Annotated in this window: 55 protein-coding genes and 1 other RNA gene (2 of these 56 running past the window's edge); 34 read left to right on the forward strand and 22 right to left on the reverse strand. The window is 40.8% G+C overall.

Features of this window, described 5'->3' with window-relative positions; all coding sequences use genetic code 11:
• Both WG906_RS00905 and WG906_RS00910 read right to left on the reverse strand, forming a co-directional pair.
• On the reverse strand, window positions 1-683 hold the 5' portion of the coding sequence (locus WG906_RS00905; RefSeq protein ID WP_339990630.1) for a TonB-dependent siderophore receptor. Its footprint begins 1,759 nt before the window's first position; only the first 683 of its 2,442 coding nucleotides appear in the window; its start codon is at window positions 681-683; the stop codon falls past the left edge of the window.
• A gap of 113 nt (window positions 684-796) precedes the next feature.
• Window positions 797-1,516, reverse strand: coding sequence for a DUF4198 domain-containing protein (locus tag WG906_RS00910; RefSeq protein ID WP_339990631.1), 720 nt, complete (start codon window positions 1,514-1,516; stop codon window positions 797-799).
• A 100-nt stretch (window positions 1,517-1,616) separates the two neighbouring features.
• Between WG906_RS00910 and WG906_RS00915 the strand changes: the two genes are divergently transcribed.
• The gene (locus WG906_RS00915; protein WP_339990632.1) at window positions 1,617-2,546 is read left to right on the forward strand and encodes an AraC family transcriptional regulator; all 930 of its coding nucleotides are present in this window, start codon (window positions 1,617-1,619) and stop codon (window positions 2,544-2,546) included.
• Window positions 2,547-2,692: 146 nt separating this feature from the next.
• Here the strand turns inward: WG906_RS00915 and WG906_RS00920 are convergent, their stop codons facing one another.
• Entirely contained in the window at window positions 2,693-3,097 is a 405-nt protein-coding gene (locus WG906_RS00920) for a RidA family protein (protein WP_339990633.1), read from the reverse strand.
• A 139-nt stretch (window positions 3,098-3,236) separates the two neighbouring features.
• On the opposite strand from WG906_RS00920, the gene fabV reads away from it, so the two are divergent.
• On the forward strand, window positions 3,237-4,427 hold the full coding sequence (gene fabV, locus WG906_RS00925; RefSeq protein ID WP_339990634.1) for an enoyl-ACP reductase FabV: 1,191 nt from the start codon (window positions 3,237-3,239) through the stop codon (window positions 4,425-4,427).
• 109 nt (window positions 4,428-4,536) lie between these two features.
• On the opposite strand, the gene WG906_RS00930 is transcribed toward fabV, so the two are convergent.
• The gene (locus WG906_RS00930) at window positions 4,537-5,898 is read right to left on the reverse strand and encodes a hypothetical protein (protein ID WP_339990635.1); all 1,362 of its coding nucleotides are present in this window, start codon (window positions 5,896-5,898) and stop codon (window positions 4,537-4,539) included.
• 134 nt (window positions 5,899-6,032) lie between these two features.
• On the opposite strand from WG906_RS00930, the gene WG906_RS00935 reads away from it, so the two are divergent.
• The 11 genes from WG906_RS00935 to WG906_RS00985 all read left to right on the forward strand — a co-directional run bounded on the left by WG906_RS00935 (window position 6,033) and on the right by WG906_RS00985 (window position 15,849).
• The gene (locus tag WG906_RS00935) at window positions 6,033-6,386 is read left to right on the forward strand and encodes an S-adenosylmethionine decarboxylase family protein (protein WP_339990636.1); all 354 of its coding nucleotides are present in this window, start codon (window positions 6,033-6,035) and stop codon (window positions 6,384-6,386) included.
• A gap of 1 nt (window position 6,387) precedes the next feature.
• Complete coding sequence (locus tag WG906_RS00940) at window positions 6,388-7,740, forward strand: DUF4178 domain-containing protein (protein WP_339990637.1); 1,353 nt, start codon at window positions 6,388-6,390, stop codon at window positions 7,738-7,740.
• 34 nt (window positions 7,741-7,774) lie between these two features.
• A complete protein-coding gene (locus WG906_RS00945; protein ID WP_339990638.1) occupies window positions 7,775-7,915 on the forward strand; it encodes a hypothetical protein in 141 nt (46 codons plus the stop codon).
• Between the two features lie 6 nt (window positions 7,916-7,921).
• On the forward strand, window positions 7,922-8,146 hold the full coding sequence (locus WG906_RS00950) for a DUF350 domain-containing protein (protein WP_339990639.1): 225 nt from the start codon (window positions 7,922-7,924) through the stop codon (window positions 8,144-8,146).
• Window positions 8,147-8,149: 3 nt separating this feature from the next.
• Window positions 8,150-9,064 carry a hypothetical protein gene (locus WG906_RS00955; RefSeq protein ID WP_339990640.1) on the forward strand — a complete coding sequence of 305 codons (915 nt, stop codon included), beginning with the start codon at window positions 8,150-8,152 and terminating at the stop codon, window positions 9,062-9,064.
• A 5-nt stretch (window positions 9,065-9,069) separates the two neighbouring features.
• Window positions 9,070-9,657 (forward strand): spermine/spermidine synthase domain-containing protein, encoded by a 588-nt coding sequence (locus tag WG906_RS00960; protein ID WP_339991507.1) that lies wholly within the window; start codon window positions 9,070-9,072, stop codon window positions 9,655-9,657.
• Window positions 9,635-11,320, forward strand: coding sequence for an FAD-dependent oxidoreductase (locus WG906_RS00965; protein ID WP_339990641.1), 1,686 nt, complete (start codon window positions 9,635-9,637; stop codon window positions 11,318-11,320). The genes WG906_RS00960 and WG906_RS00965 overlap by 23 nt, the downstream gene beginning before the upstream one ends.
• Window positions 11,298-12,380: a hypothetical protein gene (locus tag WG906_RS00970; RefSeq protein ID WP_339990642.1), complete on the forward strand. Its 1,083-nt coding sequence runs from the start codon at window positions 11,298-11,300 to the stop codon at window positions 12,378-12,380. The genes WG906_RS00965 and WG906_RS00970 overlap by 23 nt, the downstream gene beginning before the upstream one ends.
• 73 nt (window positions 12,381-12,453) lie before the next feature.
• Window positions 12,454-12,924, forward strand: coding sequence for a hypothetical protein (locus WG906_RS00975; RefSeq protein ID WP_339990643.1), 471 nt, complete (start codon window positions 12,454-12,456; stop codon window positions 12,922-12,924).
• Between the two features lie 277 nt (window positions 12,925-13,201).
• The gene (locus WG906_RS00980; RefSeq protein WP_339990644.1) at window positions 13,202-13,651 is read left to right on the forward strand and encodes an SRPBCC family protein; all 450 of its coding nucleotides are present in this window, start codon (window positions 13,202-13,204) and stop codon (window positions 13,649-13,651) included.
• A 1,379-nt stretch (window positions 13,652-15,030) separates the two neighbouring features.
• Window positions 15,031-15,849, forward strand: a complete 819-nt coding sequence (locus tag WG906_RS00985) for a 3-keto-disaccharide hydrolase (protein ID WP_339990645.1) — start codon at window positions 15,031-15,033, stop codon at window positions 15,847-15,849.
• A 137-nt stretch (window positions 15,850-15,986) separates the two neighbouring features.
• Here the strand turns inward: WG906_RS00985 and WG906_RS00990 are convergent, their stop codons facing one another.
• Window positions 15,987-16,229: a hypothetical protein gene (locus WG906_RS00990; RefSeq protein WP_339990646.1), complete on the reverse strand. Its 243-nt coding sequence runs from the start codon at window positions 16,227-16,229 to the stop codon at window positions 15,987-15,989.
• Between the two features lie 38 nt (window positions 16,230-16,267).
• Here WG906_RS00990 and WG906_RS00995 point away from each other — a divergent pair, with 38 nt between their 5' ends.
• From WG906_RS00995 to WG906_RS01005, 3 genes are all read left to right on the forward strand, one after another.
• On the forward strand, window positions 16,268-16,435 hold the full coding sequence (locus WG906_RS00995; RefSeq protein ID WP_339990647.1) for a hypothetical protein: 168 nt from the start codon (window positions 16,268-16,270) through the stop codon (window positions 16,433-16,435).
• A gap of 231 nt (window positions 16,436-16,666) precedes the next feature.
• Window positions 16,667-17,689: an LLM class flavin-dependent oxidoreductase gene (locus WG906_RS01000; protein ID WP_339990648.1), complete on the forward strand. Its 1,023-nt coding sequence runs from the start codon at window positions 16,667-16,669 to the stop codon at window positions 17,687-17,689.
• Window positions 17,690-17,909: 220 nt separating this feature from the next.
• A complete protein-coding gene (locus tag WG906_RS01005; protein ID WP_339990649.1) occupies window positions 17,910-18,614 on the forward strand; it encodes a hypothetical protein in 705 nt (234 codons plus the stop codon).
• Window positions 18,615-18,808: 194 nt separating this feature from the next.
• Here the strand turns inward: WG906_RS01005 and WG906_RS01010 are convergent, their stop codons facing one another.
• Complete coding sequence (locus WG906_RS01010; RefSeq protein WP_339990650.1) at window positions 18,809-19,483, reverse strand: hypothetical protein; 675 nt, start codon at window positions 19,481-19,483, stop codon at window positions 18,809-18,811.
• A 775-nt stretch (window positions 19,484-20,258) separates the two neighbouring features.
• On the opposite strand from WG906_RS01010, the gene WG906_RS01015 reads away from it, so the two are divergent.
• Both WG906_RS01015 and WG906_RS01020 read left to right on the forward strand, forming a co-directional pair.
• Complete coding sequence (locus WG906_RS01015) at window positions 20,259-21,608, forward strand: PAS domain S-box protein (protein ID WP_339990651.1); 1,350 nt, start codon at window positions 20,259-20,261, stop codon at window positions 21,606-21,608.
• Between the two features lie 1,768 nt (window positions 21,609-23,376).
• Window positions 23,377-24,669, forward strand: coding sequence for a nucleoside hydrolase-like domain-containing protein (locus tag WG906_RS01020; RefSeq protein WP_339990652.1), 1,293 nt, complete (start codon window positions 23,377-23,379; stop codon window positions 24,667-24,669).
• 67 nt (window positions 24,670-24,736) lie between these two features.
• On the opposite strand, the gene WG906_RS01025 is transcribed toward WG906_RS01020, so the two are convergent.
• The 3 genes from WG906_RS01025 to mnmE form a co-directional block, all read right to left on the reverse strand.
• Entirely contained in the window at window positions 24,737-25,996 is a 1,260-nt protein-coding gene (locus tag WG906_RS01025; RefSeq protein WP_339990653.1) for a hypothetical protein, read from the reverse strand.
• 166 nt (window positions 25,997-26,162) lie between these two features.
• Window positions 26,163-26,642, reverse strand: a complete 480-nt coding sequence (locus WG906_RS01030) for a VOC family protein (protein WP_339990654.1) — start codon at window positions 26,640-26,642, stop codon at window positions 26,163-26,165.
• A gap of 273 nt (window positions 26,643-26,915) precedes the next feature.
• Window positions 26,916-28,301, reverse strand: coding sequence for a tRNA uridine-5-carboxymethylaminomethyl(34) synthesis GTPase MnmE (gene mnmE / locus WG906_RS01035; RefSeq protein WP_339990655.1), 1,386 nt, complete (start codon window positions 28,299-28,301; stop codon window positions 26,916-26,918).
• Between the two features lie 246 nt (window positions 28,302-28,547).
• Between mnmE and WG906_RS01040 the strand changes: the two genes are divergently transcribed.
• The 4 genes from WG906_RS01040 (at window position 28,548) to WG906_RS01055 (ending at window position 30,694) form a co-directional block, all read left to right on the forward strand.
• On the forward strand, window positions 28,548-29,393 hold the full coding sequence (locus WG906_RS01040; RefSeq protein WP_339990656.1) for an SdiA-regulated domain-containing protein: 846 nt from the start codon (window positions 28,548-28,550) through the stop codon (window positions 29,391-29,393).
• Window positions 29,394-29,498: 105 nt separating this feature from the next.
• Window positions 29,499-29,801, forward strand: coding sequence for a hypothetical protein (locus WG906_RS01045; RefSeq protein WP_339990657.1), 303 nt, complete (start codon window positions 29,499-29,501; stop codon window positions 29,799-29,801).
• Between the two features lie 262 nt (window positions 29,802-30,063).
• Complete coding sequence (locus tag WG906_RS01050; protein ID WP_339990658.1) at window positions 30,064-30,330, forward strand: hypothetical protein; 267 nt, start codon at window positions 30,064-30,066, stop codon at window positions 30,328-30,330.
• A gap of 49 nt (window positions 30,331-30,379) precedes the next feature.
• Window positions 30,380-30,694 (forward strand): GIY-YIG nuclease family protein, encoded by a 315-nt coding sequence (locus WG906_RS01055; RefSeq protein ID WP_431844441.1) that lies wholly within the window; start codon window positions 30,380-30,382, stop codon window positions 30,692-30,694.
• 164 nt (window positions 30,695-30,858) lie between these two features.
• Here WG906_RS01055 and WG906_RS01060 read toward each other — a convergent pair whose 3' ends face one another.
• The 4 genes from WG906_RS01060 to WG906_RS01075 all read right to left on the reverse strand — a co-directional run bounded on the left by WG906_RS01060 (window position 30,859) and on the right by WG906_RS01075 (window position 36,175).
• Window positions 30,859-31,440 (reverse strand): hypothetical protein, encoded by a 582-nt coding sequence (locus WG906_RS01060; RefSeq protein WP_339990660.1) that lies wholly within the window; start codon window positions 31,438-31,440, stop codon window positions 30,859-30,861.
• Between the two features lie 134 nt (window positions 31,441-31,574).
• Window positions 31,575-32,738: a putative sensor domain DACNV-containing protein gene (locus WG906_RS01065; protein WP_339990661.1), complete on the reverse strand. Its 1,164-nt coding sequence runs from the start codon at window positions 32,736-32,738 to the stop codon at window positions 31,575-31,577.
• A 124-nt stretch (window positions 32,739-32,862) separates the two neighbouring features.
• The gene (locus tag WG906_RS01070) at window positions 32,863-35,622 is read right to left on the reverse strand and encodes a PKD domain-containing protein (RefSeq protein ID WP_339990662.1); all 2,760 of its coding nucleotides are present in this window, start codon (window positions 35,620-35,622) and stop codon (window positions 32,863-32,865) included.
• Between the two features lie 127 nt (window positions 35,623-35,749).
• On the reverse strand, window positions 35,750-36,175 hold the full coding sequence (locus tag WG906_RS01075) for a DUF983 domain-containing protein (protein WP_339990663.1): 426 nt from the start codon (window positions 36,173-36,175) through the stop codon (window positions 35,750-35,752).
• 203 nt (window positions 36,176-36,378) lie between these two features.
• On the opposite strand from WG906_RS01075, the gene WG906_RS01080 reads away from it, so the two are divergent.
• Entirely contained in the window at window positions 36,379-37,707 is a 1,329-nt protein-coding gene (locus WG906_RS01080; protein ID WP_339990664.1) for a cytochrome ubiquinol oxidase subunit I, read from the forward strand.
• Between the two features lie 3 nt (window positions 37,708-37,710).
• Entirely contained in the window at window positions 37,711-38,736 is a 1,026-nt protein-coding gene (locus WG906_RS01085; protein WP_339990665.1) for a cytochrome d ubiquinol oxidase subunit II, read from the forward strand.
• Window positions 38,737-38,782: 46 nt separating this feature from the next.
• Here the strand turns inward: WG906_RS01085 and WG906_RS01090 are convergent, their stop codons facing one another.
• Window positions 38,783-40,213: an arabinose isomerase gene (locus WG906_RS01090; protein WP_339990666.1), complete on the reverse strand. Its 1,431-nt coding sequence runs from the start codon at window positions 40,211-40,213 to the stop codon at window positions 38,783-38,785.
• 106 nt (window positions 40,214-40,319) lie between these two features.
• On the opposite strand from WG906_RS01090, the gene WG906_RS01095 reads away from it, so the two are divergent.
• Window positions 40,320-41,198 (forward strand): AraC family transcriptional regulator, encoded by an 879-nt coding sequence (locus WG906_RS01095; protein ID WP_339990667.1) that lies wholly within the window; start codon window positions 40,320-40,322, stop codon window positions 41,196-41,198.
• Between the two features lie 2 nt (window positions 41,199-41,200).
• On the opposite strand, the gene WG906_RS01100 is transcribed toward WG906_RS01095, so the two are convergent.
• Window positions 41,201-42,568 carry an exonuclease domain-containing protein gene (locus WG906_RS01100; RefSeq protein WP_339990668.1) on the reverse strand — a complete coding sequence of 456 codons (1,368 nt, stop codon included), beginning with the start codon at window positions 42,566-42,568 and terminating at the stop codon, window positions 41,201-41,203.
• Window positions 42,569-42,725: 157 nt separating this feature from the next.
• On the opposite strand from WG906_RS01100, the gene WG906_RS01105 reads away from it, so the two are divergent.
• From WG906_RS01105 to WG906_RS01135, 7 genes are all read left to right on the forward strand, one after another.
• Window positions 42,726-43,781: a hypothetical protein gene (locus tag WG906_RS01105; RefSeq protein WP_339990669.1), complete on the forward strand. Its 1,056-nt coding sequence runs from the start codon at window positions 42,726-42,728 to the stop codon at window positions 43,779-43,781.
• A gap of 573 nt (window positions 43,782-44,354) precedes the next feature.
• On the forward strand, window positions 44,355-44,894 hold the full coding sequence (locus tag WG906_RS01110) for a ferritin (protein ID WP_339990670.1): 540 nt from the start codon (window positions 44,355-44,357) through the stop codon (window positions 44,892-44,894).
• A gap of 128 nt (window positions 44,895-45,022) precedes the next feature.
• Window positions 45,023-45,223, forward strand: a complete 201-nt coding sequence (locus WG906_RS01115) for a YtxH domain-containing protein (RefSeq protein WP_339990671.1) — start codon at window positions 45,023-45,025, stop codon at window positions 45,221-45,223.
• Between the two features lie 164 nt (window positions 45,224-45,387).
• Window positions 45,388-46,065 (forward strand): DUF3291 domain-containing protein, encoded by a 678-nt coding sequence (locus tag WG906_RS01120; protein WP_339990672.1) that lies wholly within the window; start codon window positions 45,388-45,390, stop codon window positions 46,063-46,065.
• Window positions 46,028-46,276, forward strand: coding sequence for a hypothetical protein (locus WG906_RS01125; RefSeq protein ID WP_339990673.1), 249 nt, complete (start codon window positions 46,028-46,030; stop codon window positions 46,274-46,276). Before WG906_RS01120 ends, WG906_RS01125 begins: the two co-directional genes overlap by 38 nt.
• A gap of 11 nt (window positions 46,277-46,287) precedes the next feature.
• Window positions 46,288-46,665: RNase P RNA component class A (rnpB, locus tag WG906_RS01130), an RNA gene on the forward strand.
• Between the two features lie 765 nt (window positions 46,666-47,430).
• Window positions 47,431-48,831, forward strand: a complete 1,401-nt coding sequence (locus WG906_RS01135; protein ID WP_339990674.1) for a sigma-54-dependent transcriptional regulator — start codon at window positions 47,431-47,433, stop codon at window positions 48,829-48,831.
• A 47-nt stretch (window positions 48,832-48,878) separates the two neighbouring features.
• Here WG906_RS01135 and WG906_RS01140 read toward each other — a convergent pair whose 3' ends face one another.
• Window positions 48,879-49,649: a DUF1570 domain-containing protein gene (locus tag WG906_RS01140; RefSeq protein WP_339990675.1), complete on the reverse strand. Its 771-nt coding sequence runs from the start codon at window positions 49,647-49,649 to the stop codon at window positions 48,879-48,881.
• Between the two features lie 36 nt (window positions 49,650-49,685).
• Window positions 49,686-50,378, reverse strand: coding sequence for an SIR2 family NAD-dependent protein deacylase (locus WG906_RS01145; protein ID WP_339990676.1), 693 nt, complete (start codon window positions 50,376-50,378; stop codon window positions 49,686-49,688).
• 66 nt (window positions 50,379-50,444) lie between these two features.
• Between WG906_RS01145 and WG906_RS01150 the strand changes: the two genes are divergently transcribed.
• Entirely contained in the window at window positions 50,445-50,702 is a 258-nt protein-coding gene (locus WG906_RS01150) for a hypothetical protein (protein WP_339990677.1), read from the forward strand.
• Between the two features lie 47 nt (window positions 50,703-50,749).
• Window positions 50,750-51,511: an SGNH/GDSL hydrolase family protein gene (locus tag WG906_RS01155; protein ID WP_339990678.1), complete on the forward strand. Its 762-nt coding sequence runs from the start codon at window positions 50,750-50,752 to the stop codon at window positions 51,509-51,511.
• Between the two features lie 207 nt (window positions 51,512-51,718).
• Here WG906_RS01155 and WG906_RS19370 read toward each other — a convergent pair whose 3' ends face one another.
• The 5 genes from WG906_RS19370 to WG906_RS01170 form a co-directional block, all read right to left on the reverse strand.
• Window positions 51,719-51,979, reverse strand: a complete 261-nt coding sequence (locus WG906_RS19370) for a DUF559 domain-containing protein (protein ID WP_431844453.1) — start codon at window positions 51,977-51,979, stop codon at window positions 51,719-51,721.
• Entirely contained in the window at window positions 51,955-52,107 is a 153-nt protein-coding gene (locus WG906_RS19375) for a DUF559 domain-containing protein (protein ID WP_431844454.1), read from the reverse strand. Before WG906_RS19375 ends, WG906_RS19370 begins: the two co-directional genes overlap by 25 nt.
• Window positions 52,108-52,532: 425 nt before the next feature.
• Window positions 52,533-54,434, reverse strand: a complete 1,902-nt coding sequence (locus tag WG906_RS01160; protein ID WP_339990679.1) for an AAA domain-containing protein — start codon at window positions 54,432-54,434, stop codon at window positions 52,533-52,535.
• A 68-nt stretch (window positions 54,435-54,502) separates the two neighbouring features.
• Window positions 54,503-55,195, reverse strand: a complete 693-nt coding sequence (locus WG906_RS01165; RefSeq protein ID WP_339990680.1) for an N-acetylmuramoyl-L-alanine amidase family protein — start codon at window positions 55,193-55,195, stop codon at window positions 54,503-54,505.
• Between the two features lie 7 nt (window positions 55,196-55,202).
• On the reverse strand, window positions 55,203-57,671 hold the 3' portion of the coding sequence (locus tag WG906_RS01170) for a family 78 glycoside hydrolase catalytic domain (protein WP_339990681.1). It continues 246 nt past the right edge of the window; only the last 2,469 of its 2,715 coding nucleotides appear in the window; its start codon lies beyond the right edge, outside the window; it ends in the stop codon at window positions 55,203-55,205.

Here is a 57,671-nt window from a genome sequence, read left to right on the forward strand (position 1 = left end):
TGTGCCATCATAAATCCCGCAGGACCCTTTACAAATTCAATCCGTTCCACTATAGACATGTCATCAGACATAGGTCCCCAGGGCATTTTCATGTTTATGCCGTTTCTAAAAGCGGGTATTGTTGAACCACGCATCTGAATGTTAGCATATTGTGCATCCCAGTGACCTGTCCGGGTTGCACCGCTTACATTCCGGGTTACGCCATCTACCATATCAAATACAAGCTGCTCGCCGATGAGCTCTCTTGTTACCACTTTAATATTTTGCGGAACCTCTAAAAGATCGGTTTGTAAGCGCAAAGAGCTTGAGACCTTATCAACTTTATACTTATTAGCTGAAGAAGTTATCGTTACCTCTTTCAATTGAGCTGCATTTTCTTCTATAGTAAAATCGACCACTATTTTTTTAGTACTTAAGTCGATTGAACGGCTCTGCGTTTTAAGTCCTATACCCGACAATTGAATAGTATAGGAGCCATACCTAACCCTGTTAATAGTATATATACCATCTTCATTTGACATAGTGGTCATTGTGGAACCCAATAAACCAATTGCAACATCAGCTGCAGGCTGGCCGTCTGATGTAGTGACCCGGCCGGTTATGCCCCCGTAAATCCCCGTGGTTTGAGCATAAGACATATTAAACGCTATCCATAAAATGAAAGTAGAAATAATGCGATACATGTTAGTTTAGATTAAAATTATTTGATTGAAGTTCTTAAACGATAATTAGAATACTTTAAATGGCGCCTGTATTACCCGCAATTCATGATTACTGGCAACCAGGTCTTATGAACTTATTTTAAAATCTCGAGGCTGTAAGTTGCCCCTTTCCATATTGCTTCATAATTTTTTCCATTATGCTGCCCCGTAGTTTTTTTATAATCCGTTATTTCAAGGACATACTTTCCCGGCCATAAAGGAGTGAATTCAGCTGTTCCATCTGTTCCGGTTACTATCTCCCTTGACCATCCTGAAGGAGAAAAAACAGATATTTTTTGCCCTGTCCCTATGCCATCTCCTATAAATGCTTTAATTTTAACTGGTACATTTACTTTATTTACCAGATCCGTCTGAGGAAAAAGCCTTAGTTCATTAGTATTTGACGAGGTTTGAATATTTCCTGAAACTCTTCCAACCCGCACAGTAGCGCTCGCCATAAAGACATATCTGGTGGTTCCTCCCAGCTCCCTGGCATCATGGCTTACAAGTAAAGTATACACACCATCTGTGGCCGGGGTAAAGCTGGCCAGAGCATAATTTGGCATTAAGCTTGTTTTCAGCTGAACTTTCTGTTTATCCGGACCGATGAGCCACAAGCTGCAATCCTTTACATCCGAATACCACTTTGAAATTTCCTCCCTTTCATTACCGGAATATTCCCCGTAATATAATTTCACCTCCTGTGTTTGGCCGGCCTCCCCGGAATAATAAGTTTCAATCCATAGTGCATGAGCAAAAAGCGTATGCACGCTCGTAATAAACAATAGCAATAAAAATGTAGCTTTAAATTTCATCTCTTATTTAGACTAATTAAAAATAATTATGCAAATTTGCTGCTTTTAGAACAGTGCTGTCAACGGCATAGGGATTAAAACATACGCAGAACGGATTTTAATGCAGGTAACTATTACTGACTCTATCGGCCATGGAGCTATCTTTCAAAAGGAGTATCCAACTGATTTCATTTCAGAAAGAGGAATGGAGGAAACGAAAGGAATTTTCAGATTCAGCACCGGAAGAATAAACTTTCTTGAGACCTGGTTCGAGGGTATACGAATCCTGCTTGCTGATATCATTTCTGATAACCGCGGCATTTTTTCATATACCATGGACGAACCTGTTTATATAATGCTTTTCTGCCAGCAAGGAAATCTAAGCTTTAAATTATCCGGATTAAGTAAGGAGATCACTCTGGAGGCACAGCAGAGTGCGTTTATTCATATTCCTGCAGGTACCGTAAAAATAAAATCGTTTCATAAAACAAGGATAACTTGCATCCAGCTAACTAAAAAATGTTATGAGCGTCTGCTCCCAATCGGAAATCACGATTCACGGACAAATGAAATAAGCTTGATTTCTCCTTCAATAGAACTGATCCTCGATTCGATGAGTGAATGCAGGTATTCTATAGAAATGAAACGGATCTTCCTGGAAGCAAAAGTCCTGGAACTGTTATTATTCCAGGTTAAGCAAAGAAAAGTCACCTTCAGCAGCCGGTATCTCAGAAAGCACGATTTTGAAAAAATACAATACGCTCAGTCTCTGATCGAAGAAAATATTCGTACCCCCTGTTCATTAATTGAGCTGGCACACAAAGCCGGCCTCAACGATTTTAAATTAAAAAAAGGGTTTAAAGAGTTGTTAGGTACCACAGTTTTCAGCTATTTAAATGATCTGCGTATGAAAAAAGCGTGGGTGATGCTAACAAAAGAAAAGAGGTCGGTAAATGACGTATCGTATGAAATTGGATATAAAAACCCTCATCATTTTACTACAGCATTTAAAAAGAAGTTTGGCATGTTGCCAAGTCATTTAAATAAGTAAATGAAGTAGGTTTGCAAATATATTAATGCCGATATCTGTAAATCAGAGTGTTAGTGCTCAATAAGTTTATGTTTATTAATCACTATTTCCACAGCGCTAGCTTCATTGAAGGCAAATAATCAACAAAAAAAGTGTACAGAAACATTCTAAAGGGGGATAAACGCGGTTGCATCAATTTCTATTAAAAAATCGGGGTTAGCCAGGCCTGACACAATAAGAACAGAAATAGCCGGCGGATTGAAAGCACTCATATGTCTTTTGAAGATCTGAAAGGCTCCGTATGAATTCTGTCCCTGAACAATATAAATAGACAGTTTTACAATATTTTCAAAGGTCGCATCGCAGGCGGTAAGTGCAGTTAGAATGTTTTCCATCACCTGCTCGGTCTGAAGATGGATGTCGCCTTTTCCAATAATCCTCCCCTTTACATCTACGGCGTTCTGACCACCAATATAAATAGTCTTACCGTTTCCCTGAGTCGTCACAACTTGCGTAAATGCAGGATTTTTTAAGAGTCCTTCCGGATTGATGTGTTTTATACTCTCATTCATAATGTTTGATTTTATAGACCAATATTGCTCTTATCCTGTTGCGAATGATATAATTCAAAGCAAATAAATTTAATTGTATAAATATTCCCCCTTAATTGAAGAGGAATACTAAGTTTACCTGATTTTTTTAATACATACCATGATTATTGAACCAAAAATACGAGGATTTATCTGTTTAACCTCTCATCCCAAAGGATGCGAACAAAATGTAACCAATCAAATAAATTATATAAAGGAAAAAGGATTAATTGACGGACCTAAGAAAGTATTAGTGATAGGATCTTCAACAGGATTTGGACTGGCATCCAGAATCACCAGTGCTTTTGGATCAAATGCCTCAACTATCGGGGTGTTTTTTGAAAAACCCGCCACCCAGGGAAAGCCCGGTTCGCCGGGTTGGTATAATAATGCAGCTTTTGAAACTAAAGCTCAGGAAGCAGGATTATATGCAAAAAGTATTAATGGCGATGCATTTTCTAACGAGATTAAAGCAAAAACACTTGATCTGATAAAAAAAGATTTAGGGAAGGTTGACATGGTGATATACAGTCTGGCTTCCCCCCGCAGAACCAATCCGAAAACAGGTATTACGCATACTTCGGTTTTAAAACCAGTTGGCGATACATTTACCAATAAAACTGTAGATTTTCATACAGGCATTATTTCTGATATTTCGATTGAGCCTGCTAATGAAGATGAAATAAAGAATACTGTAGCGGTTATGGGCGGAAATGACTGGGCACAATGGATGGAAGAATTGAAGAATGCAGATCTGTTATCTCAGGGTGCTGTAACTGTTGCCTATTCCTACATAGGACCTGCCGTAACCGAACCGGTTTATAGAAAAGGAACAATTGGTAAAGCAAAAGAAGATCTGGAAAATACGGCTAACTCTTTAAACGATATGCTAAAGGAAATAAATGGAAAAGCCTATATTTCGGTTAATAAAGCATTGGTAACACAGGCCAGTTCTGCTATTCCTGTTATTCCATTATATATCTCTTTATTATATAAAGTGATGAAGGAAAAAGGGATTCATGAGGGATGTATAGAGCAAATTCAGCGCTTATTCAGTCAACGTCTGTATACAAATGGTGACGTTCCCCTGGATGCACACGGAAGGATACGTGTTGATGACTGGGAAATGCGGGAAGATATACAAACTATAGTATCTGATTTATGGAAAAATGCCACCACAGAAAACCTGCCCCACGTTGGCGACCTGGAGGGATATAGAAAGGATTTCATGAATTTATTTGGATTTAACGTGGAGGGCATTGACTATAAAGAAGTTGTTAATGAAGTGGTTAATTCTCCCGGACTGGTATAAACCAGGCACCTCGCAAAACCGGATGACGTTTTTAATGCATGCCTCCCTGCGAAACAGGGTTAAGGGCATGCCTTTTTTTATAATATTGCCAAAGACCTTTTCCATTTATCTATAACTTCCTGGTCTTAATCTTTTCCAAAGCTTCTTTATATTTGACTGAATAACGTTTATTAGTCTCTGCAAGCTTCATTGCTTTCAACTCCATTTGTTCCGCCTCATAATAGAATTCCAAACGGTAAAGCAGATGGGCTAGTGTGTCATAAAATTCTGGTTTAGGGTCAAGCTTTATTGATGTCTGACTCCATGATAAGGCTTTAGATAACAACTCCTTATTCTTCGAAGAAGTATAAATAATCCAGGCAGCATTGTTTAATTCCATGGGTGCCCTGGTAATTAATCCCGCATTTGCACTTTTTATCACTAATTTACCAATCTCCGGATCAAAAAGAGGAGGCTTCTCTAAATCTTCTACCGCGAGTTCTTTTCTTAATTCAGGGTATAATCTTCTGTATTTCTGCAGCGTGTCTATGGTTACTTTAGAGAAATTTCTATCAGTAAAATAGATTAACCTATTCACTAACTGTGATGTATCCTTTATCGCTGTGTAAAACCGTATTAGCTCTTTATCATAAATATATTGTGAATAATTATAATCTTTATTTGACCATAAATTACGCAAGTATTCAGCAGCCTGTTGAGCCAGTTTAGCATCCTTTCTCTTCACCGCTTCGCCAAACGTATTAAGCGAAGTACGCCTGTTTATTTCCGATCTTTCCTTAAGTGGAAAACTTGCCCAGGCACTATCCCTGATACCTTTTTTTGAAGTAACGATAGTATACAACGGACTACCGTAAATCAAACCGGTGTGCAAAAGAAAAGCAGTAACGGGAATTGTATTTATACTTTTCAATGTAAGCTGCTGAGCATATTCCTGAACCAGCCAGTGGTTAAAATAAATCCCTAACGTTTCCCTTTCGGCAATAAAGGCTTTTAGAAAAGCCGTATCACGAACTCCTTTTTTATACTCTTTTTCATACCAGGCAACCGACCGGTCGCTCTTAAACTTTACCTGAGCTAAACTTAAACTTGTTAATAAACTTTCGGCGTTTCTGAAATTGGGAAAGAACCTATAAAACAACTCACCTTCCCCATTCAGAAACAGCAATACAGGTGTACGTTCAACCGGATATTTCTTTTTAATATATGCATATACAGTATCGCCGGCAGCAGGTATAAAATTTATAAAATTTTTGTTTAAAACATCTGTAATACGTTTTTCTTTTCTGATGTTAATAAAACCCACCGGAACGGGTATTTCCGCAGACGGGATCATCAACAAACAAAGGGGCTTATTTTCATTTTGTGCCCTTGTTAAAGCTGATTTCAGGTCCCCTCTCTCCGAATTTAAGGATTGGGCGCCAGCCGTCTTGCAAAGCAGAATGGCCAGTATAAGATGTAAAAGGAATTTCATACGCATTTTAAGTTTGCATCAAACTTATCATTTTTAACACAAAAGAAAAAAAAGAAAGCCCATCCTCAAAGCTGTGCTTAAAGTAAAATTTTACATACCAAAAGAATTTCTATTTTTGAGTGCCTTATCGCAAAATGGAATATAAACCGGGATTACACATCTTAGCTGAGTTTAGCACAGAAAATTATGATCTGCTGTATTCCTCCAAGCCCTGTCGTGAGCTGTTCTGCAATTTAATTTCTTCATTTGGTCTTTCCAAAGTAGGAGAAGTTTATCACGATTTTGAGAGCGGAGGCTTTACGGCAGTTGTATGTCTTACCGAATCACATCTCTCTATCCACACATGGCCGGAGTTTAAGTTGGCAACATTTGATATTTTCTTATCAAACTATCAGAAAGATAACTCAGACAAAGTAAAAGCGATTTACGGCGAAGTGCTAAGTTTTTTTGAAGGTACCGAGAAACAGAAAACTGAAGTAACTCGTTAGGATGGCTACAGTAAATCAGTTATCTTTTCCTACACCAGAAACTTTCGGGTGTCCGACCTGCGGAGAGAATATTACTCTTTATGACCCTGATGGAAGTGAGTTTTGCATTTGCGTGGCTTGTCAATCCTATATCCGCTTTATTTCCCAAAATACACCAAAAGCACAAAAGAAGATAAAACCAGTAATAGCTAAGCCCATTATCCCTTTAGGTACTGAAGGTACTTTGAAGGAGCATAAGTTTAAGCTTATAGCTTATTTGGAAAAAGAGGAAAAAGAAACTGCCTATACGTGGAAAGAATATCTTTTATATAATTATGAGAAGGGATATGCAACACTAGCCGAATTTGGCGGACATTGGAATTTTATCGTGGATAAAAATTGGGAGCCATCTCTCGAAAAAGCCTACAGTGATTCAACATCAGCTACTCATCAGAATATTGAATACCGGGTTTTTAATAAATATACCCCCGTTACAACGGCGCTTATTGGCGAGTTGGATTGGGATGTTCTGCTCGATAGCCCTAAAACCAACGAATATATCGCTCCTCCTTTCATATTAACCAGAGAAAGCGATAGTCCGGGCAGTAAAACTGTTCAATACTTCTGGGGTGAATATACTGAGCCTGAAGAGATTGCAAATGGGTTCGGACTGGATGTAAATTCATTTCCCGCAAAAGAAGGAATCGGCGCAAACCAACCGTCCAGGCATTCAGTGAGTTTCGATACTCTGGCGAAATACACCATGCTTGCGATATTTTTCATGATGTTAATGCACTTTATAATAAAAATTATAAAGCCGGAAAAAGACCTTATAAATAGTGATTACAATATTATGTTTGACCTGGGTCCTTCTCATGTTGACTCCACAGGATCGCTTAGCTGGGGACCAGGAACATATGAGTTTAAACCGTTTTTGACTCCCTCCTTTGAGCAAAAAGATGGAAATGTACCTCTTGAAATTGAAGTTGGTTCTAATGTTGATAACAATTGGATGGAAGCCACAGTCATTCTGGTAAATGACCGAACAAATGAAACCTGGGAAGTAACAAAGGGTGCCGAATATTACCATGGTTATGAAGGTGGTGAACGCTGGACGGAGGGTTCCAAAAAAGCCTCAATTATACTTTCCGAGATACCGGAAGGAAAGTATCATTTAAATATTTTCCCCGCTTCTGGCGACCCGAGTCAAACATTTCTGCATATTCGGGTCACTTCAAACGTCACCTTATGGAGGAATATTTTCTTAGCGATATTCATACTAAGCCTCTACCCTCTTTATTGCTGGTACACGATGAGAAACTTTGAAAAACAACGCTGGATGAACAGCGATCATTCACCTTATGAATCCGAATAATATGAGCAGACCGGTAAAAATTTACATCGCTTTCATGATTTTAGTTATAGGATCCTACAGCTATGCGACGTGGAACGGAATGACTTACTGGGAGGATAAAGCAGAAAGAAATACACAATTTAACAACCATAGCCGCGGCCATTCAGGCTACGTCGGAAGATTTTACCATAAATAAAATAATATGAGCCTGCACGAATTAATCAATTACAAGTACCTTGTGGCATCAGTAGTTTACTCTGTACTTGGTATTCTGATCCTGGTAATCGCTTTTTGGATCATCGAAAGGATCACTCCCGAAAACATGTGGAAGGAGATTGTTGACAAGCAGAATATTGCGCTTGCAATAGTGTGTGCTGCCTTTATGATTGCAGTGGCTATAATCATAAGCTCTGCAATTCACAGTTAGAATATGAATAAAAAGCTTCCCGCACTCCTACTGCTTTCCGTATTTGTGGTGGCAACGTGCGGGCTAATCTACGAACTGATTGCGGGTACACTTGCCAGCTACCTTCTTGGCGATTCCGTCACCCAATTTTCTACCATCATTGGGGTTTATCTTTTCTCAATGGGTATAGGCAGCTGGCTGTCTAAGTACTTTGAAAAAAATATCCTTTCGTGGTTTATTCAAATTGAGATCCTGGTGGGAATTGTTGGAGGCACAAGCTCAACCTTACTGTTCTTACTATTTGAGAATATCGCTTCTTTCAGGATCTTGCTTTACGGCTTAGTCTCTCTTACCGGGATCTTAGTAGGACTCGAAATTCCTTTATTAATGCGAATCCTTCAAAACCGCTATGAATTTAAAGATCTGGTTTCTAAAGTTTTTACCTTCGATTACATTGGCGCCTTGCTTGCCTCACTAATCTTTCCTCTGTTTCTCATCCCCTATCTTGGCCTTGTTAAAACGGCTTATCTTTTCGGAATATTAAATGTCGCTGTTGCCTTGATTGTCTGTGTCAATTTCAAAAAAGATATACCTGCTGCAAAATATTTACAATCTGCTTCAATTATAAGTATGCTGGCGCTTGTGCTGGGATTCGTATACGCCGAAACGATCACAAGCTTTTCAGAAAGCATGAGCTATAGCGATACTATAATTTACTCTAAAAGCACACCTTATCAACGAATCATTCTTACTAAGCGTGGAAAAATCCTGCGCTTGTTTCTTAACGGAAATCTTCAATTTAGTTCTGATGATGAATACCGTTATCATGAGGCTTTAGTTCATCCTGGCTTAAGCTCTTTACCCGCGGCAAAACATATATTAGTGAGGGTGGAGGAGATGGGCTGGCAGTACGTGAGATTCTCAAATATCCAGAAATAGAAACGATTACCCTTGTCGATCTTGATAAAGGCATGACTTCGCTTTTTCAGAAAAACAGCATGCTTCTGTCTCTCAATAATAAATCATTACTATCATCAAAAGTTAAAGTGATTAATGCTGATGCATTTTCATGGGTCAGGGAACAGAAAAAAAAGTTCGATTTTATAGTAGTTGATTTTCCCGACCCTTCGAATTATTCTGTAGGAAAATTATACTCCAATTCATTCTACAAGCTGATAAAGGAACTATTAGCTCCAGAAGGAATAATAGTCGTACAGTCTACGTCGCCCTATGTTGCGCCTAAATCTTTTTGGACGGTGAACAAGACATTGGAGTCGGTAGGCTTACATACTGTTCCTTATCATAATTATGTACCCTCTTTTGGAGAATGGGGATATATTATGGCAATGAAAAAACCGTACTACAAAAAACCTGCAAAGTTTGCTGCCGGACTAAAATATATCAGCAGGGAAAGCCTGGATCAAATGTTTTATTTCCCCAAGGATATGGCAAAACGGGAAACGGAAGTAAATAAGCTGAACAACCAGGTGCTGGTAAAGTATTTCGAAGATGAGTGGGCAGAGGTTCTTTAATAAACAGAATGTATTAAAAAGTATTAACAGAAGAAGCTTCCTGCTGCGGGCCGGACTTTTAAGTTCCGGCATTATGCTGGGTGCATGCCTTAAGAAATTAAAGCCGGGAAATCCTGAGTATTCGCATATTAAAGGAAGTTTAAAAGGTCCCGATTCGAAAGCTGGCCATATCTTAAGAGATAAAATCGTCTTACCCACACCTTCATCTGCAAGGAACGTTAAAACGCTTATCATAGGGGGCGGAATTTCAGGCTTATCCGCTGCACGCTGGTTAAAGAAAAATGGACATCATGATTTCGAATTGCTTGAGCTAGAAGATTATATTGGCGGCAACTCTTCTTTCAGAAAAAATAAAACATCCTCTTATCCTTTAGGTGCCCACTATATCACCTTGGCTAATAACCATGATAAAGAGCTGATTGATTTTCTGGAGGAAAGTGATATTATAACTCATTATGAAGGCGAGCTTCCTTTTTATAATGAATATACTTTATGCTTTGACCCTGAAGAAAGGCTTTTAATAAACGGTCAATGGCAGGAAAGTTTAATCCCTGAGTTTGGAGTATCCGAAAAAGATAAAAAAGAAATAAAATCCTTTCTTAAACTAACTGAAGAATTAAAAGCGGCAAAAGGAAATGATGGAAAATATGCTTTTGATATTCCATTAGCTAACAGTTCATCCGATCCTCAATACAGGAACCTCGATAAGATCTCTTTTAAAAACTACTTAAAGGAAAAGGGATTTACCTCCGAATACTTATTATGGTACCTGGAATATTGCACCAAGGACGATTACGGACAGAAATTGCATGCTGTATCTGCATGGGCAGGCTTACACTATTTTTCAGCAAGAAAAGGCAAAGCTTCTAATGCAGAAAGCAACGCCGTAATTACCTGGCCCGAAGGCAATGGCCGTCTGATGAAATATCTCGCTGATCAGGTTAAAGGCCATATCAAATCATCTTCCTTGACTTACAGTATTACAGAAACTTCTGAAGGAAGGCTTGTTGTGAATGTTTTCGATCTGAAAAAGGGAGCTTCTTATACGATATTAGCAGATAAAATTATACTCGCATCGCCACAATACGTAAATAACAAATTACTTCGAGGATGGAAGCGCGACGGGATTGATTCTTTGGATTTCAATTATGCCCCATGGATAATCGCTAATATCACTGTTAAAGCATTGCCCGATAATAAAGGGACGCGCTTATGCTGGGATAATGTGGCTTATAATACTGCCTCAGTAGGCTATATTAACGCTACTCAACAAAGTCTCAAGACTTCAGAGGAAAAAAAGGTTCTGACTTATTATCTTCCTTTGTGCGACCACGATACAAGAGTTTCCAGGTTAGCTGCATATGCGCGTACATACGAGCAATGGCTTGACATCATTATTCCGGAAATGGAACACATGCACCCAAACATCACCGAAAATATAGAAGAGGTTGAGCTTTGGGTATGGGGTCACGGAATGATCAGCCCCGCTCCGGGGTTTATATGGGGACAAAGCCGACAAAATGCGTTGAAACCGATCGGTAATAAATTATTCTTTGCACATACGGATTTGAGTGGTATTTCTATTTTCGAAGAAGCTTTTCACCATGGTATCAGGGCAGCAAACGAAGTTTTAGCATCTTATGAAACGGATCAAAGCCTTTAAACAGCCCTGGATTAATTCGGCGTTCTCGGATAGTGTCTTTATTCTGATGCCCCCTTTCCTTGCGCTTTTCATAGTTGCTTTATTTCCGCAGCAATTTAAGGAGTCGGAGGAAATGCCATTAATATACTGGCTAGTCCTGATTGTTTTTATTGATGTGGCTCATGTTTACAGCACACTGTACCGAACTTACTTTAATCCATCAGAGTATAAAGAGAAGCAATCTCTGTTAATTTCCATTCCCGTTCTCTGTTATGTAACGGGAGTTATCTTTTATACTATCGACGCATTTCTGTTCTGGAGAATTTTAGCGTATCTAGCCGTGTTTCATTTCATCAGGCAACAGTATGGATTTATGCGGCTTTATTCCCGGTTAGAATATAAAACACGCCTGTATTCCCTAATCAATTCTTTAACCATTTATTCATCTACCCTGTATCCGCTATTATACTGGCATTTAAATCCTCACCGTAATTTCAACTGGCTTATCGAAGGAGATTTCTGGCAGTACAAATCTCAGTTCCTATCAGACATGGGTTTGGTAATGTATCTGGCGGTTTTGGGTATGTATCTCCTGAAAGAGGCCTATTTATACCATATTTCAAAAGAAGTAAATATACCCCGTAATTTGTTAGTTCTCGGAACAGCGCTATCCTGGTTTTTTGGAATTGTCTACTTCAACGGCGATCTGGCTTTTACTACATTAAATGTTATATCACATGGTATACCATACATGGCATTGATCTGGTTTTTTGAAAAGAACAAAATTCAAAATAATCAGAAGATGACAAGCTCATTTCTGAAGGTTTCTTTTGGGAAATATGACATTGTTATATTTATTCTTATCCTTTCTGTATTTGCCTACTTTGAAGAGGGATTATGGGATGGATTAATATGGAAAGAACATTCCACGATATTTCGCCCCTTTGCTTTTCTTCCACAAATTGAAGAGAAGAAATTGCTCTCCTTACTGGTTCCCTTGCTTGCTTTGCCACAGGCAACACATTATGTACTCGATGCGTTTATTTGGGGAAGGCGGAATACAAAGAGCATTACAAATTAGTTATACTTCAACGAAATGTATACTTCTTAGTTCTTTATTATATGTATTTTTATAATCGATACCAGAGCTAATCATGAAAATACCACTTCTTATTTATGTGCCCGTAATATTGTTTTTCATTGCTGCCTGCGGTGGAGAAAAGAACAAAAAGACCAGCCAGAGTGACAATGATTCTGTCGCAATAAAACCCGAATGTTATATTGCAGTCTTCCAGAAAGATACGGCGTATCTGAACATTAAGCGTCTTGAGAGTGCAAAAATCGAAGGAAATCTTCTAATCCAGTACTGGAACAATCCTAAAAATGAAGGTAAAATTGCAGGCCGAATCAATGGAGATACCTTGTTTGCTGATTATACATACACTGTTGGAACTTATAAGGAAATGATTAAAAACCCCCTCGCATTTCTGCTGAAGAATGACAGTCTGATTCTCGGTGTGGGCGAGATCGAAACGAAGATGGGCAGGTCTTATTTTAAACCGGGAGTGCCCATAAGTTTTGACCGGGGACGGTTCAGGTTCATCAAGACCGAGTGCAGTGATTAATCCTGATATCATGCAACCGGAGATATTTGCCAAAAAGGAATCGCGAGCTTGTTGTAATGATGCCTGTCTGTGATTAAAGCGCGAAAACATGTTTTCTCATTTTTCGTTTTTGTCTCATTCAAAAACAGAACATCATTTGTCGCATATCCCCCCTTCAATAGTTGATTTTACTATCATATTTGTGAAGAAATAGTTATATCAAAGTGGAGCAGCTACCACGTAAAAAACGGGCGAACCGAAAAGCCAAACGAGTAGGCATCAAGCAAAAATATTTTTTATGGCAGAAAACAAAGTTTCATTGCACAGAGTAATTAAAGCTTCTCCTGAAAAGGTATATCGTGCCTTCACCGAAGCCCTGGCCATCGCCTCATGGTTGCCGCCCTATGGTTTTCTTTGTACCGTACATGAGATGAACCTGAAGGTTGGCGGAACCTTTAAAATGTCTTTTCAAAATTTTACCACCGGCAACAGCCACTCATTTGGCGGGGAATATGTAGAGCTAAAACCCAATGAGTTTCTGAAATACACAGATAAATTTGACGACCCTAACCTGCCGGATGTTATGACCACTTCCGTTTGGATTCAAAAAACATCTGTAGGCACCGAACTGAAAGTACTGCAGGAAGGCATCCCGGCTGTTATACCTGTAGAAATGTGTTATCTCGGCTGGCAGGAATCGCTGGAAAAGCTCATCAAGCTGGTGGAGCCTGAAATACCGGATGCCTGAGTTAGCGTCATGCTGAGCCTGTCGAAGCATAGAGCCTGTCGAAGCATAGAGCCTGTCGAAGCATAGAGCCTGTCGAAGCATCCCCCCTTTGTTGGTGCCCCCACCAACATATCTGCTTCTCCTCCGTTGTTGATGTTTATACCTAAGGGAATATATTATTTTAATGATATGAACACCGTATGAACGGGCATTTTGTGTGGGTTAACCTTTCTCTCCCTCGGGGTGAGATGCCGTAAGGCAGAGAGGGTTTGCGCTTTACATGATTTTTCCTCCATTCAATTCATGGGGGTTTTGTTGGTGATTACACCAACAAAGGGAAAACTCTGTATGGATAGGCGTCTTGTGTGGGTTTGCCTTTCTCTCCCTCGGGGAGAGATGCCGTAAGGCAGAGAGGGTTTGCACTTTACAGGATTTTTCCTCTATTCAATTCATGGGCGTTTTGTTAGTGCGGACACCAACAAAGCGAATTGGTGTCCCCACCATAGCCGTTAACTCTGTATGAATGGGCATCTTGTGTGGGTTTGCCTTTCTCTCCCTCGGGGAGAGATGCCGTAAGGCAGAGAGGGTTTGCACTTTACAGGATTTTTCCTCTATTCAATTCATGGGCGTTTTGTTAGTGAGGACACCAACAAAGGGAAAGAACGTTTGTCATCTCGACGACAGGAGAGATCCCTGGCAATACGACTGACAAAGCGCTTTAAGATTATTTGGTGAGGACAGGGGCGTCTTGTGTGGGTTAACCTTTCTCTCCCTCGGGGAGAGATGCCGTAAGGCAGAGAGGGTTTGCACTTTACATATTTTTCATCCATTCAATTCATGGGCGTTTTGTTGGGGAGGACACCAACAAAGGGAAAGAACGTTTGTCATCTCGACGACAGGAGAGATCCCAGGCAATACGACTGACAATGCGCTTTAAGATTATTTGGTGAGCACAGGGGCGTCTTGTGTGGGTTAACCTTTCTCTCCCTCGGGGAGAGATGCCGTAAGGCAGAGAGGGTTTGCACTTTACATATTTTTCATCCATTCAATTCATGGGCGTTTTGCTGGGGGACACCAACAAAGGGAAAACTCTGTATGAATAGGCGTCTTGTGTGGGTTGGCCTTTCTCTCCCTCCGGGAGAGATGCCGTAGGCAGAGAGGGTTTGCGCTTTACAGGATTTTTCATCCATTCAATTCATGGGCGTTTTGTTGGGGAGGACACCAACAAAGGGAAAAATGAAATAGTTTGCCCCCTAGCTTTTTCGGGCTAAATTAGCCTTGCCAATCAACTGATTTTGGAACTATCGCTTATTCGTTTTACTTTCATGGTTAATGATCGAATCAGATAAAACTTTTACCACCGCTTAGCATAACCCGGGCTTCATTCCAATTAACATATTATGACCTGTACAGAAATTTTCAGCAAGACATTCGTAACCAGATTGGTTTATTTTTCCGCTAGTCTTATACTATTGACCGGCAGTAATCTTCCCGGGGCTTCAGCGCAATCTGCGTCCGGGAAAGAGCAGGTATTAGCTCCGCGACCCGCGGCCGGTATTTATCCCGCAACCAATGCGGATGACAACTTGAATTTTGTGTCGATTTTTGATGGTAAAACGCTAAATGGCTGGGATGGCGATACAACATTCTGGCGGGCAGAAAATGGTGTTATTATTGGAGAAACAACAGCTGACAAAGTTGTAAAGCTGAATAATTTTTTGATCTGGAGAGGTGCCAGGGTTAAAGACTTTGAGCTAAAAGTAGATTTCAAGATAAATGGAACCAATAGTGGTATACAGTTTAGAAGTACTGAGATGCCCGAACTGGGTAAATGGGTTCTTAAAGGATATCAGGCCGATATTGAGTTTACCAATGGCTATACAGGTAATATACACGAAGAACGCGGACGCAGCGGACACGTGGTATTATCCCGTCGAGGTGAAGTGACCAGAGCGGTAGAGGGGCCGGCATTTAAAACTGTAGCTACCATTGCAGATCCTACTCTATTAAAGGGGGTAATTAATATAGGCGGATGGAATCAGTATCATATCATAGCCCGCGGGCCTGTAATTTTGCAAATTATAAACGGCCAGTTAATAAGCGTGCTACTCGATGAGGATTCGAAGAACTTTACTGCCGAAGGTGTCATCGGTTTTCAAATGCATACAGGCAGGCCTTTTAAAATAGAATACCGTAATATCCTTTACAAAGCACTTTAATTTTCTATTCCCATGGGCGTCATGCTGAGCTTGTCGAAGCATGAGCCTGTCGAAGCATGAGCCCGTCCAAGCATGAGCCCCAGCTAAGATAATCATGTCCTGAGTGGCCCGCGTCGCGTCATGCTGAGCCTGTAGCGTCATGCTGAGCTTGTCGAAGCATAGAGCCTGTCGAAGCATAGAGCCTGTCGAAGCATAGAGCCTGTCGAAGCATAGAGCCTGTCGAAGCATAAAGCCCGTCGAAGCATAGAGCGGCAGCTAAGATAATCGTCTCCTAAGCCCCGAGTAGCGTCATGCTGTCCAAACTGCTCAAACCTGAACTGCTGAACGAACCAAACACCCAGCATCATTACCTGGTAACTGATCTCTGGGTAAACTGGCATCTCTCTTGCTTAATAGTTTTATACTAGTATTTAAAAACATGGAAATGCATTTCACACCCAATCCTGAGGAAGCTGAAGGATTGAAGAAAAACAACGGGCAAGAGAGCCCCGGTCAAAACGTCGACGTGGACGAGAGCAGCGAAGCTTTACAGGAAGAAGATACTGAAGGTACCTCGGGCACGGAAGCTCCTAACGAGGAACTTTAGAAAAACCGACAACATAAGCGATAAGGGGTATTTAGCTAAATTATTGCTAAATACCTCTTTTTAGCTCTGCAGGTCAAACCTTTGGGTTTACTAAACAAAGAAAAATGTAGTCCTGAGTCTTCATAATGATTCCGCTGGTCTATCATTTCATTCGTACCTCCTGCCATCCTAATATCAAATTTCATCCGGGGCAGCAGCAACAAGCTGTCTCATTCCTTAAATTTGTGTAGAATGAAAAAAATTGGATTTCTATCGTTCGGACACTGGTCCGACCATCCGGCATATAAAACCCGTACAGCTGCAGATACCTTGCTTCAGTCTATAGACCTGGCTGTAGCAGCAGAGCAGCTCGGTTTAGATGGCGCCTATTTTCGCGTACACCATTTTGCAGCGCAATTGGCATCGCCATTTCCCTTGCTTTCGGCCATTGGCGCTAAAACAAGCAAAATAGAGATTGGAACCGGCGTAATCGATATGCGCTATGAAAATCCGCTGTATATGGTGGAAGATGCAGGTGCCGCCGATCTGATTTCAGGGGGGCGTTTACAATTAGGAATCAGCAGGGGCTCGCCCGAACAAGTCATCGAGGGCTGGCGCTATTTTGGGTACGAACCTGCCGAGGGTGAAACCGACGCAGATATGGGACGCAAAAAGGCTTTAGAGTTTTTAGATAAATTAAAAGGTGTCGGATTTGCCGAGCCTAATCCCTACCCCATGTTTCCTAATCCGCCGGGCTTGCTACGCTTAGAGCCCCACTCGGAAGGATTGCGCGATCGTATCTGGTGGGGTGCTGCATCTAATGCTACAGCTGTTTGGGCGGCCGAACAGGGAATGCACCTGCAAAGCTCTACCTTAAAGTTTGATGAAGGCGGCAAGCCTTTCCATATGCAGCAGGCAGAACAAATCCGCATATTTAAAGAAGCGTGGAAAAAAGCAGGACACCAGCGCGAGCCAAGGGTGTCTGTGAGCCGGTCTATTTTTGCACTGGTAACAAATGAAGACAGGCAGTACTTCGGCGGGCAAGGTAAAGGGGCAGATACTTTCGGCTACATAGAGCGTGATAAACGCGCTGTCTTTGGAAGGAGCTATGCAGCGGAGCCCGATAAACTGATTGAAGAACTGGCCGGGGATGAAGTTATACAGGAAGCAGATACCATACTTTTGACAATCCCCAATACCCTGGGCGTTGATTACAATGTGCATGTATTGTCGTCAATTCTGGACCATGTAGCTCCCGGATTAGGGTGGCGGTAGGATTGGAAAATATAGAAGGACTGACAAGAACAGTGAGGCCTCCTCGCCCTTTAGCGGATCGGATGATCTTATAGCCTTTGTCGCTTGCAGATCAGCCATTTTCAAACAGGGCGTTTTGTCATCTCGACGAAGGAGAGATCTTAAAGCAATATGCCAGCAAATCGGCTAAGATCCTTCCTTGGGTCGGGATGACAAAGCGGATTAGCCTGCATTGTGCCAAATGTCATCCCTATTCCCCTTTGTTGATGTCTCCACAAACAATCCTCTGTTCTGGTTCGGAATGAATTTGAGACATCCGCTTGCAAGCCTAAGGTTAAGCTTTAACTTTACATTAAAATTAAACATGCCCGCCTGCCCTTACATTTTTTCTTTAAGCAGACCTGACAGCGTTGAAGACAACCTGAGAGCGTTATTTTCGGTTGCAGGCCACATATCACCTTTGCAAGGTTCCACCATCGGAGGAATACAGACGACCATATACATCACCAGGAAAGCAACAAAGACCAAGGAAAAACTACTGAATGAGCTTAACTCCTTAGGCGTTTACTCAGACATCAGATTGGTTGAATTGAGCGGTTCTATGATTGCATCTGCCTTGTCAGACTTGCGGGATTTGTATCGGAAAGCCCGATATGATGCAAGCCGGCTGAGCGACGATGAACTAAGGGCGTATGTTTCGGATTTATTACAGCACCGGTACCGCTATTACCTGGCATCGAACCTGAACTCGAACAAGCAAGGTTTTGAGTTATCACTGGAACCTGTTCCAACAGAACACCAAATAAGTGATGAACAGCGGAAACTATTGCTTGAAGAAGAACAAAATGAATCGTTTCCGGAATTGATAAGCGAAACAATTATTTGTTATTCGACACCCATTGAAGATGAGGAGCCTCCCCCTCCCCCGGACTGGCAGATGGAGTAAGGAGTTCTATTGGTTCGGGAAAACACCCCAGGGAAGTAGAGATCTTAAAGCAATATGCCAGCAAATCGGCTAAGATCCCTCCTTGGGTCGGGATCACAAAGCGGATTATTAACGAAGGCTTTGCTTTTATCCTAGATAAAGATTCTCTGCTACTTTATCCCTTTTAAATCAATGGGGTTGTGAATTGAAGAATTTTACATAAAATTATCGCCACGGTTATTAGGGGATCGTTTTCCGCCGCCCTTACCACCTTGGCCGTTACTTTTTCCGCCTCGGGAATCTGATCCTAAAGGTAATCGAACGCCTAATTGCAATATGGAATGAGCGGGAACGAGGTTTGTGCCGGTGACGCCCGTTTGTGTATTACTCGTATTCCCCGATGGAATTGCAAAACCTGCTTCGGCAAATATCAGGGGCGAGCCTATCCTAAATTGAGTACCCAAATTGAGATTAAATGTAAGTCCGTTTAATTTCTCATTCTGTGTAGTTGTTGCTGCGCTGGATACTGCTTTATACTCGCCAAGTACGTAGCTTATACCAAGAGGAAAATACAGACTGAAATTATTATCGTATCCGCCTATGAGATGAAATATGCCGAATAAGTTACCGGATATAAATGAGCTGGTTTGCTCATAACTGCCAGCGCCGTAGTCTATGGTTTGCTTAACAGGCAGACTATAGGCGACGCCGAGAGCTACAGCCTTCTTTCTGGAAATATTGTATGCACCCCGTAGCTGTATGCCCGGCGTGGCGTTGCCAATATCGCTTCCATAGTTTGAGTAAGTAGCGCCTGCGCTTAAATTAATTTGTGCGTTCGATGAAAAAGTGAACGTGCCTAATACGGCCAGAGCAAGTAACGTTTTCTTCATAAAATTCTCCCAAGATATATAAATTCAACTGATTTATTAAGAATAAATAAAGGTCCCTGCACTGAGTCTGTTATTCATTATATCCTTTCTTTTATCGGCTCCATGCCTTGGTTCGTATCTCCACGAACCAATTTATTATTTTCTGTATCGTGCGGACACGACCCAGGACAGTAGAGAGGTTATTGTTGCTTGCGGTTTCATCGGAAACAGAAGCAATGAAAACGCCCCCACCCTTCTCGTCACCTCGAACGGAGTGAGAGGTCTCCGCGGAATGGAAAAGAAGCCAGAGTTTGGTGCATTTTTAAACAGGCGTTTTGTCATCTCGACGAAGTAGAGATCTTAAAGCAATATGCCAGCAAATCGGCTAAGATCCCTCCTTGGGTCGGGATGACAAAGCGGATTAGCCGAACTGTCTGTAGAGTTAAGCGCAGCGTCTCTACAGATACACAAATAAACAGGAGTCTCCGACTCTATAATAATTTCTATTTTAAAGTCAGGCATTAACAAAGGCTTTGCTTGAAAATTTAAGCTTGCCCCTGATCATACCGCGCCCGACGACATTATTCGGCGTGATTAAAAGCCTCACTGAAACCAAACTCAATAGCTATTTTTCCCACTATATGAACAATATTTAAAGCTTAGCTATAATTGTCCTAAAAAATTCATAATTTATCGTGTGCAATGCGAGATCTGCGACTCCGACACAAAATATTCTAATAGTTAAATAGGCTATAGTAATTTACAGGTTATAGCTAAAATTTTTTAAATTTAGGTGATGAGTGAAGACCCATATAAACAGCTGTTTTATAGCAGTCCTGTCCCAATGTATATATTTGATGACAAGACCTTTGACTTTTATGCGGTTAACGAGGCTGCAATTCACCAATATGGGTATACGGAAAAGGAATTTCTCAACAAAAAGGCTACCGATATCAGGCCCTCTGAGGAGATAGACTCTTTCTACAAGGCTAATATGAATGTGCCTGAAAAGTATACTGATTTTGGGCGCTGGCGTCACATAAAGAAAAATGGTGAAGTCTTTTATGTTCATATTTATACCCAAAACACAGAGTTTAAAGGAAAAAAGGTCAGGTTAGTTTTAGCTGTTGATATTGATACATCTGTCAGAACGGAATTAGAGCTTAAAAAGAAGAATCAGGAAATAACCAGTATTCTCGAAAGTATCACAGACGGGTTCTATGCCGTAAACAGGAACTGGGAGGTGACTTATTTTAACAAAACAGCCGAAAGGGTTTTGGGCTGTACCAGGGAAGAGATTATCGGCAAAAATCTTTGGGACTTCTTCCCGAATTCAAGAAATGGAAGGTTTTATGCCGAATATGAGAGGGCAATGAACCAGGGAACCAGTGTTCACTTTGAAGAATACTACTCCCCGCGTGGCCTATGGGGGGCTATGCGTGTTTACCCCACACAGGACGGTATCGCCGTCTATTTTGTGGACGTGACCGAGCAGAAGAAAACACAGGAAAAGATAGCCCGCGATGAGGAGAACCTCCGGGCCATCATCAACAATACCTCAGACCTGATCTGGTCGATAGATCAGAACTATGACTTTATTTCGGCCAACAATGCGTTTTGGCAACGGCTGGAATTAAAAACGGGCCGAAGTACTTCGAAGCTTATTCCCGGAGATTTTGATAGTGAAACGCTGGATGAGTGGGATGCCTATTACAAGCGCAGTTTCTCCGGGGAAACATTCAAAATCGTCCGTAGCAATACTATTGGGGGCAAAGTGTTATTTGAAGAGATCAGCTTCAATCCTATAGTTGATAACAAAACCCGCCAGGTTGTTGGTGTCAGTTGTTTTGCACGTGACATTACAAAACAAGTCTTATATACGCAAATGATTGAAAAGCAAAACGCGCAGTTAAAACAAATTGCCTGGATACAGTCTCATGAATTAAGATCACCCGTTGCAAGTATTCTTGGTCTTGTTCAACTTCTTAACATGATAGACCTTGCTGATCCCATTAATCTGGAAATGTTATCCTTGATAGAAGCGGAGACAACAAAATTGGATGGAATCGTAAGGAAGATAACTGAGCAAACTATTACCGTTAAGGATATCGAAATTGATTTTAAAAGAACCAATTCAGGAGCATAAACGCTTTGGTATCATGCCTTTTTTTTTTCGCAGAGTCTCCTTTTTCAAGGACTCTGCGATGCTGCAGATTTGTTAAATCAATATCCTATTTTCTGTGTCGTGCGGACACTAACCAGGGCAATAGAAAAACTATTATCAAGAATGTACAATTGTAAACCCATTACAGGACAATAAAGAACCAGTAAACGTATAACAGGATTATTCTAAAACCTGTAATCTTATTTTAGGACGATACAGCTAAAGCGCTTTGCGCGCGACAGCCTTTCTCTCCCTCTGGGTGAGATGCCGAAGGCAGAGAGGGTAGCAGACTCTGCTGGAATAGCATTTTTTTTCGCAGAGTCTCCTTTTTCAGGGACTCTGCGATGCTGCAGATTTGTTAAATCAATATCCTGCAAACCAGGCAGGTAATAACAGGAAAGATCCTTTCTCACCCAAGTACAAAAATAGGGCGTTTTGTCGTCTCGACGAAGGAAAGATCTTAAAGCAATATGCCAGCAAATCGGCTAAGTCCCTCTTTGAAGCGGATTAGCCTGCATTGCGCCAAATGTCATCTTTTTTTTGCGAGTCTCCTTTTTCAGGGACTCTGCGATGCTGCAGATTTGTTAAATCAATATCCTATTTTCTGTTTCGTGCGGACACTAACCAGGGCAATAGAAAAACTATTATCAAGAATGTACAATTGTAAACCCATTACAGGACAATAAAGAACCAGTAAACGTATTACAGGATTATTCTAAAACCTGTAATCTTATTTTAGGACGATACAGCTAAAGCGCTTTGTGCGCGACAGCCTTTCTCTCCCTCTGGGAGAGATGCCCAAGGCAGAGAGGGTAGCAAACTCTGCTGGAATAGCAATCTTATTGTTCTTTGTTTTTCGCAGTGTCTCCTTTTTCAGGGACTCTGCGCTGCTACAGATTTGTTAAATCAATAGGCTGCAAACCAGGCAGGTAATGATAGGAAAGATCCTTTCTCACCCAGGCTACAAAAATAGGGCGTTTTGTCCTCTCGACGAAGGAGAGATCTTAAAGCAATATGCCAGCATTGCGCCAAATGTCATCTTCGCCTTTTTTTTTTCGCAGTGTCTCCTTTTTCAGGGACTCTGCGATGCTGCAGATTTGTTAAATCAATATCCTATTTTCTGTTTCGTGCGGACACTAACCCGGGCAATAGAAAAACTATTATCAAGAATGTACAATTGTAAACCCATTACAGGACAATAAAGAACCAGTAAACGTATTACAGGATTATTCTAAAACCTGTAATCTTATTTTAGGACGATACAGCTAAAGCGCTTTGTGCGCGACAGCCTTTCTCTCCCTCTGGGAGAGATGCCCAAGGCAGAGAGGGTAGCAAACTCTGCTGGAATAGCAATCTTATTGTTCTTTGTTTTTCGCAGTGTCTCCTTTTTCAGGGACTCTGCGCTGCTGCAGATTTGTTAAATCAATATCCTGCAAACCAGGCAGGTAATAACAGGAAAGATCCTTTCTCACCCAAGTACAAAAATAGGGCGTTTTGTCCTCTCGACGAAGGAGAGATCTTAAAGCAATATGCCAGCAAATCGGCTAAGATCCCTCCTTGGGTCGGGATGACAAAGCGGATTAGCCTGCAAGCAAATAAAATCTGATAATATAGTATACTTATAGGTCAAATTCCGATACATTACATCAGCCCGCTAAAACTTATCTTTAGGTTTTATTTAATATCGATTTTAAACCAAACGGAAGGATCGCTTATCTTAGGTCGAGACTTCATTCCTTAATGCTGCATTATGAAAAGACTCCCGATACTATTTTTACTCAGTATTTGTATGGGACCGGTATTCGCTCAGAAACCTGTACCAGTTAAACCTAGAGTTCTTATCAGCACAGATATCGGTGGTTCTGATCCGGATGATAATCAGTCTATGGCTCACCTCCTTATGTATAGTGACAAGTTCGACCTCGAAGGTCTTGTATCTTCGCCTTCATATGGCAGTGGCAGTAAGAAAGAAATCCTGCGAATGATCAGCCTTTATGAAAAAGACTTGCCAAAATTGCAGCGCCATCAAAAAAATTATCCTCCGGCAGAGTATTTACGTTCGATAAGCAAACAGGGCAGACAGGGCAACGCTCCCTACAAGGGCTATACGAGTGCTACTGAGGGTTCGGACTGGATCATTAAATGCGCTAAAAAGCCGGGGTCGCAGCCTCTCTGGATCTTAGCCTGGGGTGGACTGGAAGATTTAGCTCAGGCTTTGCACGACGCGCCTGAAATCCAAAATAAAATACGTGTGTACTGGATAGGCGGTCCGAATAAAAAGTGGAGTGCCAATAGTTACGCTTATGTAGCGGCGAATTTCCCTAAGCTTTGGTTTATAGAAGTTAACTCATCTTACTACGGATTCTTTTCAAACAACAGCGTTCTGGATAGCGTAAAAAGTTCTGACTACTACACAAAACACATTAATGACGCAGGGTATTTAGGTAAAGATTTCAAAAATTATTACAACGGAGAAGTGAAAATGGGAGACACTCCTTCACTTCTTTACATGATGGACGGCAACCCCAATCAACCAGGTCGGGAAAGCTGGGGAGGCAGTTTTGAAAAGACTAATTATAGCCCGAGAGTTGTTTTTAATCGCAGCACAGACATGAAAGACACTGTTGCCTTCTGTTCGCTCGTGGAATTCCACTTTAAAGGACCTGCAATAAATATACCTTCAGATTCGGTTTGTTTCTGGATGATAACTCCTTACAAAAGCGGAGAACAAAAATGGCCGGGTTATTATTTGGGGAACGGGAATTACAGTATCAAGTACGCACCCAAGCAGGCAGAGGTATTAAACTATTTCTTTAAATCTGACATCCCTGGCTTTGCACCCGGGGAAGGTAAACTTGTGGTAAGCAATCAATGGCCCGGTAAACGAAATCCAACCGATTATAAATTAGGAAGTAACTGGTATACTGACAAAGCTGACAAAAGCTTGTATGATGGAAAAATACAGGGAGGGAAAACCATATCTAAATGGAGGAAAGACGTTTTGTCTGATTGGGCAAAGCGTTGGGGATGGCTGAAAGAATAGGATATTGATTACACCTTAACTTATTTACGGGCCATTTCTCTAGCTTTTGTAATCCTTCCATAAATTACTATTTAAAGCAATACCCTAAGGATGCTCCCGCCCAGGCTATCGTGCCTTTAGAATGGCCTCCATAAACTGGCGTTAAGGCTAACCTGAATAAGGGGCCCTCTCTTAAAGCCTGGTAACGATACCCGATATTAAGAAATCCAAAAGCTTTGAACTTATCATTGGGTGCATTACTAAACGTAAATTGAGGAGTAATACCCACACCTGTTTCAAATCCGCTTCTTCGAGCACCAACTATATAGTTGATGTTTAATGGAACTGAGGTAAATCTATCAGCTATATTTTGATCTGTACCAATGTAATCACCAGCACCTATACCGACTCTAAAGCCCAAACCATCATTATGATTTTTTTTCAATCGCATATCAAAATTACCTGAAGCTAATCCGCCATTACCGAGTACTTCTAAAAAAATGGATTTTTTAAATCGTGAAGTTGTGCTTTCTATTGCCTTTACTTTATTTTCAAGTGATCGATCCTCATTTAAATAGACTTTCTTTTTTTTAAGTGAAAAACTGTATCTCACATCTAACCCCACATACGAAGATCTGGGACTGTATTCACCTTCGTAATCATTATTGTACATCCGAACAAATAACTTCCCCTCTCCGACAGGCTCAATGTTCAAGTTTTTAACTAATCGAAAAGTCATAGCACTCTGATCTTTAAAAACTCTTCTAATTCCTATTCCTAATGGTATATCAAGGTGCAACCTATTCTTAATGGGAGGGATGGTAATAAGATAATCAGGTGGCCCGGCATTTGGATCATCAAAATCATAAGGTGCACTTCTATTAAAAGCGTAGCCAATGCCGCTTTCTTCGTTATTGTGGTAGAAGAATTTTTTAGTTAATCCGGTAATAACTTCTAGCTGAACGTTACTGATAGATTTCCGATACACCACCTGAGCTGAGATACTGTTATACATATAATTTTCAAAATTGTCAGCAAAAGCGATTTGCCCTTCACCCTTCATAGTACCAAATGCATTTCGGGGAGCGCTAAAATTATAGTTATAATCAATTACTCCTATTCCGGCGCCTAATTGAACTCCGAAATTAAACTTCGGAAACATTTTTATATAATCCAAGCCTGCGTCAAATGAAACACGTCGATCTCCGACAATTCTGGCAGGAGAAGGGTTAACGACCTTAGAGCGGGAATTAATAGTTGGAGTGAACCTAATTCCGAGTTCCTGACTGGATGCCGAAAGATTGGTAACAAACAAAAAAAAAAGGGTTGTCCGAAAAATGCCATTCATTATTCTAAGGGTATTTCTAATAGAACCAAATCATCAATCAGTCGCTCTTTCTTCCCAGTCATTGAAGTCTTCAATAAGGTATCAATTTTTATTGAATTGATCTAGGCCCCTCACTTTGACCAGGCTTTCATCAATAAACATTTTAAACGCAAGCAAAACTGCTCTGTCAAGGGTTCTCTAAAATATCTGTCACTGTTTTATTGCTGATTTGTTCAGCTAATCCGATAAGGAGTCCTTCCGTCCCGCGAATGTAGCAGAGCCGATACATGTTTTCATACTGAACTACCTCGCCAACGAGTTCTGCACCATGCTTGGTAAGTCTGGAAACTAATTCGTCAATGTTGTCAACGTTAAACATGATACGCAGGTAGCCTAGTGAGTTAACCGGAGCAGTCCTGTGATCTGATATAGTAGCTGGGCTAAGAAATCGTGAAAGTTCAAGCCGGCTGTGTCCATCGGGGCTAACCATCATAGCAATTTCTACTGACTGATTTCCAAGTCCGGTTACTCGTCCTGCCCATTCACCTTCAACCATGGCCCGTCCTTCAAGTTTCAGTCCTATCTCTTCGAAAAAAGCAATGGCCTTGTCGAGAGATTCTACAACGATGCCGACATTGTGCATTTGGAGCAATTTACTTTTTGTCATAATGTAATGTCTTTAATTAGGTTCATTTAACGAAGTTTCTGTAGGGCCCGCAAGCCAGCACTAATGTAATAGAAAGCATTGAAATAATAAATCAGGTCGACCGTAATTACAACATGTCTGTGTTATAGTCCTTAAATGAAAACAAAATATGCTTTTCAGGTGCAGGTGGAATATTAAAACTTGGCAAAAAGCATATAAAAAAACCGCCTTTATACCATGCGGGCGGTTTTTTGCTTATTTTAACAGATGCTTATTTTGTGATTTTTTGTGCGATTATTTGCCGATACAAAACTTAGAAAATATATTCTCCAGCAAATCATCAGTTGTAACGGCCCCTGTTATTTCTCCTAAATAATGCAGCGCCTGTTTAATATCCATGGCCAGAAAGTCTGATGTAACCGGGTTATCAATTCCATAAAGCACGCGTTCTAATGCTTCCTGAGTTTTTTGCAGAGCTTCTACATGGCGAATATTAGTAACCAGCACATCATCTGTACTTAAATTATGCAGGTTAACTTTACGCAGTACCTCATGTTTTAGCTCATCAATACCTATTTTGCTTTTAGCGGAGATAAAGTTTGGATTAAGGTGACTAAGCTCAAATTGTTCCTGCGGACCGATCAGATCGGATTTATTTACAACGGCAACAAATGGAATATGAAGAACAGCTAATTCTTCCAGCTGCATCTGTATTTCCTGAAGCTTTTGAGCCGGATCAACCATGTAGATAATTAGTTTGGCCTGACGCATCTTTTCGTGTGTCCGCTCCACCCCTTTTGCTTCAATAATATCTTCAGTATGACGCAAACCTGCAGTATCTATAAAGCGGAAATTAATTCCTCCGAGGGTTATTTCATCTTCAATAGTATCACGGGTGGTACCGGCTATTTCAGAAACAATGGCACGTTCTTCATTTAATAATGCGTTTAAGAGGGTTGATTTTCCAACATTGGGTATTCCGGCGATTACTACAGGAACGCCGTTTTTTATCACATTTCCCTGCTCAAACGACTGGATCAAACGATACAGAACGCGGTTGATCTCCAGGATGAGTTGCTTTAGCTGGTCGCGGTTAGCAAATTCAACATCTTCTTCAGAAAAATCGAGCTCCAGTTCTATCATCGATGCGAAGTGAATGAGCTGATCACGCAAAGTCTTCAATTCGTTAGAAAATCCGCCTCGCATTTGCTGTAGGGCAACCTGGTGAGAAGCTTTTGAAGTTGACGCGATCAGATCGGCAACTGCTTCTGCCTGGGAAAGATCCAGTCCGCCGTTTAGAAAAGCACGCAGGGTAAACTCGCCCGGTTTGGCGGCACGTGCCCCTTTACGTATAAAGAGTTTTATAATACTTTCTATGATATACGGCGAGCCGTGAGTAGATATCTCAACTACATTTTCTTTAGTATAAGATTGAGGCGCAACAAATAATGAAACCAATACTTCATCAAGCACAGTTTCTCCGTCGCGGATGGTTCCGAAATGAATAGTATGAGAAGCCTGCCTGCTTAAATCTTTGCCTTTAAAAACCTCCTGGGTTAATTCGATTGCCCGCGGACCTGAAAGCCGTATGACAGCAATGGCACCGCTTCCTGCGGGGGTGGCAAGAGCTATTATAGTATCGGTTTGATAAAGGCTGGTATGTGTACTTGCTTGCTCCATGATAATGCAAAGGTCGATATATTATTTTGATGATAAAATTCTATTCCACTATGCTATCGGGCTCCGCACTAATCAGGTTTAATTACAAAACATTAAAACTGCTAATTAGTTAACAGTATAATTCCCCAATAAATACGGGATTGACGACCACAAGGGTATAACAAAAAAGATCAGAATATGCGAACTGCCATATACATCATAATATTTATATTTTTATCTATAGGAATAGCCTTTACTATAAAGAACATGAATAGGTCAAAGCTTTTTTCAGGAAAGAAAAACGATGAAGAAAAGAAGGAAAAAAAGAAGAAAGACAAAGACGACAAAGAAGGCGCGGATTTAGTTATTCTTGAAAAATGGGATCTTCCTGAAAACCTGAAAGAAATATCCGCCTTATCATTTATCGATAACGATCGCTTTGCCTGTATTCAGGACGAAAAAGGAAAGATTTTTATATACAATACGAAAACAAATAAAATAGAAAAAGAGATTCCTTTCGGGGATGATGGTGATTATGAAGGCCTGGCATTAGCGGGTCAGGACGCGTTTGTACTACAGGCAGATGGTGTAATCTTCCAGGTTAAAAATTACACCAGCGCTAAACCGCTTATAATCGAGCACAAAACTCACTTAACATCTGAGCAGGATCCTGAAGCGATGTGTTATGACAGCAAAAACAACCGGCTCTTAGTAGCTATAAAAGATTCGGAACCGGAGCATGATGATTATAAAGGAATTTACGCCTTTAACTTAACAGAATTAAAAATGGAAGAAGCTCCCGTTTTTAAGATTAATCTGAATGATCAGATTTTTGAAAAAGTAAAGGAAAAGAAAAAGGGATCTGCTATGCAGCCATCTGATATTGCCATCCATCCAAAAACCGGTGACATTTACATAACAGAAGGTACTAAACCAAAACTTTTAATCCTGGATAGTAAGGGCAATGCCAAAAAGCTTTTTCAATTAAAGAGTTCAGATTTTAACCAGCCCGAAGGTATAAGTTTTAGTCCTGAGGGCGATCTGTACATCTCCAATGAGGGCGGCAAAGAACCTGGGAATATTTTGAAGGTGCAAGGATTGCAGGTAAACTAAGGCACTCCAATTACCCTGCCCTCATTCCTGCAGGCAGGAATCTTAATACTGAGCAAAATAACGGGATACCGGTATAATGCATAACGATTGCCGATCAGGTCGGCAATGACGATAATCGATCAAATTACCACCCCCGTCATTCCTGCGCAGGCAGGAATCTTAATGCTTGGCAAAATAACGGGTTACCGGTATAATTCATTACGATTGCCGATCGGGTCGGCAATGACGATAATCGATCAAATTACCACCCCCGTCATTCCTGCGCAGGCAGGAATCTTAATGCTTGGCAAAATAACGGGTTACCGGTATAATTCATTACGATTGCCGATCAGGTCGGCAATGACGATACTCGATCAAATTACCACCCCCGTCATTCCTGCGCAGGCCCGCCTGAACGGAACAAAATAACGGGCTACCGGTATAATTCATTACGATTGCCGATCAGGTCGGCAATGACGATACTCGATCAAATTACCACCCCCGTCATTCCTGCGCAGGCAGGAATCTTAATGCTTGGCAAAATAACGCGTTACCGGTATAATTCATTACGATTGCCGATCAGGTCGGCAATGACGATACTCGATCAATTACCACCCCCGTCATTCCTGCGCAGGCCCGCCTGAACGGAACGCCCGCCTGACCGAACGGGCAGGGGCAGGCAGGAATCTTAATGCTTGACAAAATAACGGGTTACCGGTATAATTCATTACGATTGCCGATCAGGTCGGCAATGACGATACTCGATCAAATTACCACCCCCCGTCATTTCTGCGCCGGCCCGCCTGAACGGAACAAAATAACGGGTTACCGGTATAATTCATTACGATTGCCGATCAGGTCGGCAATGACGATACTCGATCAAATTACCACCCCCGTCATTCCTGCGCAGGCAGGAATCTTAATGCTTGGCAAAATAACGGGTTACCGGTATAATTAGTTACCTTTTTTTATTTTTGATTATGGAAAGAGGTGGCTGCATATACATTATGGCTAATGTATTTAACACTGTTTTATACATCGGTGTAACCTCAGATCTGTTCTCAAGAATAACTGATCACAAGAATAAGAAGTATCCTGATTCTTTTACTGCTAAATACAATTGCAATAAATTAGTTTACTATGAAATGTTCCCAAGCATTGAAGAAGCAATTGGCAAGGAGAAGCAATTGAAAAAGTGGAAGAGAGAATGGAAAGATAAATTGATCCAGGATGCAAATCCAGGTGGTTGGATTTGTTTATTGATGAGTTGTGATACTCGATCAATTACCCCCCCCCGTCATTCCTGCGCAAGGCCCGCCTGAACGGAACGCCCGCCTGACCGAACGGGCAGGGGCAGGCAGGAATCCTAATGCTGAGCAAAATAATCTGGTATGGCGCATTACGATTGCCGATCAGGTCGGCAATGACGATACTCGATCAATTACCACCCCGTCATTCCTGCGCGGCAGGAATTCTTTCACAGGCACTATATTATTCCCAACTCCGAAAACAAATGCCTGCTGTGAACCAGCTTTAAAGAACCTTCGGTTAAACATTCCTGTTTTTTTTCACAATAAGCACTTATTGATAAACAGGCTTGTGTCTTCAGCATAAACGTTTGGCGAAGCTCATCTTTTCCCCAGTCAAAATCCTTATCCAGCGACAGAAGCAGGTAATCACCGATAATTTCATGCAAATGAAGCACCTCAGTGGTATAAAGTATTTTGATTCTGTGCCGACTTTCATCTTCTATACATGAGTTCAGCAGCTGTAAGTCAGCAATCTTAAAAGGTATAGGGTTTCCAAGATGATCACTCAGGTTCGGAATTTTTTTATTCAGCGATTCCAATAAGTGAGAAGCGGCGGACGTAAGTTTAAAATGAAGGGAATTAGCCCTTCCGTCTTTTTCAACGATCTCACTAAAGGTTAAGTACTTATTATCTCTGTTGTATACTTCAGATTTTGAGATAAATGCCTCATAAGAACAATTAAAAATAGCTTTCTCAAAAGTTCCTTCCGAAGCAGAGTCAATTAGTTGCTGATACGTAAGTTTAATTAATTTAGACATGGCAATCCAATAGCTTTAATACTTTATCTGTCGCCTGCAAAAGCTAAGAACAAAATATTTCCATAAATCTATACCCGAATTATGAAGCCATGATGAAGAAACCGGATTATTTGAAAAATTAAAGAATTTACAGATTACAGCAACAAAGTATCTATGCGGTGAGCATGTACCATACCATCACAGGGCGACCATCCGAAAATCGTAAACCGGCCATCCTGAGAAGCTACCAGTGCGATAGCATCCCTTTGATCAAATACAAACTGTGCTGCAGAAAGATGCCTGGTGCCTCCTACCTGTGTGGGATGGAGCACGAGATTTTCATCACCTACAATTGGTTCTGTAAGCATTAATTCTTCGATATGTGTACTCTTTTCAGACCTTTGAATCTTCGATCCGAATGCGAGCAGTTCATAATGATCATTAATTATTGTGGCTCCATCAATGGCTGTTAATCCCGCAACACTGTCTACCTCGCGGTTAAGCTCTACCTGCCACGAACTTTGTTCTCTGAGGAAAGCTTCCTGTCTGGTTAATTCAGCAAGTCTGGAAAAGGCGGGAATTACCGGATAGGAAATAGGATGTACAATGGAGTCGCGCCAGGTTTCATTAACAGAAGGGACAACCAAAAGCGTTCCTCCGCGGCCATGCCCCCTCATAGAGGTTGCCAGCTGAATCAGCACATTTACAGAATCGTTCCATGAAGTATTGGAATCAAAGCCCAGTAAAGAGCTTAAAAGCGCCGGACAATCGGGAAGTATACCGCTTTGCTCATCAACTACTTTTATTTCATCCCCTTTAAGGATGGCTACATTCACAAACTTACCAAATCCATGAAAGCGGCGGTGCTTTACCACCAGCAAGCCTGGTTCTACCATTTCGAGTACAAAACAAAATGCAGGAAGCTTACGGGTGGTGCCCCAGGCATATAAACCGGATTCATCCTGCCAAACGCCGAGATGTATCCCTGCCCTTTCTATTCCTGGTGCCAGCTTTGTAAGTACCTTGGGTTTAAGTCGAAGCCGTTTTTCAAACATCAATGGCTGACCGGCTCTTTCGGGTGGAAGATAGGCTAAAGAAATCCTGGGCGAGTGTCCCTCTTCTTTGCGCAAGCTGGTCCAGAAACCGGCATCAATTATTGCTTCAATCGTTTCAGATGATGGTTCGGGGGCCAGGTCCTGTTCCCCGGCAATCCTTGCATCGGCAATATGCTGAATAAAATGCTGCGCTATAGTGCCCGAAATTAAAGTTGCTGCTCTATATGTTGAATCAGAAAAAATGCCTGAAGATTGCTTGCTCATTGAGAAATATAATAATGTATTAGAATTAAGAATTCCGCCGGAATACCTGATCAAGTAAAACTAACAGATTTCCTTTTCCGTTTTTTCGGATTAAAGTAAATTAATGAATATATTGATATAAGTACTATCGTAATATAGTCACAAAACCCGAATATGGCTTTGGCTTATTAGGTGTAGTGATAACATAATAATAGGTTCCGGAGCTTAATATATCGCCCTGCCAGCTCCCATCCCATGGCTCGAAATAACCTCTTGAAGTAAATACAGGAACCCCGTAGCGTGTAAATATATTTATTGTTGCTGAAGGGAAGCTTTCAAGATACTTAATAACCCAAAAATCGTTAACGCCGTCTCCGTTAGGGGTAAAAGTATTTGGTATAGTTACTTCGTCCACTATTTTAACCCTCAGGTTATCCGTCAATACACAACCCTCTTCAGAAGTTATAGTCACTGTATAAAGTGTTTCAGTATCCGGCGAAGCAACAGGATTTTTCACATCATCACGGTCCAATCCTGCAGATGGTGACCACTTATATTTCAGGTTATTACCATCTGCCATAATCGACAGGGTAGTTTGTCCCCCTCTTAAAATAGTTTTATCAGGGCCGGCTTCCAGTATCGGTGCAAACACGGTCACCTTTTGGCTAAAAACGTTACTCTTACATCCAAAACTGTTCACAACCTGGAGTTTCACCATATAACTTCCCGTTTTAGGAAAAGTATGGTTTGGATGCTGTTCGGCAGATGTAGTTCCATCGCCAAAATCCCATAACCACTGGCTTATGCTGCCCGTTGAAGTAGTTGATGCATCTGAAAAGATAATAGCGTTTGACGTACAGCTAACTTCTGATAAAATGAAGCTTGCTAAAGGCAATGGTCTTATAGAAAGAGTTTGCTCACTCACATCGCTGAAGCACCCGGTTCCATTATCTACTGCCAGCTTAACTGTAAAATCTCCGCTGGTCAGAAACTTATGTTTCGGATTCTTAAGGGTTGATGTAGTTCCGTCACCAAAGTCCCATAACCAGGTGATTACCGGCTTATCCGGCCTGTAAGGATTGCTGGTATCTGTAAAGAGCACTGAATCTAAGGCGCAAGTACCCGAGAAAGTATAACTTGCAGTCGGAGGATCATATACTTCAAAAATAAATTCTATTAGCTGCTCTTCCTGGTAGCAGATATTAGAACTGAGATATTTTGCAAGAACTTTAATATTTCGTGTACCTGCAATTTCAAAAACCCGGGTCCGGGGATAAAAATATTCATAATAGGTTTTGTTGTTGCGAATAACCATAGTTGAAACCGGGTTAACGTCAACAAGATCGGGTTCTGAGGGATCGAAACTCCAGGTAAGTTTTGAAGCCTGTGCAGGCAGTACAAGCTTAAAGTCAAAATCCTCTTTTGTGCAGGCATTTAACAACTCTTCCCTGGTATCTTTTCTGACGGCATAGAGAGTTTGACCAGAGGCCAGACTGGTTCCCGCAGAATAACCGTATGATTCGTGATCACCAAAGCCATAAGCTATGGCATTAAAACCATCCTGCGCAGAGAGTGTAAAATCTCTGGTGCCAAAATCATTCAGGTTTAATTGAAGATAGGAATATTCGGGAGCTGAAGAAATCCTCTTAAATGGGTCAGGGGAAGGAGAGCCGTTTATTCTGAAAGAGGATGCGGCAGAAGTTTTTATTAAAATATTTAAATATTGTTCATCAATATTTTCCTTGTCGGAAGAGTAAACTGTAATTTGCTTTATATTATATTCTATAGGATTTAGAATAACCATATCAGGGTCGCTTACCCCATCGCTCCCTGCACAGGCCTGTGATATGGCATATTGGGCCACTGCCACAGGTTTATTACTTGATATAATACCGGCTGTAGTCGAAGGAACTGCCTGGTAAGAATTCGGATAAAATTCTCCCGAATTTAATGTGGCCACGGTAGTTCCGTTAACCTTAACTATCGTGCCGTCATCCTTAGCTAAAACCCTAAAGATACTACCACGGGTTCTGGTTTGCTCACCTGATGCACTTTCAGAACTAAACGGCACAAATCCGTATGTTGTTCCCCAGCTCTCTACAGGATAATTTTGCTGATATAGCGGATCTGAAGAATTTCCCGGACAATTAAGCGCTCCTATAATACTATTCGTACTTCCGGAGAAAACCGCAAAACGTTTGCAAGCGGAAGTGACAGGATCTGCAACTATTTCTGTCCCCGTGGGATCATCTTTGCTTAAGTATTGATATACATCACCTACATTTTTAAGTTGAATGGTATTAATAACTGTACCGTTCCTCTTTAATAAAACTGTTGTATTGGGTTCAGTTGCGATAACCGAAATAAAATTAGCTCCGTCATCCTGGTTAAAAGTATTATCATAATTCATACTAAAATATTGCTGCCCCATGGCCTCAATAGGCAATATAAGAGAAGCTGCGGAGCGGGCGCCGGCAAAAATATGTCCGTATACCACAACTTTCGGCTTACCAGGATCAACCAGCACATGTATGGCCCGGTTAGCCAAAACCAGGTTACTTTCTGATTCATCAATATAAGCCTGACTCCTGTCTATTACAATTTCTGAAACGGTATTAGAAAGAATAGTGAATCTTTGCGAAAAGTTGCCGACAGTGACAACACCCGAAGAGGCTTGTTTGGATGTTATGAAAATAGAATAAGCTGCGAGTCTTGCTTGTCCGTTTTGTCCATTAGCCCTTGAAGGCACATGGGTCGGAAAAACCGCAAAAAATTCGGTTCCTTCATTTGAAATACTCTGAGCGGAAGAAGATTGAGAATTAAGCAATAAAAGGCCTAAAAAGTTTATTAATAAAAAACTTTTCAGGATTAAAACACGGCTGGCATATTTAAAGTAATTATTCACCACTTTACTCAATCTGTAATTACAACAACACTCAGCAGGTGCTAAGGGTTTCTCAACCCAAAAAACATGAATTACTGAATAGGTTATACAATAAAACCAACAAAAAAGATTTCCTGAATTTACTGAATTATTCTGTTTTATCCCTACTCATTTCCGGGTTATAATTTAAGCCTGGGGTAAGCCAGTATAGCAGGATGACCCTGGAGAAGCGATAATTAAACGGAGAAAGAATGAAAACCACCGGAAAAATCACCATAACATAAAGTAATGGGTCGGTGACATTCCCTGTAATAAGATAGGTTAACATCCCCGCAATAAGCATTTCAATAACATTCATACCATAACTGACGAACATTGCGACGTAAAAATATCCTGGTTCGCGTTCAAACTTTACTCCGCAATGGGGACAATGGTCATTCATTTTTTGAAGCTTAAATCCATACATGGGTGTAGTAAACATATCACCTCTTCTGCATCTGGGACACTTCGCCTGTAATGCCGCCGGCAATTCGGAAGGCACTAATTTATACTTCTTAACTTCTGATGATTTCATGGTTCTAATTAGAAATGTCTTGATTAAATCATGTTTTAATCAAATGACACCGGGATACAAAAGTAATTAACCTTATTGGGATAGAATCTCCCTCCCATAAAATAGAACCGATATAAATTACACTTCCATTAATGAATAAATCTTAAATATCTCCCGGGCAAAAGATTTCATTTTATATTTGAAAATTATTTTATCTTCTCTGAATGGACGATTTTATAGCTGCCAGATCTCAAATGGCCCTTTCCCTGGGTTTTCATATCATATTCTCCTGTATAGGCATGGTAATGCCTTTTTTTATGGCAGTTGCCCATTATTACTGGCTTAAAACTAATAAACCGGTATATAAAAACATAACCAAAGCATGGAGCAAGGGCGTGGCCATTTTTTTTGCTACGGGAGCTGTTTCTGGCACTGTACTTTCCTTTGAACTGGGCTTATTATGGCCCGAATTCATGAAACACGCCGGACCAATTTTTGGAATGCCTTTTTCTTTGGAAGGAACAGCCTTTTTTATAGAAGCAATTGCCCTGGGTTTCTTTCTTTACGGCTGGGACCGGTTTAATCCCTGGTTCCATTGGTTTACCGGAGTTGTAGTGGGCGTCAGCGGACTTGTATCGGGCATACTGGTGGTCGCAGCCAATGCCTGGATGAACAGTCCCGCAGGCTTTGATTTTGTAAATGGCGAATATCTGAATATCGATCCTATAAAAGCCATGTTTAACGATGCCTGGTTCAGCCAGGCGCTGCACATGTCTGTAGCAGCCTTCGTTGCCACAGGTTTTGCGGTTGCCGGAGTACATGCACTTATGATTTTAAAAGGAAGTAATGTCGATTTCCATAGAAAATCATTTAAAATTGCGGCTGCGTTTGCAACCTTTGCAGCAGTTTTACAACCCCTTAGCGGAGATATTTCGGCTAAAGATGTGGCACAAAGGCAACCTGCGAAACTCGCCGCTATGGAGGCGCACTTTAAAACCGAAAAAAATGCTTCGTTAATTATTGGAGGTATCCCCAATACAAAAGAAAAAAAGGTGGATTATGCCGTCAAAATTCCCGGGGCTTTGAGCTTCCTGGCTCATGGCGATTTTGAATCGGAAGTTAAAGGCCTCGACAGCATTCCCGAAGAAAATCACCCGCCTGTTGCCATTACTCATTATGCTTTTCAGATTATGGTAGGTTTAGGAATGATCATGCTGATGATCTCTATCTTATATTTTATCACCTTATGGAAAAAACGAAGCTGGCAAGATAAAAGATGGCTCCTTAAATTTTTTGTCGCCGCTACCCCCATGGGATTTATTGCGGTTGAAGCAGGCTGGACGGTTACAGAAGTGGGGCGGCAACCCTGGATTATTCACGGTGTTATGCGCACTGCAGATGCAGTTACCCCGATGCCCGGAATCGCTTATTCTTTTTATTTATTTTCAGCGGTTTACCTTTCCTTATCGCTTATAGTGATTTTCATGCTTTACCGGCAAATAAGCATGGTCGGCAAAATTTACGACACTCCGGATTCAGACCAAAATTTTTAACCTATGTTATACGTAGTAATCATTTTTCTTTGGACAGCTATTCTGCTTTATCTCTTAATGGGTGGCGCAGATTTCGGAGCTGGAATTATAGAACTTTTCACATCAGAAAAAAACCGGAACAAGACCCGGAAAACAATGTATCGTGCCATCGGCCCGATATGGGAAGCCAATCATATGTGGTTGATTATAACCATCGTTATTCTCTTTGTCGGCTTCCCGGAGATATATACAACAATGTCAATTCATCTGCACATTCCCCTGATTATTATGTTACTGGGAATTATTGCCAGGGGAACAGCCTTTACTTTCAGACATTATGACGCTGTAGTGGATGATATGCAGCACGTTTACAATAAAATTTTTGTTTACTCGAGCTTCATCACACCACTTTTTTTAGGGATAATCGGCGGAAGCGCGGTATCGGGCCAGATAGATACAGAAGCAACTACGTTTCTTTCTGCATACATCTTCAGCTGGTTAAACTGGTTTTCTATAACTGTTGGTCTGTTCACAGTATCTATTTGCGGCTTCCTCGCTGCTGTTTTTATTATTGGAGAAACTGATACAGAATTAGATAAACACCGTTATATGCGAAAAGCACGTTTCATGAATATCGCTGCTTTTATCTGCGGTGCGCTGGTTTTTATCGCTGCCAATTATGAAGGTATTCCCTTAATAGAGTGGGTATTTGGAAATTCTATTGGCATTACTGCCATTGCACTGGCCTCTGTATCATTAATTGTATTCTGGTCCTTTTTAGCGAAAGGCAAAACACGCGTTTTACGTATACTAGCCGGGTTTCAGGTGAGCATGATTTTGCTGACAACGACGTACAGACATTTCCCAAATATTGTGATCCTTAAAAATGGCGGGTATCTATCATTGCTCGAGCATCGGGGTCACGATAAAACAATAGAGGCCCTGGGAATGGCTTTACTGATTGGCAGCGTATTTATTCTGCCAGCCCTGGGTTATTTAATTTATAGTTTTCAGAAAAAAGCGGCATACAGCATTACAGAAAAGCATTAGCATTTTCGTTAGCGGTATGAGAATGAGGAGAGAGAGCTCTCCTCACCTAACAAACTTTAACCACTTCCATATTCAACAACTTTCCCAGCTTTTGAATTTTGGAGCTGATATGCCCCAAACCAACCGCACAATGATGTGCAGGACCATGAATATTCCAGTTATTTACAAACTTTCGGGCTCCAATAGAAAACTTATACCTGCTGTTGGTATTGCCTATTTCTAGTATCGGCCCAGCCACCGACTCCCCCTCGGCAACCAATAGAATGAATTTACCATCGGCCGTTTGAACAACTGATAATAAGGTTACCGGGCCATTTTTTACCGACATCTCCACCGAAAGCCCCCGCCCCACTTTACCATGAAAAACCCTGAGCGGTTTTACTTTCGTCTTCCCTTCAGCTATCGCGATATGCCCCGGTCCGTCGTGTCCCATTAAAACCACATCATCATTAAAGTCCATGGCATAATATTCAGTAAAAGAGCCTCCTGCACCAAAGCTGTCCATAATTTTCATTGCCTGGGCATTTTTAATCTCGTACTCTCCGGCAACAGGGATTCCATTAGCCGTTAATAGAGAATTACCCAGTATAATTGAACTAATGGTATCTTCATTATCAAAATTACCAGTGCCTTTATAATAATAAGCCATCGAACCCAGCTTGTAGATCTCAACCAGGCGGTCAAGTGCAACTGATGTTCTTGCGGCCCTTTGCAATTCCTCTTCAGAACTATCAGGCTCAACATCGAATATCTCATAAAACAACTTTACCCGATCAACAATTTCCTCATCCTTGACCTGCTTCCGCAGATCTGCCAGCTCATCGACTTCAATGATCTCTATGTGCCCTCCAAAATAGGAGTACTGTTGAGTCAGATCCGAATAAATATCCAGCATACCACTGTAATAATGCCCCATACAGCCCATTCTGTTATGGAACATGATATCAGCCACTTTAGCAGCTTCAAGCCATTCAGTAACTTCTGTCCAGCATTCGGGATCATCATGCAGCATTCCCGTAATCTGATGGAATTTAATACCGGTCCTGTTAAATACATTAGCAATTTCGGGCACCGGGCAGGCAGAACAAAAAGCCAGCCACTCCCCAGTCATTTTGGTACGATCGTTCATGCTGTTAAAAGCCTTATAATCGATGGCTGATTCCGGTGCCAGATTCAGAATAATTACCGGAACCTTTGCACGCTGAACAACAGGTAAAACTGTAGAGGATAAAGCATAGGTAGTTACATGCAAGAAGATTATATCCACATCTTCCTGCCTGAATTTATGTGCGGCTTCAAAAGCTTTGTCGACGGTATCAATTAAACCAAGGTTAATTACCTGGGGGTGGATTGCAGATAACTTATTATTTACCTCATTCAGGTATCCCTCGAGCCGGGCTTTTAAACCTTCAAACTGATCCCAGTAAGCATCAAGACCAATTCCAAAAAGACCGACTTTTAAAGATGATTGCGACATAAAATTAGTATGTTAGTTTATAGTGGATATACAAATCTATCGGTTGAATATCCCTGCCAAATAGATTTTTTGATATTTTACATGCACTTTTTGATACAATAGGATTTTGGAAAATTTTTACAGATACCTCCCGGTAAGTAAAGAAGATGAACAATGGGGACTGCATATCCTGAATACGGGATATACTCATATTGAGAATTCAACCTTCTATCCTTCAAAAAAACACCCCTATCCCTACTTTTTTAACTGCAATACAGGCAGGGTACTTCAGGAATACCAGTTAATTTATATTACACGTGGTGAAGGATTTTTCGAATCGGCTGCCGCCGGTAAAAAAGCGATTCAGGCCGGAGATGCGATTCTTCTGTTTCCGGGCGACAGGCATAGTTATAAACCCAATGAAAAAACGGGATGGGACGAGTACTGGATAGGCTTCAACGGAAATATTATTGACAATCAGGTAAGTAACCGCTTCTTTAAACCTGATGATCCGGTTTTCAGACTTGGCCTGCAGTATGAAATAATAGCGCTTTTTGAATCGATCATCGAACAAACAAAACAAGAAAAACCTGCCTATCAGCAAATTATTTCAGGCATGCTTCTTCATTTATTAGGCAGTGTCTATTCCCGGAAAAAGCAAAGTTCCCTTTCCGAAGATAATGAGGTTATCCATGTGGTAAACAAGGCAATGGTACTTTTCAGACAGAATATCACCGAACAGATTTCGCCGGAAATTGTGGCCCGTCAACTAGGAATAGGTTATTCGTTGTTCAGGAAGCTATTTAAAAACCATACCGGACTGGCTCCAGGCCAATACTTAATTCAATTGCGCATAGAAAAAGCGAAGCAGATGCTTACCGGCTCTTCAAAACCAGTTAAAGAGATAGCTTATGAATTAAGCTTCGATTCAGGCCTGTATTTTTCAAAAGTTTTCAGGCAAAAAACAGGGCTTTCTCCTCAGCAGTTTCGTAAACAGGGAACTTAAAACTAAAAACTCAACAACCTTTCTGGGTATCTGATGGCATAATTGTGCACCAGATTGCGGATATAATCATTTGAAGGATAAGGCTGTATAACGTTTTTCAATTCAGTGATATCGTCAACAGGGGTGTTTTTTAAAATATACCCCATACCCTGAAGATGCCCCTGTTCCATCAGAATTACGCTGTGCTCCTCCTCGGTTCTGCCTTCATCTAGTAATGCGAATGAGGGTAGGTCGGATCTTAGTTTTGCAATTGCCTGTTGCACCCTGATGTTATATAAAACTCTGCTTTCGGTTCCCTTACAGGCTCCTTTACAGGGTTTATTATCAATCCCTATACAATCATCCTGATTTCTTTGAATAAAGCATAATTTAGGACAAAGCTCAAACTCGTCCATTAATTGCCGCAATAAGCTGTGTCCCTCAAATAATTGATTGAAACTGTAAATCGGAGTTGATCCCTTACGTTTTTTATCAATTAAAAGGCGATGATACCCTCTCTGGTCTTCATACATAAACAACCCGTATGCCTGCTCAAAGCGTTTCAATGCACGGTTATTTTCCGGCCACAGGCGTTTAATTTCTGTGGCTTCAAGAATAAATGCCATTAATTCTGTACCGCATTCCTGGAAGTTTATCGAATGGATCTCACGCATAAAATCCTGCCTCTGCTTGTTGGCACTATTTCCGGTAAAATGAGAGCTAACGCGTTTCTTAAGGTTTTTCGCTTTACCCACATATACAACCTTCCCTTTTTGATTATAGAAATAATAAACTCCCGGCGTATTTGGTATTTTATCAAATTCTGCACGGGACAAATTTGGAGGTAAAAGCTGCTCTTTTGAGTTTCTGTTTAACGATTGCTTTATATGTCCGTCTTTATCATTTTGCAGAATCATGGAAAACAGGATAGCTGTAGCTTCTGCATCTCCTCCTGCCCTATGGTGATTGGTAAGCTCAACTTGTAGCTGCTTGCACAATTTCCCCAGGCTGTAGGATAATAAACCCGGAAATACCTTTCTGCTTAAACGCACTGTACACAGTTTTTTTGTTTGCAGTTCATAGCCGCAAGCCGACAGGTGGTATTTTAAAAAGGAATAATCAAAATTAACATTATGGGCAATGAAAATCTTATCATGAAGTAAACTGAAAACTTCGGTTGCCACTTCAGAAAACAGCGGCGCATTTGCTACCATTTCATTGCTGATACCGGTAAGGGCGGAAATATAAATCGGAATATGCTTTTGTGGATTTATTAAGGTTTCATATTTCCGGGTAACTTTATTACCATCATGTAAAACAATAGCTATTTCAGTTATCCCGTTTGCCGAAGCATGCCCCCCCGTGGTTTCAATATCAACTATTGCATACATACTACAAACTTATAAATTATACTAACATATTTAGCATAATTTATAAACAATTAATACTTATCTCAAATTTAACAAATCACCGTTTATGTAATAGTTCCTGCTTATTGATTAAACGAACGTCAATTAGCTTTTTTAATTAATATATTGCTGATATTTTATGGCAAAATACGAATCAAGGCTGGATGTCCCCTCCCGAAAAAAGTTTTTTTATACAATAAACGACAAGTTACGCGACTACCTTTTAAAGTATAACCGTGAAACAAAACTACCTGTTCAATATTCTGATTTGCTACGATTTAACACAAGTGTACCCCTTCTTGATAAAAACGGGAACGATACACTGTGGCAAACAGTGTACTATGACCAGTCTGAAATGAGTGAACTATTTCCCGGGCTCTCTTATATTTATGCATTGATGAATGCTTCGGGCGATACGGAAGTGATGGATCACCTGCAAATCGCACAAATCGACTATTGCACATTCGGAAATTCAAAGCCTTTCAGAATCAGGGTTATTAATAGATTTAATGATAACTACGACTATTTCTATGTTAAAGTTGCTGATGCATCCCGCGTTTACGGACTTGAGCTGGAACATATTTTATCTCCCAACCGCATCAGTTATTTAACTGATGAAAACACTCTTATTGAGGAGCATATTTCGGGTTTACCCGGAGATGTTTTTATTAAACAACGGTTAAACACTTCTAAATTTAATCAGATCCGTATCTGCAAAGAATTTGTAAAGTTTAATGAACGGTGTTTTATCCGCTTATTAGGCGACATGCGATCTTACAATTATGTAGTTCACATTACTCCGGATATTGAAGGCAACCAATACCGTTTACGTGCCATAGATTTCGATCAGCAATCATATGAAGGCCGCCGGCAATTTTATCTTCCGCATTATTTTAAAGAAAACTATCAGTTAGTAAAACTGGGTATCCAGCATATGGATAAAAAAACAATGCGTCAATATCTTGAGGAAGAACGAAGCCTGATCAACAACCGGGTAAAGCTGGTGCATTACCGTCTCTACGACCTGCTGGAGGTAATGAAGAAAGATGAAATCTCTCCGAGCAGTAAAGTTGCTCAACTGGCATCCGACTTAAGTGATTTCCATAAAGACCCTTCATTTAAATTATGCAAAACAATGGGCGAGATTGTGGAAGAGCAGCTAAATCTTAACCTTTCGGCAAAACTGAAGCTCTGATCACTGGTGAGAACGGAATCTAAGTTTTCAGGATCAGACATTTGATTGCAATCTTCATCTGAATTTTTTCATTCTTATTTGGACTAATTATAAACAATGCGTAAGTTTGTGACACAGAGTTTTAGATGAAACAGAATAATTGCGTTGAAATAATCGAAATTTTTAGAACAGAATGTGGATCTGTTTCGCAATGTAATAAGACAAATTCTTACATTTTAGAATATGCCGGAGTAGCCTCTTCTTTTAAGGCGAGTAACTTTCTAGATTTTATAAAACGGGTTAATAATGTCAATTTAGAAGAAATGATCTTTTCTTCGTCAAGTGTTACAGATGTAACTGTTCTGATGCCTCCCTATTCTGACCGTTGTTTTGTTCTTACTTTAACGGATGTTCTGAATTTAAAAAATTTACTCTCCGGCGCTAAATTTACCCTTCATTTGCACAGTGTAGTTTGCGAATGCCTTAGACCTCAGCTATTTCGTATTTAGATTAAATCTTTATTAGATTTAGCATCTTACTTTTTCAATTAATTGTTGTTAAAATCGTAAATTAGCGATAACAACAAAATTAATCATGAAAGATCTTCTCAGATTAAGGACTTCTCTTTCAGAAGAAATTGAAAACCTTTTAAACGAACAAATAAAAAACGAAGCATATTCATCTGCGGTTTATTTATCCATGGCATCTTATTGCAATCGCAACGGATACGATAATAGCGCGGGCCGCCTGGAAAAACAATCAAATGAAGAGCGTGTGCACATGCTTAAGATTTTCAAATATGTAAATGATTTAGGAGGCAGAGCAATTTCTCCCGAAATCACCAATGTTCCTCAGGAATTTGAATCATTTCGCGGAGTTTTTGAATTAGCGCTTCAGCAGGAAATAAAAGTCACCGGTCAGTTAAATCGTATAGCAGATCAGTGTATGAGATTAAAAGATTATACAACTTTTGACTTTATTCAGTGGTTCTTAAAAGAACAAATTGAAGAGGAATATATTGCCCGCAGAATTCTTGAGCTATTTGATGTCATTGGTGAAGAAGGAACAGGCCGCTGGCAAATTGATAAACATATCCCTCAGGTAATTTACGGTGATGTTCCCGGAGAAGAATAACAGACCTGATCTTTACGGTATTAAATGCGATCTGCTAATCACAGGTCGCATTTTGTTTTTATGAATATTTTAGAAACTTTTTTGAATTGAAACCCTTTATTAATTAAGTAAATCTAAATCTGATAAATATGACAAACAATTCAAAATTGCCTGCTTTATTACTTGCAGGATTAGCAATAGGTGCAGCCGCATATTACTTTTTCGGTACTGAAGAAGGAAAAAAAACAACTGATTCTTTAGCAGAATCGCTTAAAGATATCAGCGAATCTTTGAAAGACAAAGCAAATGAAACCATAGCAAATGTTAAGGATAAGGTAAATAGCATTTAATTCCTGTAATTTTCGTGTAAAAGACCGGATTTATCCGGTCTTTTTTTTGCGATAGCAAGTCGTAGTGCTGTTTAAAAATTTATTTTTGGGGAACCACATTCATGCTTGTTGCTTTAACAATTATCAGGTATTCAAAATTTAAGATCCCGTTCGCTTTTTTGGCGATGGCAATTCATCGCATACCTTTGATGTTTACCAAACAGTGCAGCTTTTGGAAACTGCTCGGAAGCGGTAAAAACGGAACTTTTGACAAGCAAGCCGATCTGGAGCAATGGGCGCTCCTTACCGTTTGGGATACAGAGAAAGATTTCAATTACTTCTTAAAAAAGTCCTTCATTTCTTCATGGTGGAGCATTTTAGCTTCAGAAACTTATACAATTCTTTGTGAACCGCTTATAAGTCATGGACTATGGGATGGAAAAGAACCCTTTGGAAATGCACAAAACCATAGCTATAATGGGCCGATAGCAGTTTTAACACGGGCCACCATCCGGTTTAAACGTTTAAAAAACTTTTGGTCGAGCGTAGATAAAGTAGCCGGATTAATGCTTCAGTCTAAAGGATACATTACGTCCTTTGGCATCGGTGAAGCTCCATATTACAGACAAGCTACATTTTCTGTCTGGGATTCTCCGGATGATGTAAAAGCATTTGCTTATCACTCCTCAGAACACAAAGAGATTATTAAAAGAACCAGGGAAGAAAACTGGTACAGCGAAGAGTTATTTGCCAGATTTAAACCAATCGCTAGTTTTGGCACATTAAAAGGTGTTAACCCTTTAGAGAAGATATTTAAGCATACCAATGAGAGTAGTAGCAGAATTACCAAGACCGGATTGTAAAATCACCATATTTTCTATGAATATGAAATACCTGGTGAAGTTTGAGCAGGGAATACTTGAACAAACGTATAAACTTTCAGAAATGGATTTGATTGACGGAGTAAACAGCGTTTTTGAAATTATTGATGAAGAATTTATTGCTACAGTAGTTTCTCGTTTTAAAATGATGGGGCAGGATTTCAAAGCGGCTTATCAGCGTCACGAATATTAACTATCTTTGTAATCACAGGCTGTTCTATCGCAACGATTTATTTCGGTGAGGAAAGTCCGGGCAACACAGAGCATCTCGCTTCCTAACGGGAAGGATTCCGGTAACAGAAGACGGAAAGTGCCACAGAAAATAAACTACTCTGGTGCAAACCGGAGAAAAGGTGAAAACGTGAGGTAAGAGCTCACGGCTTTGTATGGCGACATGCATTGCGGTAAACCCCGGGAGTTGAAAGGCCAAATAAGTCCCGATCCAGGAGTTGCTCGCTCCTTAAAGGTGCAAATCTTTTGTCGGGATGGGTAGGCCGTTAGAGTGTGCCAGCAATGGTACAAGCAGATAAATGATAGAAACCGTTTACGGTACAGAACCCGGCTTATATGCCTGTGAAACTTATTTGCTCTTCCCCGAAAAGGAAGAGCATTTTTTGTTTATAATCTGACTTTAATTATGGCTTTTGCAAGGGAGCACCGGTCTTTCTCTGCCTCCGGGTGAGATGCCGAAGGCAGAGAGGGAACTGTCCTCCTCTGGCGGAGGTGCCGTCATTTAAGAAAGTTTGTTACAGAAAGTTCTGATTAAAGCGTCATAAAGCTTAAGCACTTTGTGCGGGACAGCCTTTCTCTCCCTCTGGGAGAGATGCCGGAGGCAGAGAGGGTAGTAGGGATCACGAAATTTCCGATGCCTAAAATGAAACCATAGAATCTTTTCTGCAGTAGTGGATTTATTTCTTAAGTATCTTCGGAATTCTTTAGGTTTAGGTTATATGAATTGAATGTAGGAAAAATCTTGTAAAGCGTAAACCCTCTCTGCCTTGCGGCATCTCTCCCTGGGGGAGAGAAAGGCCAATACACACAAAGCGACTTAATCTGCGTGACACTCTATTTCAACAGGTTCGAAAAAAAAATCATCCTAAGTTAATGGCTATGGTGTCCGCACCAACACCTTTCAAATCCTTAACCTAATGGCGTCCCCCTCACCTTGAGGAGAGGGAATGCATTCATTAACTTTAAGTGATTTAACAAAAAAATAGTAATCGAAGTCCCGTTTACACCCAAAATTTTAATGTTTTTTACTTTAACTGTCATTTAAAAAACTGTATTAATTTGTATACAAAAAGCAAACAATTATGTTGACCTTGCGTTTGAAAGCTTAAGATCATTATGGCAAAAATTTTAATTGTTGACGACGAACGCGCTATACGCAATACGCTGCGTGAGATACTTGAGTATGAAGATTATGAAGTTGAAGATGTAGATAATGGAATAGACGGGCTCGAGCGCATTAAAAAAGACGACTTCGACTTAGTTCTCTGCGACATCAAAATGAATAAGATGGACGGCATGGAAGTGCTTACAGAAGCTCTTGCCGTAAAACCGGACATCCCGTTTATTATGATTTCAGGCCATGGAACCATCGAAACGGCAGTTGAAGCCTCTAAAAAAGGAGCTTATGATTTTATTTCAAAACCACCCGACCTTAACAGATTATTAATTACCGTAAGAAATGCTCTGGAAAGAGGAAATCTTGTAACTGAAACCAAAGTATTAAAACGGAAAGTCAGTAAGGTTAGAGTAATGCTGGGAAATTCACCGGCGATATCTAAAATTAAAGATACTATTGACAGGGTCGCTCCTACAGATGCAAGGGTTTTAATAACCGGCGCAAACGGTAGTGGTAAAGAATTGGTAGCACGCTGGCTTCATGAAAAATCTCACCGCTCTAACGGTCCTATTATCGAAGTAAATTGCGCCGCAATACCTTCTGAATTAATAGAGAGTGAATTGTTCGGTCACGAAAAAGGATCCTTTACTTCAGCAGTTAAACAACGTATAGGTAAATTTGAACAGGCAAACGGAGGGACTTTATTTCTGGATGAAATTGGCGATATGAGCCTTTCTGCCCAGGCAAAAGTTTTACGTGCCCTGCAGGAAAATAAAATCACCCGCGTAGGCGGAGAAAAAGAAATTGATGTAGATGTTCGTGTTGTTGCGGCTACAAACAAGGATCTGTTAAAGGAAATCGAACTTGGAAATTTCCGTATGGACTTGTTCCATCGCCTAAGCGTAATTCTTATTCATGTTCCTTCTCTTGCAGAACGTAATGACGACATTCCGCTTATAGCTGAAAGCTTTTGTGAAGAGATCTGCAACGAGTACGGTATGCCCACGAAAAAATTTAGTGAAGGTGCTATCGAAACACTCAAAGCGCTTCCGTGGACAGGCAATATCCGTGAGCTGCGAAACATGGTTGAGAGGCTGATCATTCTGAGTGATAAAGTTATTACAGACAGTGATGTTCGTACCTTTGCAAATCCTTCTGCAGTACAGCCCGTTAGTCATGCTACCGGTACCACTCCTGCTACTCAGGGACAGACTTCAACAAACTATGACCAGTTTGGCAGCTTTCAGGAATATAAAGATTATGCCGAAAAAGAATATATCAAATATAAGCTCGAAAAAAACAACTGGAATGTCTCTAAAACCGCCGATGACATTGATATTCAGAGAAGTCATCTCTACAGCAAGATAGAAAAGTACGGATTAAAAAGACATGAGCAATAATCAATTACAGTCTCAGAAACATTCGCTTTTTGAGACTGCAATGTTTTTTATATAGGCTTTATTAGAGTGTTTTTATAAAAAGCATTGAATTCGTTTTCGAACTTATAAAAACCTCCATAGCTAAATTCTATTGCGTCTACTGGGGTTTGTCCCTCCTGCATGAATAAAAGCATCCTTTTTAATATACTGGGATTCTTCTTTATTAAGAAATAAATCATAGCATAAGATATAGAATACAGATTTGAGCGCTTATCCAGATCTCTCCATTCACTGTCATCTGCATTCATTAAATCCTTTAAACGAAGAGGTGATTTAATCACCATATCTCTCACTGCCTTAATTCTGTGAGGATCTGCGGAAAATGAAACTTTGTCATCGTCAATAAGCATGGTACCACAGAATTCGGCGATGCCCTCATTGAGCCATCTGGGAGGACTCTTTAGATTATGCCTTAGCAAGCAATGGCTCATTTCATGAATCACCGTACTCAGGAACACAGTGTTTTTCAACACAAAACTTTGGTCAAGCCGGGGTGCATAAAATCCATATGTTTTATGCAATCCTGAGGCTTTGTTTTGAATTTCCTTATAGTCCGCAGCTGAGAGAATAGATACTCTGATTACTAAACTATCGTTACCGAGCGTATTAAAAAAGTTATTATACAGATCCTTCTCAAATCTTGCTATCTTTTCAATTTTATCATGATCACTTTGTGAAATCCGGCAGTTAATTTTTTCTATCTGAATAATTTGAGAATAAGTACTGAGGTGCACCAGAGAAAAAAGCAATAGAAAAATTACCTGTATTTTAATTTTCATATAATTAGAGGAGGAGCGCTAATCTACTAAACACAATTAACATTCACTCAATAGCTCATCCACCAGTTTAGGCACTACTGTTCCGGCATTATCATTAATAACTCTTAAATTATTTATATTTCTGATATAGGCAGTATTGGGGTCAATAATTATCTTCTGCGAAGAATAAGGCACGTAATCAATCAAACTCGCAGCAGGGTAAACTGCCAGAGAAGTTCCAATGATTAAAAAGATATCAGCACCGGAGGCAATTTGCATTGCCATATCAAACATCGGAACTGCTTCTCCAAACCATACAACATGAGGCCGGAGTTGCGATCCCAATTCACATATCTCACCCATTTTTAATTCCCATCCTTCTATATCATAAACCAGGTCGGCATTTATACTCGACTGTGACTTGGTAATGATACCGTGTAAATGCAGCACATTCGACGAGCCGGCACGTTCATGGAGATCATCTACATTTTGAGTGATAATGCTTACATCATATTTATCTTCAAGACGTATTAAGCCCAAATGTGCAGCGTTGGGTTTAGATTCCAATACACTTTTTCGTCGCATATTGTAAAAATCCTGAACCAAAACAGGGTTTCGTTGCCAGGCTTCTGGTGTTGCTACATCGTAAATATCATACCCTTCCCAAAGGCCGTCAGAATCCCGGAATGTTTTCAGGCCACTTTCAGCAGATATACCTGCGCCTGTTAGTATGATAAGTTTAGGTTTCATAAATAATAAACGGTTTACTTCTATAATTCGCATCAACAATTATTTATGTTTTTGTGTTTATTTAAAATGGAAGAAAAAGAACAATTGGGAAAATCATCCAGAAAACATGAGGCTTTTTATGTTGAAGCAGCTATTGATGAGAGAGGCCCGCAAAATCTTAAAATTGTTCCGTCATATCACCAGTATTTAGTTTACGAAGATGATGTTATGCTTAGTTGTATACAGTTAAACGATGACAATGAGTGGGAACAAATTGATGGATCATTTACCAGCGGAGCCGTTTTGGTGGTTGGACATGAAATAATGCGTGTCAAAGCCCGATAAAAAAATATTTAATTAATATCTGTTTTATTTTTTAAATATCTTGCTGCATGAAAACTAATCAATCTGGCAGAAGATCCTTTTTAACGACAGTTGCCCTTGGCGGTTTAGCAAGTTTAACTATTCCCGAAATAGCTTTTGCTGCATTAGCCGATCAAAAATCAAAAAAAATATCTCTGAAAAACAATGATATAATTTTGTTTCAGGGGGATTCCATTACCGATGCAGGTCGTGTGAGAACCGAAACAGCAGCAAATTCTCAAAAAGCAATGGGCGGAGGTTATTCCTTCCTTGCAGCAGCAGAACTACTTAACACCAATCCAGGGAAAAATCTTAAAATTTACAACCGGGGTATTAGCGGGAATAAGGTTTATCAGTTAGCAGAACGCTGGGATACTGATGCTATTAGTTTGAATCCAGATATTATCAGTATCCTTATTGGGGTTAATGATTACTGGCACCTCCTGAAAAGCGGATATAAAGGGACGCTAGAAATTTACAGGAACGATTTTCGCTCATTACTTCAGCGAACTAAAAAAAAGCTTCCTGATGTTAAACTTATCATCGGCGAACCGTTCGCAATTTTAGGGTCTGCTGTTGATAACAAGTGGTTCCCGGCTTTTGGCGAATATCAAAATGCTGCAGAACAATTAGCAACAGAATTTGATGCAGCTTTTATACCTTACCAAAAAGTATTTGATAAAGCATTACAAACAGCACCAGGATCATACTGGGCTCCGGATGGAGTTCATCCAAGTATTGCAGGAGCAGAATTAATGGCTCAGGCATGGCTGGAAGTGATTAAAGGATAATCCTGAGACACTCAGTCTCTTCACCGAGGGCAATTCTAAGTTTAGCGGTTGGTGGAGACACCATACCGTTAACCTAAGAATATTATTCATTGAATAACATTACTTTCTATTAATAACAGAAATGGTTTAGCACCTGACCTCCGCTGGCGGAAGTGCCTTCAATTAAGAAAGTTTGTTCCGGTAAGTTCTGATTAAAGCGTCATAAAGCTAAAGCGCTTTGTGGGAGACAGCTTTTCTCTCCCTCTGGGAGAGATGCCGGAGGCAGGGTAACAGACTCTGCTGGAATAGCAATCTTATTGTTCTTTGTTGATTTGAACCTTTAATTTCCCGATCCTTTATCCATTCCAATGCAGCCTCAGTATAATCAATTACAGAGACATTATCAATTCTAACTACACTGTAGCCTTTGGAGTTTAGCACCTGATTACGAAAGTGATCATAGTTTAACTGTCCCTGGTTATCATGCACACTCCCATCCAATCGATTATAAGCTTTAATTCGTCGATATAGAAATCTACCACAAAATTTTCAATAGTATGCTGCCGTCGGATTTTCAAATCCAGAAATTTCCAATTCCTGAAATGAAACCATAAAATCTTTCTGCAGCTTGGATTCCTTTCTTAAGTATCTTCGGAATTCTTTAGGTTTAGGTTCTATGAATTGAATCTAGGAAAAATTCTGTAAAGCGCAAACCCTCTCTGCCTTACGGCATCTCTCCCCGAGGGAGAGAAAGGCCAACCCACACAAAATGCCCTCGCATATTCCTCCCCTTTCCTTCCTCCAAACGAGTCCTTCGGACAGTCGGAGATCACTAAGAAACCTGCCTCTATTTTTGTATATTTCAGCGAGTATGAAATAAGACCATTCTTATGTTAACGGCTATGGTGGGAACACCAACCCCGTCGACACAGTTAAACGATTGGAGGGAAAACCGAGTGTTGGCGTCTCCTCCAACTCATCAAAACCTTAACTTTGAGGTTTGCAAAGCACATTTTACAGCCTGAAACGCGGGCCTTTAGGTTCATGCAAACTCCCAGGCACTCTGATAAGCGTTTTTTTTCTCTGCGTAAGCGATAAAATCAGCATAAAATGCCAGGCGTGAAAGTGTGGCGCTGTCGCCAATCACTACGAGTTTCTTACGGGCCCTGGTCATTGCCACGTTCATGCGCCTTATATCTGCCAGAAAGCCAATATTTCCTTCGGTATTACTTCGGGTCATACTGATATATACAACATCCCGCTCCTGCCCCTGAAAACTATCAATGGTGTTGACTGAAATCTTATCGCTGTGCTGTTGCAAATCGGGCGACTGAAGTAACATATCTCTGAGCACATTGATCTGCTCTTTATAAGGGGAGATTATGGCGATGGTAGGGAAAGAAGTGCCGGGCTTTAACTTCAGGTCTTCTACGTATTGACTGAGATGTTTAATTAAAAAAACTCCTTCATCAGGGTTAGTGGTACTGGTACCTTCCAATTTTTCGTCAAATCCACAACCAGCAGTATCAATAAAACTCAATGGCACATCTTCTGAGAATACCAGATGCTGTGCAACGCTGGCATGAGCCAGTAACTTGTCCTGATAAAATACGCTGGATGAATACCCCATTATGTCAGCATGCATCCGGTATTGTTCCTGAAGAAGACCTACGGCTTCCGGATGCAGACTGACGCACTTTTCGAGCAATGTAGTACTTAAACCCTTCCTGGCGGCTTCATCCGATTTAATGGTAGGTGATAGCTGAAAATGATCGCCGGCAAGAATTAGTTTTTGAGCCTTTAATATTGGAATCCAGCAGGCAGGTTCAAGTGCCTGCCCTGCTTCATCAATAACCAGGGTATGATAATTCAGATTGCGTACCGTATAATGGTTAGAACCTACCAGTGTGGCGGTAATAACCTGTGCCCTCGCCAAAAGATCCTCCTGAATGTATTGTTCTGTATTACCCACTTCTTTCATGATCTTATGCGCCTCATCAAACAAAGCTTTCCTCTGCTCACGCTCAGACCGGCCAAAGTTTCGTTTATACTTATGAGCCATGTTACGGTACTCATTCGCCTGCTTTTTTAAGGCACGAATTTCTTTCATGCTGCTATGTTCAGACATTTTACTATCAAGCGTAAGCGACATTAATTTATCCGAAACGCGGGCGGGATTCCCGACACGCAGCACATTTAATCCTTCGTCGGCAAGCTTTTCTGTAAGCAAATCCACTGCCGTATTGCTTGGCGCAACAACAAGTATTTGCTTTCCTTCTTTCTTAATTAAGGCTTTAATTGCCTGCACCAGGGTAGTTGTTTTACCGGTTCCCGGCGGGCCATGTATAATTGCGAGTTCTTGCGCAGCCAAAATATTGTTGAGGGCTTCCTGTTGTGAGGCATTTAGCGCAGGAACATTAAACGCTGGCATATCGTTTTGAAAAGAAGCTTTGATTTCGCCCGTCAGAACTTTAATAAGCTGACCGTCTTTTGGGCTTATGCTGCGCTTTTCAGCTTCTTTAAGAGCATATTGCATTTCATCATAGCTGTTATTATCAAACAGAAGCTCAATACCAAGTTTGCCATCGCTGGCCCAATCCGGAAGTTCCTCAGTTTTCAATGTAATTTTAAGCCTGCTGCCTCCCTGGAAAGTGATGATCCCTTCTACCCTGTCATTCTTAGGATCGTGATTTGAGAAAAGAACGGCAGAAGAACCAAAACGTAACTGGTGCGTTACGTCCTGGTGTGTGGTGCGTTCGACCTCAACACTTAAATAATCTCCCCGGCCCATCTCTGTATTGCGAATCGCGATAGGATACCATGTAAGACCGGCACTGCGGCGATCTGAAATGGAAGTGGATTGCGTTAGCTGCTGATATAAACGGAGATCCGTTTCGCGTTCGGTTTTTAATAAGGACAGGAGGGCTTGAAAGTATGACGACAAGTTTTTGATTTTAATTTAGCGGCAAAGGTATCAGGTTAAATAAATAATCCATTCCTGATTTCTTTTATTTATTTGAGTGCAAGCTGATAAGCTTTAATAGCATTGATAAACGCATCAGCTATTTGCTGATAATTATTTCTATCAGTAAGAAATGCCAGATCTTCCTGATTAGTTAAAAATCCCAGCTCTATCAAAATTGCCGCTGTCCTGTTTTGATTTAAAACAGCCAGCGACTTTTGCTTTACAAACCGACAATTTATTCCCCGAAGTCCGGTTAATTGTTCTTTGAACTTTCCGGCCAAAAGCTGATTCTTATTCATCAACACCGTATCGCCATCCGTGCTTTTACCTGTATATATTTCCATCCCTTTTATCATTGACCGCACACTCGGACCAATGGTATCGGCTACACTATTAGCATGAAGGGATATAAACACATCTCCTTTGATCATGGCTCTCTCCCCAAGCGGAACAAACTCATCAGTATTCCGGGTCATAACTACTTCAAATCCACTTTTTTCGAGATGGCTTCTGATTTCTTTGGCAATCGTGAGAACAATATTTTTCTCGTAAACGCCGCCTGACCTGGTAACGCTATCCCTTCCTCCGTGTCCGGGATCAAGAACGATGCGAAAAGGAGTATTAATCAGGGACGATTCATTTCGAAGACTTTGCGAAAAAACTTTCTGTCCCGAGCCACAGATAAAAATTCCTGTTAAGACTGCGAATAAAGTGATCAATAGTTTTCGAAAATTCAGCATGCTTTTTTTAGGGCTTTACTAATCTCTCAAACGTATGTTTTCCTGAACCTATATTATCAATGAATAAATAATTTCCATTTTCTGCCGCATTTATTTCCACCCCGTCAACCTTAAGTTTTGCTCCCTCCGTTCCGCTTTTAGGAACATAAACTTTGGCCTTCACATTAGCAGGCATTATTAAAGTCATTAAAAAACGTTTATTATCCCGGTTCCAATCCAGTTTAATATCCCCCTTATCACTTGGGAAAGTTCCGTTTGCCTGGCTTAATTTCCCTTCAAAATCAAGTGGTCTGATCTCTATAAGCTCGTGCTGAGGCTTAAGTGATTTCAGCCCCAAAATGTACTGCTGAATTCCAAACAGGCCTATAGCTCCCCATGGGTGAGACATGCTCTCATTATGCTTATCCGCATCCCATGATTCCCAGGTCACTGTTCCTCCGGCGGCAACGGTTTTTGCCCATCCATCCCAGGTAGAATTCGTATAAAGTTCCAGTAAATGAGCTGCTTCTCCTGCCTCTCCGATAGCTTGGGGTAAATAACGTATGGTAACCATCCCCACACTCATTTTACGTTCTTTTATAGCATCAATTACGGTCTTTTTATTTTTCTCAGGGACGATGCCGATTGCTAAAGGGAACATATTAGCATGCTGAGATACATGCGCGCTTTGTGACTGGTCTGCTTTTAGTCCGTCGATGTAAACGCCCTGTTGATTTATCAGACGCGAATTCATAGAACTTTTCATTGCTTCGGCTTTAGAGCGGTACAGTTCTTTGTCTGCTGAATTGCCAAGAACATCAGCAATTTTAGAAATGATATCAAAATCTAAATAAGCAAGGGCATCTACCACAGTTCTTGATTCTACCGACATGTCATAACCATAGCGCATTTGCGTTGGCCAGTCAATAATTCCGTACTGGTAAGCTCCTCCCCCTCCGGCAAGTTTGTGTATTAAGCCGGTAGCTGGATTTTTATATGTATCTACATATTCGGCTACTTTTCTAAGTTTCCTGTAATTTGCTTTTAAGAATTCGGCATTTCCGGTTTGCATGAAATAATCCCATACCCAAACCAGGTAAGCTTGTGTATAATCCGGAATATCCCTTTTTCCGTCGACATTAGGATAAACGGCATTTAACCTCCCGTCTGGCCAGTATTGATCCTGGGAATCAAGAAATTCCAATAGTATGCGCTGGTTAAGACTCCGCTCTCCCATTGTGCTCATCGCTGGCGGGCCCTGGTAACCGCCATCACCAAGAAATGCGCCCTTCTCCCGGGTGGGTGTATCTACAAAACCTTCGTGTGCTCCTGCTATAAGAGAATGTATCATGAGATCCCACACCCTGTTAAGCATCGGGTTAGACGAACTGAATTGTGCCCGCGAAGGCTCAAGTTCAAAATGTCTGCTGATAAAGCGTACGTTATCCACATTTAACGCATTAGGAGAATGATCTACCTGGATATATCGGTAAGCCAGATAATTCATAGGATTGAAAACCGCCTTATTTCCGTTTAAAATAAAATAATAGGCAAGATTGGTGCTTTGATTTCCACGGTTCGCGGATGCGGTACCATCCTCGTTCAATATATAAGCGCCTCGTATGGTTACAGTGTCTCCAGACTTTCCACCGGCAAAGTTAATTTTCGGCATACCGGCATAAATCTTTCCCAGATCAATTAGGTACCTGCCTTTTCCCAGGCTTTTAACTGAAACCGGTTTAACTTCATTTTCAATTATCCTGGTTAAATCAGGTTGAAGCTCACCCGTCCATGGTGCAACAGGTGGCGCCCCGATCTCAATAGCCTGACTCCATGCCGAATCATCGTAACCTGTTTGATTCCAGTTGGCAATCATTTTACGCGAATCCATAAAATCAATATACCCGTTCCCTTCACCATTCCTTCGTGGCTGCGGGGTGATCCATGTTTCAACTTTTGTTTGTTTCCAGGTATTATCCGTTCCGATAGTTATGCTGCTTCCATCGGTGTACTCAATAATTGTTTTCATTAAAAACCCTCTGCTTCCGGTTGCACGACCTTGTCCTCCGCCGTACCAATGCGTAAAGCTTGCAAGTGTATTTCTTCCTGGTTTTAAAGCAGGGGTAATATCAAATGCCTGATAGTATGCGTACTGAGGATAATGGTTGGATGAGGCTTTAGCAATAAATTTCCCGTTGGTAAACAGTTCGTAATTGTGTGAAACAGCCGCATAGGCAATAGCACGTTTTACTTTTTTATCCAGGTTAAAGGATTTACGATAATAAGTATAATCGTCGGCGTCGTTACTGGTACGTTTTATCCATTTTGACCCGCTCCAGTCTGCAGATGTGAAGAGCCCAGTATTGAACATCGAAGGGGATGAATAAGGGCTAACGTTACCATCCTTGTCCCATGTGCGTACTTTCCAGTAATATGCATGGGCTGATAACAGGCTTTTGCCACCAAAGTAAATGTAATTCTGTATTCCTGAAGCGGT

It is taken from the genome of Pedobacter superstes, assembly GCF_037622515.1.
GTDB classification, from domain to species: Bacteria; Bacteroidota; Bacteroidia; order Sphingobacteriales; family Sphingobacteriaceae; genus Paradesertivirga; species Paradesertivirga superstes.

What these genes read in the sequence shown, in the direction of transcription:
- WG906_RS00910 (WP_339990631.1), bottom strand. Translation starts at nt 1,516, where the DNA reads ATGAAATTTAAAGCTACATTTTTATTGCTATTGTTTATTACGAGCGTG.
- WG906_RS00915 (WP_339990632.1), top strand. Translation starts at nt 1,617, where the DNA reads ATGCAGGTAACTATTACTGACTCTATCGGCCATGGAGCTATCTTTCAA.
- WG906_RS00920 (WP_339990633.1), bottom strand. Translation starts at nt 3,097, where the DNA reads ATGAATGAGAGTATAAAACACATCAATCCGGAAGGACTCTTAAAAAAT.
- fabV (WP_339990634.1), top strand. Translation starts at nt 3,237, where the DNA reads ATGATTATTGAACCAAAAATACGAGGATTTATCTGTTTAACCTCTCAT.
- WG906_RS00930 (WP_339990635.1), bottom strand. Translation starts at nt 5,898, where the DNA reads ATGAAATTCCTTTTACATCTTATACTGGCCATTCTGCTTTGCAAGACG.
- WG906_RS00935 (WP_339990636.1), top strand. Translation starts at nt 6,033, where the DNA reads ATGGAATATAAACCGGGATTACACATCTTAGCTGAGTTTAGCACAGAA.
- WG906_RS00940 (WP_339990637.1), top strand. Translation starts at nt 6,388, where the DNA reads ATGGCTACAGTAAATCAGTTATCTTTTCCTACACCAGAAACTTTCGGG.
- WG906_RS00945 (WP_339990638.1), top strand. Translation starts at nt 7,775, where the DNA reads ATGATTTTAGTTATAGGATCCTACAGCTATGCGACGTGGAACGGAATG.
- WG906_RS00950 (WP_339990639.1), top strand. Translation starts at nt 7,922, where the DNA reads ATGAGCCTGCACGAATTAATCAATTACAAGTACCTTGTGGCATCAGTA.
- WG906_RS00955 (WP_339990640.1), top strand. Translation starts at nt 8,150, where the DNA reads ATGAATAAAAAGCTTCCCGCACTCCTACTGCTTTCCGTATTTGTGGTG.
- WG906_RS00965 (WP_339990641.1), top strand. Translation starts at nt 9,635, where the DNA reads ATGAGTGGGCAGAGGTTCTTTAATAAACAGAATGTATTAAAAAGTATT.
- WG906_RS00970 (WP_339990642.1), top strand. Translation starts at nt 11,298, where the DNA reads ATGAAACGGATCAAAGCCTTTAAACAGCCCTGGATTAATTCGGCGTTC.
- WG906_RS00975 (WP_339990643.1), top strand. Translation starts at nt 12,454, where the DNA reads ATGAAAATACCACTTCTTATTTATGTGCCCGTAATATTGTTTTTCATT.
- WG906_RS00980 (WP_339990644.1), top strand. Translation starts at nt 13,202, where the DNA reads ATGGCAGAAAACAAAGTTTCATTGCACAGAGTAATTAAAGCTTCTCCT.
- WG906_RS00985 (WP_339990645.1), top strand. Translation starts at nt 15,031, where the DNA reads ATGACCTGTACAGAAATTTTCAGCAAGACATTCGTAACCAGATTGGTT.
- WG906_RS00990 (WP_339990646.1), bottom strand. Translation starts at nt 16,229, where the DNA reads ATGCCAGTTTACCCAGAGATCAGTTACCAGGTAATGATGCTGGGTGTT.
- WG906_RS00995 (WP_339990647.1), top strand. Translation starts at nt 16,268, where the DNA reads ATGGAAATGCATTTCACACCCAATCCTGAGGAAGCTGAAGGATTGAAG.
- WG906_RS01000 (WP_339990648.1), top strand. Translation starts at nt 16,667, where the DNA reads ATGAAAAAAATTGGATTTCTATCGTTCGGACACTGGTCCGACCATCCG.
- WG906_RS01005 (WP_339990649.1), top strand. Translation starts at nt 17,910, where the DNA reads ATGTCATCCCTATTCCCCTTTGTTGATGTCTCCACAAACAATCCTCTG.
- WG906_RS01010 (WP_339990650.1), bottom strand. Translation starts at nt 19,483, where the DNA reads ATGAAGAAAACGTTACTTGCTCTGGCCGTATTAGGCACGTTCACTTTT.
- WG906_RS01015 (WP_339990651.1), top strand. Translation starts at nt 20,259, where the DNA reads ATGAGTGAAGACCCATATAAACAGCTGTTTTATAGCAGTCCTGTCCCA.
- WG906_RS01020 (WP_339990652.1), top strand. Translation starts at nt 23,377, where the DNA reads ATGAAAAGACTCCCGATACTATTTTTACTCAGTATTTGTATGGGACCG.
- WG906_RS01025 (WP_339990653.1), bottom strand. Translation starts at nt 25,996, where the DNA reads ATGAATGGCATTTTTCGGACAACCCTTTTTTTTTTGTTTGTTACCAAT.
- WG906_RS01030 (WP_339990654.1), bottom strand. Translation starts at nt 26,642, where the DNA reads ATGACAAAAAGTAAATTGCTCCAAATGCACAATGTCGGCATCGTTGTA.
- mnmE (WP_339990655.1), bottom strand. Translation starts at nt 28,301, where the DNA reads ATGGAGCAAGCAAGTACACATACCAGCCTTTATCAAACCGATACTATA.
- WG906_RS01040 (WP_339990656.1), top strand. Translation starts at nt 28,548, where the DNA reads ATGAATAGGTCAAAGCTTTTTTCAGGAAAGAAAAACGATGAAGAAAAG.
- WG906_RS01045 (WP_339990657.1), top strand. Translation starts at nt 29,499, where the DNA reads ATGACGATAATCGATCAAATTACCACCCCCGTCATTCCTGCGCAGGCA.
- WG906_RS01050 (WP_339990658.1), top strand. Translation starts at nt 30,064, where the DNA reads ATGCTTGACAAAATAACGGGTTACCGGTATAATTCATTACGATTGCCG.
- WG906_RS01055 (WP_431844441.1), top strand. Translation starts at nt 30,380, where the DNA reads ATGGCTAATGTATTTAACACTGTTTTATACATCGGTGTAACCTCAGAT.
- WG906_RS01060 (WP_339990660.1), bottom strand. Translation starts at nt 31,440, where the DNA reads ATGTCTAAATTAATTAAACTTACGTATCAGCAACTAATTGACTCTGCT.
- WG906_RS01065 (WP_339990661.1), bottom strand. Translation starts at nt 32,738, where the DNA reads ATGAGCAAGCAATCTTCAGGCATTTTTTCTGATTCAACATATAGAGCA.
- WG906_RS01075 (WP_339990663.1), bottom strand. Translation starts at nt 36,175, where the DNA reads ATGAAATCATCAGAAGTTAAGAAGTATAAATTAGTGCCTTCCGAATTG.
- WG906_RS01080 (WP_339990664.1), top strand. Translation starts at nt 36,379, where the DNA reads ATGGACGATTTTATAGCTGCCAGATCTCAAATGGCCCTTTCCCTGGGT.
- WG906_RS01085 (WP_339990665.1), top strand. Translation starts at nt 37,711, where the DNA reads ATGTTATACGTAGTAATCATTTTTCTTTGGACAGCTATTCTGCTTTAT.
- WG906_RS01090 (WP_339990666.1), bottom strand. Translation starts at nt 40,213, where the DNA reads ATGTCGCAATCATCTTTAAAAGTCGGTCTTTTTGGAATTGGTCTTGAT.
- WG906_RS01100 (WP_339990668.1), bottom strand. Translation starts at nt 42,568, where the DNA reads ATGTATGCAATAGTTGATATTGAAACCACGGGGGGGCATGCTTCGGCA.
- WG906_RS01105 (WP_339990669.1), top strand. Translation starts at nt 42,726, where the DNA reads ATGGCAAAATACGAATCAAGGCTGGATGTCCCCTCCCGAAAAAAGTTT.
- WG906_RS01110 (WP_339990670.1), top strand. Translation starts at nt 44,355, where the DNA reads ATGAAAGATCTTCTCAGATTAAGGACTTCTCTTTCAGAAGAAATTGAA.
- WG906_RS01115 (WP_339990671.1), top strand. Translation starts at nt 45,023, where the DNA reads ATGACAAACAATTCAAAATTGCCTGCTTTATTACTTGCAGGATTAGCA.
- WG906_RS01120 (WP_339990672.1), top strand. Translation starts at nt 45,388, where the DNA reads ATGGCAATTCATCGCATACCTTTGATGTTTACCAAACAGTGCAGCTTT.
- WG906_RS01125 (WP_339990673.1), top strand. Translation starts at nt 46,028, where the DNA reads ATGAGAGTAGTAGCAGAATTACCAAGACCGGATTGTAAAATCACCATA.
- WG906_RS01135 (WP_339990674.1), top strand. Translation starts at nt 47,431, where the DNA reads ATGGCAAAAATTTTAATTGTTGACGACGAACGCGCTATACGCAATACG.
- WG906_RS01140 (WP_339990675.1), bottom strand. Translation starts at nt 49,649, where the DNA reads ATGAAAATTAAAATACAGGTAATTTTTCTATTGCTTTTTTCTCTGGTG.
- WG906_RS01145 (WP_339990676.1), bottom strand. Translation starts at nt 50,378, where the DNA reads ATGAAACCTAAACTTATCATACTAACAGGCGCAGGTATATCTGCTGAA.
- WG906_RS01150 (WP_339990677.1), top strand. Translation starts at nt 50,445, where the DNA reads ATGGAAGAAAAAGAACAATTGGGAAAATCATCCAGAAAACATGAGGCT.
- WG906_RS01155 (WP_339990678.1), top strand. Translation starts at nt 50,750, where the DNA reads ATGAAAACTAATCAATCTGGCAGAAGATCCTTTTTAACGACAGTTGCC.
- WG906_RS01165 (WP_339990680.1), bottom strand. Translation starts at nt 55,195, where the DNA reads ATGCTGAATTTTCGAAAACTATTGATCACTTTATTCGCAGTCTTAACA.